Origin of the sequence: Sphaerisporangium sp. NPDC049003, assembly GCF_043197795.1 — a bacterium.
In the GTDB taxonomy this organism is placed as follows: Bacteria; Actinomycetota; Actinomycetes; order Streptosporangiales; family Streptosporangiaceae; genus Sphaerisporangium.
Map to the genome: position 1 here is coordinate 1 of NZ_JBICTU010000006.1, position 55715 is coordinate 55715.

Genomic DNA, 55715 nt, shown 5'->3' on the forward strand with positions numbered 1-55715 from the left:
TGACGACTGGCGACGCGTCACTCAACCTTCGGTGGCACGAAACTAGTGGTCATCAACCTTCGGTGACAATGCTCAGCCTTCGCTGTCACAGGACAGCCATGTCGTCCGGGAGCTTGTTGATGAGTCTGGGCTTGTCCTCCAGTTGGAACAGCACGGTGTGGTGGAGGCCGAGTCTGGCCCACCGCGGATCCCCGAGCACTGCGGCGGCCTCGGCACGGTTGTCGTACATCCAGCGGTAGAAGACTTCGATGGTCACCAGCGGGCCGCGGCGGCTGCTCTTTGAGAGTCTGCCGCCCTTGTTCGGCCCGGTCATCGCCGTGTGGCTGTTGAGGGAGTCCACCAAGCCTCGCAGCCAGGGCCTGAGCTGCTCGGGTGAGTCGACAAGCTGAGGGCCGGCACATCCCGCTTGATCGATGTACCACTGGAACCACTTCAGATGGTCCAGTCGGCTCTTCACCGAGGACCACACATACCTCTCCGTCAACAGCTGCACCGACAGCCACCACTTCGCCGCCTCCCGGAACCAATCAGTGGTGAGCTGGCTGAAATTGGCGACCGACCGGCCATGCGGTTCGTGTTCACGCTGCGGGATCCGCCGGTCCAGACTCGGATTCCACACGTTCAGGCGCCACCACTCGCCGTCGTGATACGCGTAGGCCAGACGGTCCTGCAGATGCTTGACGCTGTGCAAGACGAGCGTTGCAAGATCGGCATTGCCGGACGGGTTCGTACGCATCGTCGCGCCACGGACCTCACGTGCCCATTCCTCGTGGGAGAGTGCTGTAAGAGACCTGACATGACGTACCCGAGGGCCTCCGTGCTCAATGGCCAGGCTCAGCCCCCGCCGAAGTTGCTGGAAACGCGCCGGATCGACGCTGTATCCGTCGGCGACCTGCTGGTGGACGCACCACGCGAGTTCCCAGATCATCGTCTCGGGCAGGCCGCGGAAGCTGAGCGCCTGGCTGAACCAGCCGCGCTCACGGTCGATGGTTTGCACGGTGAACGCCTGACGGTAGTCCTCGGGCATGTTCGTCGAGTCGAAGTGGTCCAGCCGGTGCTCCTCAGGAAGGCTCTCCCACAGACCTCTGGCCCGCTCCTCGCTGAAGAGCTCGGCGATCGGCAGGCGCGGATCTCGCTTGTCAAGGCGCTTTCGCTCCGCCGTCCGCGGCGAGGCAAGCGCTCGCGCGCCGGTCTCCGAACGCGGCGCCGGTTCAATCTCCATTCGAGCTCCCCCAGGACTGCGTGATCTTCTGCCAGTCCGCGCACGCCCGAAGCTCGGCGTCCTCGGTGACGTGGGCGTAGGTGTTGATCGTGGTCTGGATGTCGGCGTGTCCGAGTCTCCGGCTGACCACGTGCATCGGCACGCCCGCCAGCAGCAGCGCCGTAGCGTGCGTGTGGCGATACCAGTGAGGCGTCATCTCCACCGGCAGGCAAGGCAGCTGGCGCTTCCTGGCCCCCAGGTGCTTGTAGACGCTCTCGGGACTCAGCGGGGCGAAACGACGCCCACGGCGGAGATTGCAGAAGATGTACGCGCTGTCCCAATCGTCCAGCTCCACGTCGGCGCCTGCCTCACACAGGGCCCACACCCAATCGCCGTAAAGACGGTCCAGTGCCGAACCGATGAAGATCCGCCGGTGGCCGCTCTTGGCCCGCAGGCCGTGCGGGTGGTCCTCGCGTCGCACGACCTCGACCTGCGCCGTCGTACCCGTACCGGTCTTCCAGTCACAATGGCGCAGCCCGAGAGCCTCACCGAGCCGCAGACCGGTCTCCTCCAACAGTGTCCACAACAGCCGGTAACGCAGCTCACCCGACCACGCCCCCTCAGCGGCGTCCCAGGACGCCTCCGCTGTTCGCAGTGACACCATCTGCTCCGGCAGCAGGACCGGGACCGGCTTCGTCCTGACCCTTACCTTCACCACGCTCGAACGCCGGCCATGCTTGCGCGCCACATGCTCCAGGAACGGCAGGTAGCTTCCCGGCCGCGAACGCACCGTCTCGTACAACCGGCCCGCGACCTCCACACCGCGCGCAGCGTGGTACCGATAGAAACCCATCACCGCCCGAACCCGGCTCGCCACGGTCGCGTCAGCCGCCTGCTCCTGACGAGGAAGAGGAACGACATCCGCCGCCACACTCCTACGGCGCAACTGCCCGACGAACGTGCCGAGGTCTGTCACACCAACCGTGTCCCACGCCTGCTCGCGCTGTTCCAGGAAGGACCACCACAGCGCAAGCCCCCGCGAGTAGCTCTTGATCGTGTTGGGTGAACAGTCCGTCGATCGCAGGTACTCCAAGTACTGCTCGACGGGCTCCGCGACTCGAAAGTCACCGGCGAGGACCGTCCACGTGGGTCCTTCCGCGCTCGCCACCCGTTGTGTGGTCGCCAATTCGCTCCCCATGTCGTCGCTGTCAGCGGAGCGTACTGCTACACCGGATAACGCAACGCTCACATAGAGAAACCGGCGGCCAAGACTCCTGTCACAGATGTCAACGGCATCAATGTCAGGGTTCGGATAACACATGGTGCCGCTCGCCGAGGCGTGGCGCTCCGGGGCGTACGCCTGGACGACCGCCAAGCGCCAGTCCTTCGCCAACGACCTCACGAACGCCCAGCTCTGGGCCGTGACCGACAACGTGAACCAGGCCAAGGGGGACTCCGACCCCGCGAGCTGGAAGCCGCCGCTCACCTCGTTCTGGTGCACCTACGCGAAGGCCTACATCGATGTGAAGTACGAGTGGGGCCTGACCGTCCAGAGCAGCGAGAAGTCGGCGCTTTCCACCATGCTCGGCTACTGCTGACCCGTCGGCGTGGCCCGTCACCGCGCCGGCGGGCCACGAGGGCCGCCGTCCCCTCGCCGGGCGGCGGCCCTTGTCGTGTTCCCGCGCCGGTCACCGGTGGTGGGAGACGAAGCCGACATGGACGCGGGGGGCGAGCGCCCGGTGGGGCGGTTCGTTCTGCGCGCGCCCGCACAGCGGGACCACGGGCGTGCCGGACGCGGTGCTCAGGTAGGCGTCCGCGACGTAGCCGCCGGTGCTGATCAGGTCCCAGTACCTGCTGGTGCCGTACGTGCCGGAGACCGGGTCGCCGACCTTGCGGCAGACGATGGTGACCCGCTGGCCGTCCCGCCGCGTGCCGACCACCTTGCTGTCGGCCGACGCGTCGGCCCGTACGTTGACGGGCTCGCCGGTCACGGTGTTCACGGTGACGGTCACGTCGCTCGCCCCGGCCGGGGCGGCGTGCTCAGTGCCCGTAAGACCGCCGGTCGCGGTGCCGGTCGCGGTGCCGGTCGCGGTGCGGGTCGCGGCCGCGTGGGCCGTGCCACCGGGTGCCGTCGTGAGGGCCGGCCCGGCCAAGGACGTGACGGCGAACGGTAGCCCGAGCATCGCGATGCGCCCCCGTGAAGCTCGCGAAGCGGGTGCGGCGGTATATGTACGCATGATGACACCTCTCCCTGGCATGTGCCGGCCCCCGACCGGCGTCCCCCGAAATGACTGCCTATTCGAGTAATGTCACTCCGCGCTGTCACCGGTCCAGCGTGGCGCGCGCGCATGGGGGAATCGGGAAAGTGCTGTACACCAGGCGTTCCGGGCCGCACACCGAACACCGGCGTGGCTTTCCCTTAGGCGGTGGAAAGGTGCCTCAGAGCGAGCGGCGGTGGTCACACCGCCGCGTGGGCGGCGGTGTCAGCGGCGGTCGCGGCCGGTGACCAGGTCGCGGAGCCGGTCGGCGGTGCCCACGAACGGGCTGGTCGCCTTGAGCAGGCCGGGGTTCGGCGGCGTGTGAGGGTGCGGGCGGGTCGGCGCCATCCGCTTGGCGCGCTCGACCTTCGCGCCGAGCTCCATGGCCCGCTCGGGGCTGATGACCAGGCGGAGCTCAGGCCAGACCTGCTCCTCCTCGTAGGCGAGGTGCTCGCGCGCCTCGTTGATGAACCCGACCAGCGTCTCCTCGTGCCGCAGGTCGCCCGGCTTGTAGTCGATCAGGTCGTCCAGCACGAACTTGGCGTGCCGCTCCTGCTTGATCGCGTGGTCGGCCAGCTCGTTCCCGTGGGGGACCAGCTCGCGGACGGCCGGCCAGAAGTGCTCCTCCTCCACGGCCTCGTGCTTGGACTCCTCGGTGATGAGCCTGTCCACCTGCCGCTTGCGCTCCAGCAGGCCCTGGTGCTCGCTGACGCCTATCACCGGGGGTCCTGCCTCCAGCGTGTCCAGCAGGCGCCTGACCTCTTCATGGTCCCGTTCGAGACCTTCGAATACGTTCGCCATGGCTTGCCTCCAATGCCGGTGGCGGTGTTCCCTCCTTTGGGCGTTGCCCGCGTCGCCGCAGGTAAACATGGGTTTCGGATCGGGAAATGACATGCCGGGCGGGTTCCCTTCCTTCGATCAAGGAAGGGAACCCGCCCGGCTCAGCCCTTCTCCGCGCCCTCGTTGGCACCTCTGATGAAGTACCGCTGGAAGATCACAAAGATGATCGCGACCGGGATGGTGGCGAGCACCGCGGCGCCGAGCTTCAGGGGGTACTGCGTGCCGACCCCGAGGGAGCCGCTGACCAGGTCGGCCAGCCCGCGCGGCAGCGTGAACAGGCTCGGGCTCTGCACCGCCACGAGGCTGTGCGGGAACTCGTTCCACGTGCCCTGGAAGGACATGATCGTCAGCGTGATCAGGGCGGGACGCCCCATGGGCAGCACCACCGACCAGAAGGTGCGGAACACCCCAGCGCCGTCGATGCGCGCCGCCTCCTCGACGCTCACCGGGATCGAGTCGAAGAACTGCTTCATGATGAAGACCCCGGCCGCGTCCACGATCACCGGGAGGATCAGCGCGGAGTAGCTGTCGTACAGGCCGAGCTGGTTGAGCACCAGGAACTTCGGGATGAACAGCACGACGCCGGGCACGGCGATGATCGCGACGACCGTGCCGAACATCGCCCGCCGGCCGCGGAAGCGGAGCCGCGCGAGCGCGTACCCCGCGAGCGAGTCGAAGAAGACGCGCCCGACGGTCACGATGATCGTGACCACGAGCGAGTTGCCGAGCCAGAGGGGCAGGTCGGTGCCGAAGAAGACCCGGTCGTAGCCGGCGAGCGTCGCCGGGTCGGGTATCGGCGACAGCGGGTGCGCCGTCGCGTCCGGCTCGGTCTTGAAGGAGTTCGCGATCTGGATGACGAACGGGTAGAGGAAGACCAGGGCCGAGAAGATGAGGACCGCGTAGCCGACGAAGGCGGAGACCAGGCTCCTGCCGTCCGCCGGTCGGCGGTTCGCGGCCCGGTCGGTGTTCACCGGCATGTCACGAGCTCCTTCGCGTGCGAGGGCCCGCGTCCGCCACGCGTTCGCGCATCACCCATCGCTGGACCAGCGTCAGCACCACGATGATGAGGAAGAGGATGAACGAGATCGCCGTTCCCGACCCGTAGTCGAAGTTGCGGAACGCCGTCCGGTAGGAGAGGTAGGCAGGCGTCAGGGTGGTCTTGGCCGGGTTGCCCTGGCTCATCACGTACACCTGGTCGAAGACCTGCCAGGTGCCGATCAGCCCCAGCGTCAGCACCAGGAAGAGGCTGGGCTTGAGCATCGGCAGCGTCACGTAGCGAAGGCGCTGCCAGCGGCCGGCCCCGTCCAGGAGGCTCGCCTCCTCCAGCGTGACCGGGATGTCCTGGAGCGCCGCCAGGAAGATCAGCATGAACGTGCCCGAGGTCGTCCAGACGACCAGGGCGATGATGGTGCACATGGCGACGCTCGGGCCGGACAGCCAGTCCCACCACGACAGCCCGAACGGCCCGCCGTCGGTCAGGGCGGCCGGGGGAGCGTCGATGTCGGCCACGCCGAGGCCGCTGAGCAACAGGTGCAGCAGGCCGCGCGAGTCGGAGAACCACTCGGGGCTTTTGATCCCGAACACGCCGAGCAGGCCGGCGGCCGCGCCGGAGTTGGAGAAGATGAACAGGAAGACGACGCTGATGGCCACCGAGCTGGTCACCGAAGGGAAGTAGAACGCGCTGCGGAAGAACGTCTTGCCCTTGAGCATGCGGCTGTTCACCACGAGCGCCAGCCCGAGCGCCAGCACGGTCTGCACCGGCACGACGATCGCCACGTAGTAGATGTTGTTGCGGATGCTCGTCATGAAGTCCTGACGTGCCAGGTCGTCACGGGTGAACAGCCGGGTGTAGTTGTCGAGGCCGACGAACGGCGTACGGCCGGTGAACGGGCTGCCCTGGCCGTTCCAGGAGGTCAGGCTCACCCACAGCGCCATCACGATGGGCAGCAGCATGAACAGGCCGAGGATGACCACGACGGGCGCCAGGAACAGCCAGCCCGCGAGGTTGTCCTTGGTGGCCGAGGTGCGGCCGACGCGGCGGTGGGCGCTCCCAGGCGTGATGTCCACCTTGTCTACCTCCTTCCGGTAGAGGTTTCCCGAAGGGCCCCGGCCGCCACCCCGCCCCGCGTGGAGTGGAACGCGAAACGGGAGGCGGCGGGCCGGGGCCGGATCCGGGAGTGGCTCAGCCGGTGAGGGCGCTTTCGGTGTTCTTCTGCATCCGCGCGAGGATCGTCTTCGGCGCGGTGGTGTCGAGCTGCTGGAGCCCGGCGTCGAAGTCCGCCAGCACGCTGTCCATCTTGGGTGCGTTGACCGGCCCCTGGGCGTACTCGGCGCCGTTCACGAACGCGGTGTCGTCCGGGAACTCCTTGGTGAACTGGTCCTTGGCCGACTGGCGGGAGGGCATCACGCCGAACGCGCGGGCGAACGCCATCTGCTGGTCCACCTTCGTCATCGCCTCGACGAAGCTGATCGCCTGCTCCTTGTGCTTGCTCTTGGCCGCGATGCCCCAGCAGTTGGTGAAGGACAGGGTGCCCTTGCCCTTGGGGCCGGCGGGCAGCTCGTAGGCGGTGTACTTCACATCGGGGTAGTCCGCCTTCATGGCGCCCTTGATCCAGTTGCCCTCGATGGTCATCGCGGCCTTGGCCTTGCCGAACGCCTCGCCGCCCCAGCCGGAGTCGAGCTTCTTCGGGTACTTGGCCAGCCCGCCCTTGAGCATCGACTGGACGTACTCCAGGGCCTTGAGGTTCTCGGGGCTGTCGGCGGTGGCCTGCTTGCCGTCGGGGCTGGTGAGCCAGCCGCCGGCCTCGACCATGAAGGCTCCGATGCGGTCACGCGTGTCGCCGAGGGCCAGCGGGACGACGCCCTTCGCCTTGAGCTTCTCGGCGACCGTGGTGAGCTGCTCCCACGTGGTCGGGACGTCGGAGTCGCCGAGCCCGGCCTTCTTCCACAGGTCGTTGTTGACGATCAGCGCCAGCGTGGAGAAGTCCTTGGGGGCGCAGTAGAACTTGCCGTCGCGGGTGAAGGTGGTGCGCAGGCTCTCGTAGAAGTCGTCCGGGTTGGAGATCTTGTCCCCGTACGGCTCCAGCGCGCCGACGCTCGCGTAGTCGGCGAAGCGGGCGGCGTCCACGTAGAACACGTCGGGCGGGTTGTCCCCGGCGAAGGCCTGGCCGAGCTGCTGCGTGAGGTCCTGGGCGGGCGTCACGGTCGCGTTGTTGCCGCTGGCCTTGGCCCACGCCGCCGCCGCGTCCTTCACGGCGGCCGTCTCGGCGTCGCCCGAGGAGCCGATGAGGATCTGCAGCGAGGCCGGCCCGCTGCTCTGGGTGGTGGTGCTCGGGCCGGCGTTGTCGTCGAAGCCGCTGCCACAGGCCGCCGAGGCAAGGAGCGTGCCGCAGGCGGCCGTTGCCAACGCCGCCGTCCGGAGGTGTCTGCGTATCATCGCACTGTCCTGATCTTCGTGATGGGTGGTGAGTTCCCGGAACGCTCAGGCCGACCGTCTGCGGACCAGCGATGGCTGGAGCAGCACGTGTGCCGGCTGGGCTTCCGGGGTGGCGGTGGCCGTGGATTCCCGTTCCACGTCACCTTCGTCTGTGCGTCCCCCGACGTCTTGGCTTTCCGCCTGCCGTGCCCGCGTGCCCGCGCCGTCCCCTTCGAGCGCCCGTAGGAGCAGGGACACGCATTGGGCCGCGACCTCCGGGAGCGGCTGGCTGACGCTGGTCAGCCCAACGGCCCTGGCGGACGGAGTGTCGTCGAAACCGATGACGGGGATGTCCCGCCCCGCCTGGAGCGCGCCGAGGGCGAGCGAGTCGCTCGCGCAGACCAGCGCGGTCACCGGGTGGTCGGTGTCGAGCAGGGCATGGGCCGCGGCCTCCCCGTAGGGGACGCCGTCCTGGGTGGCGCAGTCGAGCTCCGCGATCTCCGCCGGGCTCACGCCCCCGGCGGTGAGGGTGCGGGCCCAGCCGTCCCTGCGGTCGTCGCCGACGCCGGATCCGGACGGCCATCCGAGGAAGCCGACGCGCCGGTGGCCGAGGTCGAGCAGGTAGCGGGTCGCCATGGCGGTCCCCGCCGCGCCGTCCACGTCGACCCAGGGAAACCGCCGGTCGGGCGACAGGCCCCACGGCCGTCCGAACGTGACGAACGGGATCCGCTGTTCGAGCAGCCAGTCGGTGCGAGGGTCGCCGTAGTGGGTGCTGGTGAGCACGAAGGCGTCCGGCTCGTACGACCCGAGCAGGTCGTCGAAGGTGGCCAGCTCCGCCTCGTGGTCGTCCGCCGTGTACAGCAGGACGCGGTAGCCGGCCCGGGCCGCCGACTCGGTGAGCCCGTGCAGGAAACGGTCGAAGACGAAGCCGTTGATGCCGTCGTCCTGGGCCGGTTCGATGCGTGCGGCGATCAGCTGCGACCGGCCGGTGCGCATCTGCCGTGCGGCCTGGTTCGCCCGGTAGCCGAGTGCCTTCACGGCCTCCAGAACGCGGAGGCGTGTCTCCTCGCGGACCACTTCCGGGGAGTTCAGCACGTTCGACACCGTCTGCCGCGACACGCTCGCGTACCGCGCCACATCGGCGATCGTCACCTTGTCGGCCATGGGCACCTTTCGTGCATTTGATCGTTCAAGACGGACTATGGCACGATTGGATCGTTCAAGTAAAGCCAATGTTTCGTAAGCTGCAAGCGGAGGTCATGCCGCCTTGCGGTGCCGACACGACGTGACCCAGGGGGCCCATCGGTGTTCGACCACGGAGCAACACCCGAAGCCGAGGACGTCTCCACCAGCGTGGCAGACCTCGAAACGGCCTTCGGGGCGCCCCCCGACTCGACTCCCGACGTCTCACCGCGGCTTCAGCCGCTGCTGCACGACCTCGTCAGCGCGGTCCTCGCGCCCACGAGTGCCCTGAGTGGCGCCGACGGGCAGATACGCCCGGCCGGCGCGCAGGGCCTCTTCCACGCGGACTCGCGTGCCCTGTCCGAGGTCACGCTGCTGGTCGACGGCCGCGAGCCCGAGCACATCGGCCACGCCCTCACCGGTCCGGGCGGCGCGCGGTTCGTCTCCCTGACCCGGTGGCTCGGCGACCCCGGCCCCGACCCGACGGTGCGCGTCGACCGCGCCCGCCAGATCACGCCGGGCGCCATGGAGGAGGCCATCGACATCGTGTCCGCCTCCTCCGCGACCGTGACGGCCACGTTCACGCTCGACCTGGCGTGCGACTTCGCCCCGATCGAGGCGGTGAAGTCCGGCGATGACACCCGCCCCGTATCGGCGGCGACCGGCGCGGCGGGCACCCTCGCCTGGGAATCCGACGGCATCCGCGTCACCGTGACCGGAGAAGACGCCCACGCGGAGACCGGCACGGGCAGTGGCGCGCGGCTGCAGTGGGAGGTCACGCTGCCGCCCCGAGGGCGGGCCACGCTGCGCTGGAAGGCCGGCGTCGAGGACCCGAAGGCGGTCGTGAGGGCGCCCGCCCGTCCCGTCGAGTGGGGTCGGCCGCGCGTCACCGCCGCCGACCACCGCCTGGTCCGCCTGTTCGACCAGTCGCTCGACGACCTGCGCTCGCTGCGGCTGGCCGAGGTGGGCGCCCCCGGGGACACCTTTCTCGGCGCGGGCGTGCCCTGGTTCCTGACGCTGTTCGGGCGCGACAGCGTCTGGGCGGCCCGCATGCTCCTGCCGCTCGGCACCGACCTGGCCGCAGGCACGTTGCGCGTCCTCGCGCGCCGCCAGGGCACGAAGCTCGACCCCGGTTCCGGCGAGGCCCCCGGCAAGATCATGCACGAGCTGCGGCGGCACGAGTTCACCGTCACGGGGAACGGCCTGCGCCTTCCCTCCGCGTACTACGGCACGATCGACGCCACCCCGCTCTGGGTGAGCCTGCTCCACGACGCCTGGCGCTGGGGCATGCCCGAGCGGGAGGTGGCCGAGCTGCTTCCCGCACTGGAGGCCGCGCTCGAATGGCTCGCAGGAGACGCCGACCCCGACCGCGACGGCTTCCTCGAATACATCGACACCAGCGGGCGCGGCCTGGCCAACCAGGGATGGAAGGACTCCGGCGACTCCGTGCGGTTCCGCGACGGGCGCCAGGCCGTCGCGCCGATCGCCCTGGTGGAGGTGCAGGGGTACGCCTACGAGGCGGCCCGGCACGGCGCGGCGCTGCTGGCGGCCTTCGGGCGTCCCGGCGCCGACCGCTGGCACGCGTACGCGGACGCTCTGGCCGAGCGGTTCCGCGCGCACTTCTGGGTCGACGGCCCGCACGGCAGGCACCCGGCCCTCGCCCTCGACCGGGACAAGCGGCCGGTGGACGCGCTCACCAGCAACATCGGGCACCTGCTCGGCACCGGCCTGCTGTCGGCGGAGGAGTCGGCGGCCGTCGCGGGGCTGCTCGCCTCGCCCGCCATGGCCGGAGGCTTCGGCCTGCGCACGATGTCCGCGCAGGACGGCGGTTTCAGTCCTCTTTCGTACCACTGCGGGTCCATCTGGGCGCACGACACCGCGATCGTGGTGGCGGGCCTCGCCCGCGCCGGGTTCGGGGCCGAGGCGGCGCTGCTGGCCGAGGGCCTGCTCACGGCGGGGGAGACGTTCGGCTACCGGCTGCCGGAGCTGTACGCGGGCGACGCGCGCGAGGCCGTCCTGCGGCCCGTGCCCTACCCCGCCGCGTGCCGTCCGCAGGCCTGGTCGGCGGCGGCGGCCGTCACCGTCCTGCACGCGGCGCTCGGCGTCTATCCCGACGTCCCCGCAGGCCGCGTGTCGCTCCGCCCGATGGCGGGGGCGCCGCTCGGCGCGGTGGCCGTGGACGGGCTGCGGATCGCCGGGGCCGAGGTCGCGGCGGCCGTCGGCGAGGACGGCGCGGTCACCCTGTCCGGGCTCCCGGCCGGTCTGTCCACCGAGGTCGCCGGCGTCCACTGATGGTGACCTTCGGGGCCGGGTCCCCGGCCCCGGCCGTCTCGTCCACGCCGGATGCCTGCACCCGCTCCGAGTGGGCGAGGTGGCCGTGGGCCGTGGACAGGATCACGATGCCGAGCACGAGCGTCCCGGCGCCGATGTAGAAGGGGACGTGGATGTTGGTGTGCTCGACGAGCTTGCCCGCGGCGAAGGGGGCGAGGCCGCCGCCGATGAAGCGCACGAACCCGTAGGCCGCCGAGGCGATCGGGCGTTCGACGGGGGAGACGGTCATCACGGCCTGCGTGGTGACCGTGTTGTTCACGCCGATGAAGATCCCCGCCACGATGACGGCGGTGACCAGCACGGGCGGGTGAGTCGTCCAGATGGCGATGACCAGCACCGTCACGGCGAAGAGCGCGAGGTTGGCGTACAGCGTGCGGGCGATGCCGAAGCGACGCTGCAGCCAGGGGGCCCCGAAGACGGCGAAGACCGCGACCAGGAGGCCCCAGCCGGTGAAGACGAAGCCGAGCTGGATCGCGCCGAGGCCCATCGGGAAGGGCGCGTATCCGAGGACGGTGAAGAAGGCCCAGTTGTAACAGAGCGCGGTCAGCGACATCGTGAGCAGTCCGCGGTGGCGGAGGGCGCGCAGGGGCTCCAGGAGGCCGGTCGTACGTTCCGGGAGCGGCATCGGCCGCACCAGCACGGCCGTCGCGATCATGGCGATGGCCATCAGGGCCGCGACCCCGAAGAACGGACCCCGCCAGCTCACGTTGCCGAGCAGCCCGCCGAGCAGCGGGCCCACCGCGATGCCCAGCCCGAGCGCGGCCTCGTACAGGATGATCGCGCCGACGAAGCCGCCGCTGGCCGAGGCGATGATCACCGCGAGGGAGGTGGCGATGAAGAGCGCGTTGCCGACCCCCCAACCGGCGCGGAAGCCGACGATCTGCCCGATGCCGGGGGAGGCGCCGGCGAGCGCGCTGAAGACGACGATGAGCGCGAGCCCGGCCAGCAGGGTGTACTTGGCGCCGATGCGGCTGGAGACCCAGCCGGTGATCAGCATGGCGACCGCGGTCACGACAAGGTAGCTCGTGAACAGCAGCGTGACCTGGCTCGGCGTCGCGTTCAGCTCATGGGAGATCGCGGGCAGGATCGGGTCCACCAGCCCGATTCCCATGAACGAGACCACGCAGGCGAAGGCGACCGCGAACACGGCCTTGGGCTGCTTGAACGGGCTCACGCCCGCGCCGCCGGGATGACCACTCATCGACACGCTCCAACTCGGATCTCGGGAATCAGAAGGCCTGGCGGGCTTTCCGTGTTCAGAAGGCCCGGCGGGCGCCCGTACGGTCGTCGGGCACCAGGCGCGTCAGGCTGTGGACGGCAGGGAGAGCCGCGACGAGGGATGCCCGCTCGGCATCGCTGAGCTGGTCGAGCAGTTCGGCGAGCAGGGCTGCGCGTGCTTCCCGGCGCTCGGCCAGCGCGGCGCGCCCGGCGTCGGTGATGTGTACCTGTACGACACGACGGTCCTGCGGATCGTCGGCCCGTACGGCCAGCCCGGCCTGCTGGAGGCGGGAGACGAGCTGGGTCATCGCGGGCTGGGTCACGCCTTCGCGCGTGGCGAGGTCGGTCAGCCGGCAGGGCCCGGAGCGGTCGAGCGTGGACAGCGTCGCCACCGAGGTGAGGGAAAGGTCGCCGCGGGCGCTCAGCCGAAGGACGAGGCGCGTGAGCCCTTCGAGCGCGGTCGTGACGTCGGCGGCGGGGAAGCCAGGCCTGGTGACCACGACGGGCAGATCCATAAGCCACTTATATCAACGCATTATGTATATGTCCACGCAAGGGCCTGCCCGAATCGTGAGGCCTCGTAGCTCTCACGACTCTGTGCCCCCGGGCGCGGACGCGCGAGCGGGGGCACACCACGCTCGGCCCTCACTGGTGGGGGCAACCCCACTTCGCCCGTCCTTCAAGTCGGATACAAGCGGCATGGGCGAAGGTGGTGGTCGTCCTGGTACACGCCCCTTCCCCGAGAGGCAGGTCTCCGCATGGTCGACCGTCGCGATGCCGAGGCTGCCGGCGGCTGGCGGATGCCCGACGGCCGCGTATTGGTCCCCGGGCCGATCGGGCCGATGTACCCCGGTTCGCTCGGCCTGAGGAGCATCTTCGGCGTCCCGGACGAACCGGGCGAGCCCGATGACGTCGCGGAGGGGGTGCGCCCCTACTACGCGCTGGATGCCTTCGGAGCGGTGGACCGCGTGTACTCCAAAGGGGTGTACTCGGTGGAGGACGAGTTGTACGTGACGGTCTACCGGGTCGAAGACGACACCCTCTATGCCCACCATTCCTGGAGCAATCTCCGTTACGCCGAGAGCCGGCACGAACGCTCGGTGGAGTGCGCGGGGCTGATCCGCCTCCCCCCGGCGCGGGTGCCATCACCGGAGTCGGTCGCGGCCGCGCTGGCCGAGCTGGCCGAACGCGAGCAAGCCGAGGTGGCGGCCCGTAGGAGCAGGCTGGAGGCCGTGGGGGCCTCCTTCCTCTCGACGCTGCCCGATCACACAGGAGACGGCGTGCTCCATCTGGAGTTGACGCTGGAGGAGTGGCACCCGGTCATACGGCTGAGCGATGGGCGCGTGCTGTGGCGGGCCGCGGCGACCGACCTTACCCACAAGGAACTGCTGACCCTGCTACGGGCCGTCCTCGCCGCCAGGTACGGCGAGGGCCCGGTCCGGGTCACGCCGTCGCCGGAGATCGTCGCCAGCGAGTTCTGGGACCCCTGGAACTGACCCGCCTCGCCCGCGGCACGCGCCAGGAGCGAGATCGCGGCGTCAGCGGGCGCTGCGGGCCAAGGCCAAGGACGAGGCCAAGGCCAAGGCCAAGGACGAGGGCGAGGGCGAGGGCGAGGCGCGCGCCGCGGGTCGAGGCGCGGGTGCCGCCGGTGGCGCACGCGGAGTCTCGACGCGTTCGGCGCCTCAGCGGCGGGGGTGCTTGAACTTGATGGTGCCCATGCTGACCTGGCCGGCCACGCGGAGGACCGGCAGGCCGGGGACGGGGGTGTCGTTGGCCTTGTTGACGATGTTCCCCATGCCGCTGGTCACCTTCTCCAGCCGGACGGTCCAGCCCCGGGGCACGATGACGAGGATGTTGCCGGCGCCGCACTTGGCGTCGAGCATCACTTCCTGGTGGCGGCAGCCCGCCTGGGTGAAGTCGATCTTGATGTTGCCCCAGGCGCAGTCGGCGGTGATGAACCGCGGCACGATCCACGGGCCGACCTGCTGGACATGGCCGGAGCGCGTCTGCAGCACCAGCGGCTCCTCGCCGGCGGCCACGTGCGTCAGCGCGGGCAGGTCGGCGATGAGCTCGTCAAGCTCGGCGTAGGTCTTCGCCCTGTACGTCCGGTCGAGCCGCTCGTCCAGCTCTTCCAGGGAGATCCGGCCGTCGCCGGCGGCGATCCGCAGCCGTTCGGCGACCGCGTCTCGATCGGCATCCGAAGCGCGCAGATTACCGGTCGCATCCGTCATATCACCACGGTAGCGGAGGATGCTGATCTGTCCGAGTCTCCGTACGGTTGAGATCATGTCGGGGGCACGCGACAGGATGGGCGATTGTGCGGTACGACGGGAGACGTGGCGGATCCTCCCCCTGGCATCTCGGCAGACGGGGATCCTATTGGTGTGTTCGGCACCGGAACGGTTGAGATGGACCATAGTGAGCGACGGCAGCTGCCGCCGGCCGTACGCCGGTTGTTCGACGACGGCGGAAACGGGCGAACCCTCTCTGTGGAGCTCCCGGCGGGGGTGGTGGTGTGGCCCGACCCCACCTATGCGAGGTTCCCCTCGCACCGGCGTCCCGCGTTCTGGCTGAGTCAGGCGCCCGTGACGGGGTCCCTGTGGGCCAGGCTCCGGGCCGACCATCCACGCTCGGGCCTGTGGCCGGTCCTCATGGAGGAGTCCGTCCAGCCGTGGACCGTCGGGCAGATCGCCCCGGACGCGGCCGCCGAGATCGACAACTACAACGTGGACGCGTTCATGGCGGAGGTGTGGGCCGACTGGATCGAGCGGGCCGCCGAGGACCAGGTCGAGATCCTCGACCCGTTCGGCCCCTACTGCCCGGGGCCGGCGGAGCCGGGTGAGCCGCGGGCCGACCCCGACGCCCTGGCCGACCGGTACGCCGCCATGCTGGCCGAGCAGGGGACGCCGGTGGGCCTGGCCGCCGTCCAGCGCGGGGCCGACGCCCTGGCCGTCATGGGATGGCAGGGCGCGCTGCACCACAACGAATGGAACGTCCCCCTCGCGGCCGTGGTGCGGAGCTGGGAGGACCGGTTCGAGGCCCGCCTGGTCGGCCTGGGATTCAACACCCTCGACCTGAGCGTGGCCGCGCCCCCGGTCACCTCGCAGCACGCCCTGCACGTCGCCGCCGAGCACTGGGCGTTCTGTCCCGACGCCATCGTCCAGGGCGCCGGCACGCTGATCGACTACGCCGAGGAGATCCGGGGGAAGCACATCTGGTCCTTCTGGTGGGACTGACCCCGGGCGATTGAAGCACCAAGTCAGCACATGTCAGGACGCTCGTACGATGGGGCACGGCGACCCGTGAGATGATGTGCGAGTGCTTCGCCGGATCTGGGCGTGACGGAATCGGGGGCGGGGTGCAGGACACCGACGCCAGGCGGGCGGTCACGCACGCGCACGTGCGAGGCTGAGTGGTTGCCCCGTCCAAGAGCAGGAGGTCCGCATGACTGCCGACGCACCGGAGCCGGAAACCGAGACCCCGGACGACGAGTTGAAGCGCAAGTTCCGGGAGGCCCTGGAGCGCAAGCGCCAAAGCCAGGCGGAGACGAACGGCAACGGCCGGGGCAAGGACGCCTCCAAGATTCACGGCGCCCACGGCCCCGCCGGAGGCAAGCGATCCTTCCGCCGCAAGAGCGGCGGCTGAGCGGCACCGACGCCGTCCCGCCCGTATGAGCGCCGGCAGGGCGTGAGAGGCACCCGGCCACCGGAGACGGTGCCGGTGACGCCTTGGACGTCCTGCCGGTCCTCCCGGTCCTGCCGTCCTCCCGGTCCCGGCGGTTTTCGCTGGTTTCGTGGGCGGCCTCGGGCCACCCCGCACATCCGGGGCCGATCCCGGGGATCTCCGCCCGCCGCCCTCCCCTGAGCGAGGGAGGCTCACCCTGCGACGTTGGGAGCGCTCCCAGCGAGCTTTCAGGATCGCCGTGCCTGCTGAGGCCTGTGGGACTCGTGAGGCGTGAACACAGTGGGATGAGGCGCTTTGACGGCCGAACCGGAGAAACAATCATGTTTCGAGTGATTCACATCACCGAATTATTGCCGTAACCTGAGTGGGAGCGCTCCCACAAAGGAGAAGCAGGTGTCTGTCACCTTCCGCGCCAACCAGCCGTCCCCCTCGGACTTCCTCGGCTGTCTCCCGCTCCGCACGGCCGAGTGGATCCTGTCCGCCGACGTCCGGAGCGTCCACGCGGCACGCGCGCTCGTCTGCCAGGAACTGCGGAGCTGGGGCACCGGAGCGCTCGCCGACGACTGCTCCCTGATCGTGAGCGAGCTGGTGACGAACGCCATCCGGCACGGCGGCACCGCCTTCTCACTGCGGCTCGGCAGCGACGGGTCACGGGTCTACGGCGAGGTCTTCGACGCCGGGGACGGCCTGCCCCGCCAGGCCCCCGGAAACCTCGACGCCACCGACGGCAGGGGGCTCCTCATCGTCGGCACGCTCGCCGACGCCTGGGGGGTCGTCCAGGCGGACGGCGGAGGCAAGACGGTCTGGTTCGTCGCCGGCCTCGGCGCCGACCCCATGAGCTGACCTCGCGGTTCAGGGGCCTGCGAGGCGGGGAGACCCGAGCCGGGGGTCGCGGTCATCGTCGAGCCGCGCCGCCGTCCCCGGGAGGTGCCGTCGCGGCGAGTCGCGCGGCGCGGGCGGTGAGGTAGTCGCGCTCGGGGACGCTCGTCGTACGGCCGGCCGCCACACGAAAGTCCTCGACGGCCGCACGCACGTCGCCGGCCATCTCCAGCAGATGGGCGCGGGCGGTGTGGAAGCGGTGGTTCCCCGCGAGGCGTCCGTCGGCGTCGATCGCCTTGAGCATGTCGAGGCCGGTCGCGGCGCCGTGAACCATGGCGGCGGCGACGGCGCGGTTGAGCGTGACCATGGGGTTGTCGGACATGCGCTCAAGCAGCCCGTACAGCGCCAGGATCTGCGGCCAGTCGGTCTCCTCGGCACTCGGTGCCTCGTCGTGCAGCGCCGCGATCGCCGCCTGTAGCTGGTAGGGGCCGACCGCGCCCTTGGCCAGGGTGGCGGTGATGAGCGCGACCCCTTCCGCGACGGCCTCGCCGTCCCACCGGCTCCGGTCCTGGTCGGCCAGCGGGATCGGGGTGCCGCGCGGGCCGGTCCGCGCGGCCCGCCGGGCGTCGGTGAGCAGCATCAGAGCGAGCAGCCCGGCCACCTCGCGGTCTTCCGGGAGCAGGGCGTGCATCATCCTGGCCAGCCTGATCGCTTCGCGGGACAGCTCCACGCGTTGCAGTTCGGGGCCGGCGCTGCTGGCGTAGCCCTCGTTGAAGATGAGGTAGAGGACGTGCAGCACCGAGCCGACCCGCCGTGCCCGTTCCTCGGGTACGGGCATCCTGAACGGCACACCCGATGCCTTGATGCGCTGCTTCGCGCGGCTGATCCGCTGCGCCATGGTCGCCTCGGGCACCAGGAACGCCTTGGCGATCTCGGCCGTGGTCAGGCCGCCCACCGACCGCAGAGTGAGGGCGATAGCGGAGGCCGGCGTCAGCGCGGGGTGACAGCACAGGAACAGCGTGATCAGTGTGTCGTCCCGGTCGGCCTCGTACGCGTCGTCCGCCGGGGGCGCGGCCCAGCGCTCCGGGGGCGCCTGCGCGGCCACCAGTCGCTCCCGGCGCCGGCGGGCCTGCTCGTTGCGCACCTGCTCGGTCATCCTGCGGAACGCGACCTGGATGAGCCAGCCACGTGGATTGCCCGGAACGCCCTCCCGCGGCCACTGGTCCGCGGCGTCCAGCAGCGACTCCTGGACCGCGTCCTCGGCGGTGGCGAAGTCTCCGGTGCGCCGGGTGAGCACGCCGACGACCTGCGGCGCGAGTTCGCGCAGCAGGTCGTCGATGGCGGGATCAGCCAGCGCTCACAGCTCCTCGGGCGGGCCCGCCATCACCTGGCGCACCTCGATCGGCATGTTCAACGGCTTACCACCTGGCCCGGGCGCGGCCGAGACGAACGCGGCGATCTCGAAGGCCCGCTCCTGGGTCTCGCAGTCGACGATCCAGTAGCCGACCAGGAACTCCTTCGTCTCGGGGTAGGGGCCGTCCGTGACGACGGGGACACCGCTGTCACCGGCTCGCACGATCCTGGCCTGGTCGGGCATCGCCAGTCCCTGCGCCTCCACGAGCTCCCCCGTGGTGGTGAGCGTCTCGTTCGCGGAGTGCATGAACTCGATGTGGGCCATGACCTCCTCCGGGGCCCAGGTGTCGATCGACGGGAAACCGGCCTGCCGGCCGAACTGCATCAGCAGCATGTACTTCATGTTCTGGCTCCTTCGTTCCGGCGCCCCTCGGCGCTCACCTGTAGGTAGAAGCAGGCCGGCAGGATCTCTACATCCTCACGAACATTCAGGAGAGGAAATCTGACCGAGCGCGCTTTCGGGGGCCGCCTCGTGGAGGTGTGACGAATCAGCGGAAGGCGTCGAGGCCGGTGACGGCGCGGCCGAGGGTGAGGGCGTGGACCTCCTCGGTGCCCTCGTACGTGGCGACCGTCTCCAGATTCACCATGTGACGCATGACCGGGTATTCGAGGGTGATCCCGTTGGCGCCGTGGATGCTGCGCGCGGCGGCCGCGACGCGCTGTGCCGCGCGGACGTTGGCGAGCTTGCCGAAGCTGACGTGGGCATGGTGGGCGAGCCCGGCGTCCTTGAGCCGACCGATTCGCAGAGCGGTCATGGTGGCGTGGTTGACGTCGACGAGCATGTCGGCGAGCTTGCTCTGGGTGAGCTGGAAGGCGCCGATCGGCCGGTCGAACTGGATGCGGGTCTTCGCGTAGTCGATCGAGGCCAGCAGGCAGGCCCTGGCCGCCCCCGCCACTCCCCAGACGATGCCGAAGCGGGCCTCCGACAGGCAGGACAGCGGCGCCTTGAGTCCCTCGGCTCCCGGCAGGACCGCGTTGTTCGGCAGCCGTACGCCGTCGAGGACCAGCTCGGAGGTGATCGAGGCGCGCAGCGACAGCTTCTTGTGGATCACGTTGGCCGAGAAGCCCGGGGTCGAGGTGGGGACGAGGAACCCGCGGATGCCCTCGTCGGTCGCGGCCCAGACGATCGCGACGTCGGCCACGGAGCCGTTGGTGATCCACATCTTGGTGCCGTCGAGCACCCAGTCGTCGCCGTCGCGGCGGGCGCGCGTGCGCATCGAGCCGGGGTCGCTTCCCGAGTCGGGCTCGGTGAGACCGAAGCAGCCGAGCGCGTCGCCCGTCACCATGCGGGGCAGCCACTCCTCCTTCTGGTCCTCCGACCCGAACCTGTGGATCGCGGTCATCGCGAGCGAGCCCTGGACCGAGACGAAGCTGCGCAACCCGCTGTCCACGGCCTCAAGCTCACGGCAGGCCAGGCCGTAGCTCACCGCGTTGGTGTCCGCGCAGCCGTACCCGGACAGGTGCATGCCGAAGAGCCCCAGCTCGCCGAGGCCCTTGGCCAGCCCGCGCGGGTCGGGGATGGTGCCGGCGTCGAACCAGTCGGCCACATGGGGCAGGAGCTCGGCGGCCGAGTAATCGCGCACGGCGTCGCGGATCGCCCGCTCCTCGTCGGACAGATCGCGATCTACTTCGAGGAAGTCGTCAGGGTTCATGCGCAGTCACCTAAGTGGGTCGCGGAGGTGCTCGTTGATGCCGCTCCTGTTAACCAGCACCCAATCACAGGTGCTCGACCGGCCATCAACCTACCCACGGGTGGGCATTTCAGGCATGTTCGAGGCCCTGTCGCCGCTTCTCCCTCGGGGTGAGGCGCTTCAGGACCCGGTCGAGCGCGTTGCCGAAGGGATTGTCCTGCACGAGGTAGGTCCAGGTGGCGGTGGGCCGCTTGAGGCCGCTGTCGAGCGGGTCGAGCCCGTCGGCGGTGATCACGGCCGTCTCGAACGTCTCGACCGACCGGCTCTCGACCTCGTCGAGCAGTCGCCGGTACGCGGCGACGCCCTCGCGGTGGAACTCGTCGAGCGGCTTGAGCCGGTGCCCGAGGGCCCGCAGGTGGATGCCCTCGCGCACGTCGGACATGAAGCCCAGGTGCTCGGTCCAGCAGCGGTCGAGGTGGAACAGGACGATCTCGCGTGCCGCCTCGCGGAGCGTGGGCTCACCCACGCGCTCGCCGAGCTCGCTCCAGCGCTCGGGGGAGGCGGCGGCGAGGGCGTCGGCGGCGGCGTCGCCCCGGAGGACCTTTTCGCGCTGTTCCAGCACCAGGTCGCGCTGCCGCTCCAGCAGCCGGGTGTAGCGCCAGGTGTTGCGGTGGATCTCCAGGTGGGTGCCCTCGGCGACCCGCTGGGCGTGGCCGACGACGTACCCGGCGCGCTTGTGACGCACGACGCCGTCGTCGTCGGCGCGCGGAATCGCCTCGCCGGGGGCGTACTGCGTGATCAGGTCGTCTTCGAGGCTCACCAGGAACACCGAGCCGCCGGGGTCGCCCTGGCGTCCGGCGCGGCCCCTGAGCTGGTCGTCCAGGCGGCTGCTCGCGTGCTTGCCCGAGCCCATGACGTACAGGCCGCCCAGCTCGGCGACCCCCTCGCCGAGCCGGATGTCGGTGCCCCGCCCGGCCATCTGGGTGGACACGGTGATCGCCGACCGGGAGCCGGCCCTGGCGATGATCGCGGCCTCCTCGGCGTCGTTCTTGGCGTTGAGCACGACGCAGTCGAGGCCCTTGGCGCGCAGGTCGTCCGCCAGGCGCTCGGACTCGGACACGTCGAGCGTGCCGATCAGGATCGGGCGGCCCGTCGCGTGGACGCTCGCGATCTCCTCGACCAGCGCCCGCTCCTTGTCGACGGCCGCGCCGAACACGCGGTCGGGCTCGTCGACGCGGACGCACGGCGTGTTCGGGGGGACGACCGCGACCTTCAGGCCGTAGAACTCCCTGAGCTGCTCCTCGACCGCCACCGCGGTGCCGGTCATGCCACATATTTCGGGGTACCGGCGGATGAGGCCCTGGATGGTGATCGAGTCCAGGATCTCGCCGGTCTCGCTCGCCGGGAGCGCCTCCTTGGCCTCGACCGCCGCCTGGAGGCCGTCAGGCCAGCGCTGCAGGGTCGCCACCCGGCCACGCGACTGGCTGACCAGGTGGATGCGCCCGTCGCGGACGAGGTAGTCGACATCGCGGGTCAGCAGCGCGTGGGCGTGCAGGGCGAGGTTGATCCGCGTCAGCATGTCAGGGGTCTCGTACAGGTTGATGCCGCCCAGGGCCTTCTCGACCGCGTCTGTGCCCTTGGCGGTGAGGAAGACGTTGCGCCCCTGGTCGTCGAGCTCGTAGTGGTACCCGCGCGAGAGCCGCCGTACGAGCTCGGCCGTCTCCGGCGCGTCGGTTCCGGGGTCGGCGGCGCCGGCGAGCACGAGCGGGACGCGGGCCTCGTCCACCAGCACCGAGTCGGCCTCGTCGATCAGCGCGACGGAAGGCTCGGGCACGATGACGTCCTCGGGGGCCGTCGCGATGCGGTCGCGCAGCACGTCGAAGCCGATCTCGCTGACCGAGGCGTAGGTCACGTCCTTGGCGTACGCCTCCCGCCGCTCGCCGGGCGTGGAGGACTGGCCGATCCAACCGACGGACACGCCGAGGGCCTCGTAGAGCGGGCCCATCCACTCGGCGTCGCGCCGGGCGAGGTAGTCGTTGACCGAGATCACGTGCACGCGCTTGCCCCGCAGGGCGTGCCCGGCGGCGGCGATCGCCCCGGAGAGGGTCTTGCCCTCTCCGGTGGCCATCTCGGCCACGTGCCCGGACAGCAGGGCGAGAGCGCCGACGAGCTGCACGTCGAACGGGCGCATGTCGAGCGTGCGGCGCGCGGCCTCGCGCGCGATCGCGCAGAACTCGGCGAGATCGTCCATGCGGGGTCGCGGAAGCTCGGTCAGCGCCCGGATGCGGTCTTCACGGGCGCCCGCCTGCGTGGCCACACGTTGAAAAGGGCCAAGGTTGGCGCTTCCCGGACGATCCAGGAGATTTCTGATCAATTGCGATATTGAGGCCACGTCCCCTCCAACGCCTCCTACTGTAACGGCGTTCCCGAGCCTGATCGTCTCAGGCGCTGTGCGCGGGGACATCATGCCTGGCCGAGGCCGGACGGTTCGACAGCGGAATCTCCTTGACGAAGAACGCGAGGACGAACCCGATCACGACGATGGGCGCCACGTACAGGAAGATCGGCGGAAGGGCCTGCGCGTACGCCCGGGCGATCGTCTCGCGCACGGGAGCGGGCAACTGGTGGACCATCTGCGGGGTGATCGCGTTGACGTTCCGCACCGGCAGCCTGGCCCCGCCCGCGCTGAGTGCCTCCGACAGGCGGTGGCTGAAGATGGAGCCCACCAGCGAGGTGCCGAGGGAGGCGCCGGTCTGCCGGAAGTAGTTCACCGCCGAGGTGGCCGCGCCCACGTCGCGGTGGGCGACGGAGTTCTGCACGATGAGCACGAGCGTCTGCAGGACCATGCCGAGCCCGAACCCGGTCACGAACATATAGAAGCCGTTCAGCACCATCGAGGAGCCGGCGCTCATCCTGGACAGCAGCACGAGGCCGGCCGACAGCAGGCCCAGGCCGAGGATCGGGTAGATCCGGTAGCGCCCGGTCGCCGAGATGATCCTGCCCGAGCCGATCGAGGTGATCGTCATCCCGGCCACCATCGGCAGCATGAGCAGCCCCGACCCCGTGGCGCTCGCCCCGTTGACCATCTGCAGGAAGGTCGGCAGGTACGCGATCGCGGCGAACATGCCGATGCCGACGAACACCGAGATCGCCGTCGGGAAGAGGAACAGGTTGTCGCGGAACAGGTGCAGCGGGATGATCGGCTCCTCCGCCGCGCGCTCGGCCAGCACGAAGCCGACGGCGAGGACGACCGCCCCCGCCGCCAGCCCGATGATCACGGGGGATCCCCAGGCGTACTCCGTGCCGCCCCAGCTGGTGACCAGTACGACGCACGTGGACGTGCCGGCGAGCATCGCCGTGCCGAGAATGTCGAGCTTCGGCCTGATGGACGGCTTCGGCAGCTTCAGCGCGACGACGGTGATGCCCAGAGCGAGCAGGCCGAGGGGCAGGTTCACGTAGAAGCACCAGCGCCAGCTCGCGTGGTCGGTGAAGAAGCCGCCGATGAGCGGCCCGATGACCGACGAGAGCCCCCAGACGGCGCCGATGATGCCGGTGTACCTGCCCCGCTCGCGCGGGGAGACCAGGTCGGCCACGATCGCCTGCACGCCGATCATGAGCCCGCCGCCGCCGAGCCCCTGGAGGGCGCGGAACCCGATCAGCTCGGGCATGTTCCGCGCCGCCCCGCAGAGCACCGAGCCGATCAGGAAGATCACGATGGCGGCCTGGAAGACGATCTTCCTGCCGAACAGGTCACCCAGCTTGCCGTAGATCGGCAGGCCGATGGTGGAGGCGAGGATGTAGGCCGTGACGATCCAGCCGATGTGCTCCAGGCCCTTGAGGTCGCCGACGATCGTCGGCAGGGCGGTGGAGACGATGGTCTGGTCGAGGGCCGCGAGCAGGAGGGCCACCATCAGCCCGGCGAACACCAGGTTGACCTGACGGCCACTCGGCCGTGGTCCTTCGTCGTTCATCCACACCACCTCTCTTATGGGGCGGAATGGTCTTATCCAGTACTTCCACGGAAAAACCTTTGTGCCCTATTCGGCCACGGTCGCCCTGGCCGCCACCAAGGTCTAGCACGCCCTCCCGCCGGTGCCGCCGTCGGCTAGCCGGACTCGCCCGGCCGCGGGTCCCCGCGTGACTTGAACCGCGCGGGGGGACGGGGGCGGGCCGACGCGCGGGAGTGCAGCGTGACCCCGGCGTACGCGATCGCGGACAGCAGGGCGAGGCCGACGCCGGTCGCGGAGGCGGCCGACGGGCCGCCCAGGAGCAGGAGCAGCCCGGCGAGGGCCAGCGCCATGCTGAGGGCCCCGGAGCGGCCGAGCCTCTCGGCCAGCGCGAGCCGTGCCCCGAGGGAGACCAGCGCCGGGCTCGCGCCGAGCGTGATCACGGTCGCCATGGCGACCCTAGGTCTGGGGCGAACCTCTGCTTTATATGCTGACCTTGAAGTAATGCCATGAGGACTCTTGACAGGGTTTCGATCAGCGGTTCCAGTTGACCCATGGAGGGCATTCCGGAGGCTGGATTTCCGGCGCTCTATCGTGCTGCCGATCAGGGGCCATCATCGGGCAGCGGAGGTTGCTCACCGCTACCTGTGTACGGCTCTCCTCGTTGGTGATCGCCGCGGTCTTCGGCTCGTTCAGCCTGGACGCCGGGCGCGTGGACGCGGCGGCGATCGTCGCCGCGGGAGCGCTGGCCTCGGCGCTGGTCACCGAGGTGTACCTGCTCACCGTCCGTCCGGATCGCCAGTGGTACGAGGCCAGGGCGGCGGCCGAGTCGGCGAAGACCCTGGCGTGGCGTTACCTGGTCGGCGGCGAGCCGTTCGGCTGCGACGCGAGGGACGACCAGAGCGTGGACCTCCTGCTGCTGCGGAGGTTCTCCGAGATCACCGGGGGCATCCACTCCTTCGCCCCGATCCCCACGCTCGAAGAGGAGTGCCAGGTCACCGCCATGATGCGGAGCATCCGGGCGCTCTCGCTCGACGAGCGCAAGCAGCGCTACATGAACGGCCGGATCAACGAGCAGCGCGTCTGGTACATCGTCAAGGCTCGGTACCACGAGCGCCGGGCCGCCCAGTGGTCGGTCGCGTTCGCGGCGATGGAGGCCGTGGGCCTGATAGCGGCCGTGCTGAACGCCACACAGGTGGTCAACCTCGACCTCCCCGGCATCGTCGGCGCGCTCGGCGCGGCGGGCATCGCCTGGCTGCAGACGCGGCAGCACCAGCAACTCGCGACCTCGTACTCCATAGCGGCGCTGGAGCTGGGAGATATCGTGTCGCGTGCGGAATGGCCTCGCACGGAGCCCGAGTGGGCCCATTTCGTCGACGAGTCTGAGGAGGCCATCTCGCGTGAAACCATGTTGTGGCGAGGTTCACGCAGCTGACGAACCTCTTCCGGGTGGGCGTCCGGCTTCCCGTGAGGCGCCGCACCCGTCCGTGCGCGGGGAGGCCAGGCCACTCCGTCTCGCCATCTCCGGTCATCGCGGGTTGCCTTCGCGTACGGCCGCGCTGGTCGAGGCCGCCATCAGGCGGACGCTGGCCGCGCACGCCCCCGAGGTGAGGGGGGTCTCCTGCCTGGCGGACGGGGCCGACCAGATCTTCGCGCGAGCGGTGGTCGACCTGGGCGGCACGCTGGAGGCGGTGGTCTGCTCCGAGAGCTACCGCGAGGAGCTTCCCGCCGACACCCAGGCCGAGTACGACCTGCTCATGGGCCTCGCCGAGAAGGTCCACCGGCTCCGGTACGCCGAGTCGACCTGCGAGTCCCACATGCAGGGCAGCCTGCTCATGCTCGACCTGGCCGAGGAGCTGTACGCCGTCTGGGACGGAGAGCCCGCCCGCGGCTACGGAGGCACGGCCGACGTCGTGGCGGAGGCGCGCCGGCGCGGCATCAGGGTCCACGTCATCTGGCCCGAGGGCGCGCGCCGCGAGTAGGGGGTGCGGTCGGCGCCCGCGGAAAGCGCCGTGCCATACCTGACAGGGGGTGACAGGTACGGTGGCGAGGATGGGGGCATGACGACGAAGGCAAAGCTCATAGCGGTGACCATTGACTGTGCCGAGCCCAAGAAGCTCGCCGAGTTCTATTCGCGGATCACCGGGTTCGAGGTCCAGTACGCCGAGGAGGAGTACGCCGGCATCGGCGACGGGACGACCAGCATCTACTTCGGCCGGGTCCCCGAGCGCAAGCCGGCCGTGTGGCCGGGGCCCGACAAGCAGTTCCACCTCGACTTCCGGGTGCCGGACGTGGACGAGGCCGTGCGGGAGTACATCGAGCTCGGCGCCACCAAGCCCGACTTCCAGCCCGGGGACACCTGGACCGTCCTCGCCGACCCCGAGGGTCACCTCTTCTGCGTGTGCCCAGAAAAGTCCTGAGCTAGGACGGCCCGCCCTCGGCGCGCAGGTCGGCGCGGCGCAGGAGCTGGGCGTTGAGCGCCACCACGATCGTGGACAGGCTCATGAGGATCGCGCCCACCGCGGGGGAGAGCGTGATCCCCACCGGGGCGAGCACCCCGGCGGCCAGAGGGATCGCCACGAGGTTGTAGCCGGTGGCCCAGGCGAGGTTCTGCAGCATCTTGCGATACGTCGCCTGGGACAGCCGGATGACGCTCACCACCGAGCCCGGGTCGTCGCTGACCAGGACGACGCCCGCCGACTCGATGGCCACGTCCGTGCCGGCGCCGATCGCGATGCCGACGTCGGCCCTCGCCAGGGCGGGAGCGTCGTTCACCCCGTCGCCGACCATGGCGACGCTCAGGCCGCGCTCCTGGAGCTCGGCCACCTTTGCGTCCTTGTCCTCGGGCAGGACCTCGGCGAAGTACTCGTCCACGCCGAGCTCGTCCGCCACCGCCCGCGCGACCTGCTCCGCGTCACCAGTGATCATGACCACGCGCCGGCCGAGCCGGTGCAGCTCCCGTACGGCTTCGCGGGACTCGGGCCGGATGGCGTCCTCAAGTGCGATCGCGCCGGCCACGCGGCCGTCCGCGACCACGTGGAGCACGGAGGCGCCGCGCTTCTTCCACTCGTCGGTGTCCAGCTCGGACAGCCCCAGCTCGCGGAGCAGCGCGGGCCCGCCCACGGCCACGGTGTGCCCTTCCACGGTCGCCTGGACGCCGCGGCCCGTCATGGAACGGAAGCCGGCGGCCTTGGGAAGTCCTCCTCGCGTGCGTGCGGCGGCCACGACCGCGCGGGCGAGCGGGTGCTCGCTGTCGCCCTCGACCGCGCCGGCCGTCCGGAGGATCGCGTCCTCGTCGCCGTCGGCGGCGAGGACACCGGTGACCTCCGGCTCGCCCTTGGTGAGCGTGCCGGTCTTGTCGAACAGGACGGCCCGCACGGTCCGCATCCGTTCGAGGGCGACGCGGTCCTTGATCAGGATGCCGTTCCTCGCGCTGATCGCCGTGGAGATCGCGATCACGAGCGGGATGGCGAGGCCGAGGGCGTGGGGGCAGGCGATCACCAGCACCGTGACCGTGCGTTCCACCGCCTCGCGCGGGTCGCCGAGGGCGACCCAGACGGCGAAGGTGACCGCGCCCGCGGCCGTCGCGACGTAGAACAGCAGGGCCGCGGCACGGTCGGCCAGCGCCTGGGCCTTCGAGCGGGACGACTGCGCCTGCTCGACGAGGCGGCGGATGCCCGCGAGCGCGGTCTCCTCGCCCACGGCGTCGACCTTCACGCGCACCGCCGAGTCGAGCGCGACCGTACCCGCCACGACGCGGTCGCCGGCCTTCTTCGGAACCGGACGGGACTCGCCGGTCAGCATCGACTCGTCGAACTCCGCCTCGCCGTCGACGATCACGCCGTCGGCCGGCACGCGCGAGCCGGGACGGGCGAGCACGACGTCACCGGGCCGCAGCGCGCCGGTGGGCACCGTCTCCGTGCCGACGTCCGTCACCCGTTCCGCCTCGTCGGGGAGCAGGGCGGCGAGCGCGGAAAGGGCGCTGGACGCCTGGCCGAGCGCGCGCATCTCCAGCCAGTGGCCGAGCAGCATGATGTCGATCAGCAGGGCCAGCTCCCACCAGAAGTCGAGGTGGAAGAACCCCAGCGCGGTGGCGGCGCTCGCCCCGAAGGCGACGGTGATCGCGAGGGAGATCAGCAGCATCATCCCCGGCGCCCGGCTCCTGATCTCCTCGACCGCGCCCTTCAGGAAGGGCCGGCCGCCGTAGAAGAAGACGATCGTGCCGAGCACGGGCGCCACCCAGCCGGAACCGGGGAAGGCCGGCGGCGTGAACCCCAGCCACATCTGCACCATGTGGCTGTAGAGGATGACCGGCACGGAGACGACCACGCTGATCCACAGCCGGTCCCTGAACCGCGCGGCATGGTCACCGTGCCCGCCGTGCCCGCCGTGCCCGCCGTGCGGGTCGTGGTGGTCTCCGCGGTGTACGGCCGGGCCGGTGCGGTCGTGTTCCATGGCTGCTCCTTCGACGTATACCCCCTGGGGGTGTCTCTGGAAACGCCTCCGATTGTCTTGTCATTCCCTGGGAAGTGGAAGAAGTCATGCCCCCCGCCGCGAAGGGCTCTACCGTGGACGCCCTGGCCAGTACCCCGAAGCCGCTCCCAATGCGCTGTTTGTCCGCGTATGGTGCCATCAGAGCGTCAGCCCCAGGACTATACGAAATGGTGGGATTGACGAACTGGCCATTCAGGTTTGTCCCTAAGCTGACGGAGTGCTCCCACTGATGACCTCACCTCTGCTCTCCGCTGCCCTCCCGCGTACGCCGGGCGGCCGGCCATGATCTGGATGGGCGTGTCGATCGCCCTCGTCGGTGCGTTCGGGTACGCCGGTGGCGCGGCCCTCCAGCAGTACGAGGCGATCCGCGGGGGCGCGACGCTCAATCTGGTCAAACGGCCACGATGGTGGATCGGCGGCCTCATCGGGTTCATCGGAGCCTCGCTGCACGCGGTGGCGCTGAGCTTCGCGCCGCTGGTGCTGATCCAGCCGGTCAGCGTGGCCACGCTGGTCTTCGCCGTCCCGCTGGCGGCGCTCATGCACGGCAGGCGGCCCCACAAGGCCGAGGTGCTCGGCTCGATGGCGGTGGCGGCAGGGCTGCTGGGGCTGATGCTGCTGATACCGCAGAGCAACAAGCGGCCCGAGCTGTCGACCCCGGCGGCGCTGGGGTTCCTGGTCTGCGTGGGCGTGGTGGTCCTGGTCTGCCAGCTCGCCGCGCGGCGCGCCCGCGGCTCGGGGAAGGCGCTGCTGCTGTCCGTCGGCGCGGGGTCGGTGACCGCGTCGGTGTCGACGTTCGTACGGGTCGTCGGGGGAGGGCTCGGGGGTGACCTGTCGCGGCTGCTCCACTGGTTCACACTCGCCATCCCCGTGCTGCTGGTCTGTGCCATCGTGCTCCTGCAGAAGTCCTACGCTGTCGGCTACTTCGGGATCGCGTACGCGGGAGTCCAGGTGGTGGACCCCATCACCTCGGTGCTCGCGGGAACGATCCTGCTCGGCGAGCCGTTGCCGGCCGGAGCCGGCAACGTGATCCCGGCGATCGTCTCGGCCGCGGTTCTGATAGCGGGGACGATCACGCTGGGCCGCCTCGCCCCGGAGACCGCCCACCAGGTCTCGCCCCCGCACCCTGATCTCCCCGTGCCGGTCACGACCCGGGTGGCCGCCAGGTGACACGCCTTCGCGGCGCTCGGTGCCTATGACGTCCCTGTGGCCTAGGGCGACGTCCTCGCGGGCGAGGTCCCAATGACGACCGTCGCGTCCAGCTCGTCGGAACCGGCCACGCGCGGGACCAGGCCGCTCCGGGCGATGGCCTCGACGGTCTCGGGCGCCTGGCGTTCGCTCGTCTCGACCAGAAGGTGGCCGCCCGGCGCCAGCCAGAGGGGCGCGGCGGCGATCAGCCTCCGCACGACGTCGAGCCCGTCGGCGCCACCGTCCAGCGCCACCCGGGGCTCGTGGATGCGGGCCTCCGGCGGCAGCAGTCCTATCGCCTCCGTCGGCACGTACGGCGCGCTGGCGAGCAGCAGGTCGGCGCGGCCCCGCAGCGCGACGGGAAGCGGCTCGTAGAGGTCGCCCTCGTACACCCGGCCCCCGGCGGCGGCGAGGTTGCGGCGGGCGCACCGCACCGCGGCGGGGTCGATGTCGACGGCGTGCAGCTCCACCTCGTCCAGGGCCGTGACGAGCGCGGCGCCCATCGCGCCCGAGCCGCAGCACAGGTCGACGACGACGGCGCGCGGCGGGGCGAGGGCGGCGGCCTGACGGATGAGGAACTCGGTGCGGCGGCGGGGGACGAAGACACCGGGGTCCACCGCTATGCGCAGCCCGCAGAACTCCGCCCAGCCGAGGACGTGTTCGAGGGGGAGGCCGCTCGCCCGCCGCTCCACCATTTCGGCGAGGTCGGCCGGAGTGGGCGCCGCGGAGACGAGCAGCCGCGCCTCGTCCTCGGCGAAGACACAGCCGGCGGCGCGAAGCGTGGTGACGATGAAGGATTCGGACAGAAGCGGAACCGACATGGGAGCCTTTCGGGATGCCGATGGGCGCTCCCTCGGTTCACCTATGCCTGATGGACCGCGCGGTCGTGAGATGGGAGCACCCGACCTGGTACAGCGGTAATGGGGCTCACCTCCTCGGTAGGGACCGTAGACCGGTCATCACTAATCAACTCGGATGATATACCGAAATCGCCCCCAAGCGCCGGGCGCTTGGGGGCGGAGTACGGCGTCAGCGGTCGAGCATCCGCTCCAGCCGCCGCTTTCGCGGGGGCCACTCGTCGTCGAGGATCCCGAAGTACACGGTGTCGCGCCACGTGCCGTCCGGGCGCTGGCGGTGACGGCGCAACGTGCCCTCGTAGACGCCCCCGATGCGCCGGATCGCGTCCTGCGAGCGGGTGTTGAGCGAGTCCGTCTTGAGCAGCACGCGGTTGTAGCCCACCTTGTCGAAGGCGTGGCTCAGCAGGAGCAGCTTGGATTCGGTGTTCACGGCGGTCCTCCACACGGCCCTGCCATACCAGGTCCAGCCGATCTCGACGCTCTGGTCGAACCCGGCCACGTCGTGGAAGGTGGTCCACCCGACGGCCCGTCCCGTCTCGCGCAGGACGACGGCGAGCGGCACCAGGATCGGGTTGCCCATCATCGTGACGGCGACCTCCCGCATCCAGTCCTCGGTCCGCGGGGTGGGCACCGGCATCCAGCGCCACACCTCGTCGTCGTCCCCACCGGCCGCGAACAGGTCGGGGACGTGGTGGAGACCGAGCGGCTCCAGCCGTACGGTGCGGCCTTCGAGGATGACGGGTTCAGGCAACTTCGCGGTCATGACGGCCAGTCTCCCGGTCACGGTGGCATGGAAGATAGGGCCACTCGACGCCCGTTCACGGTGACCACTCGCCGAGACGGCGTCCCCTGGTCGACACGCATACCGTCCGGTCGGTACGCTCCAGGTACTGGGACGACTGGGGAGCGCGATGCCCGCACATACCGAGACCAGCCCGCCGGGTCTAGACCTCGGCCGGCTGAGAGACCGCCTCGCGAGGCACGACCTCGCCGAGGGCCCGCTGGCGGCCGAGGTGATCCACGGAGGCAAGTCGAACCTGACCTATCTCGTACGCGACGGCGCGCGCCGGTTCGTCGTACGCAGGCCGCCGCTCGGGCACGTGCTGGCCACGGCGCACGACATGGGCCGGGAGTACCGTGTCATGACGGCGCTGCGGGACACGGGCGTGCCCGTACCCCGCACGTACCACCTCTGCGAGGACCCGGACGTGGTCGGGGCGCCCTTCTACGTCATGGAGTACGTCGAGGGGGGTCAGCCCCCGGCGACGCCCGCCATCGAGGCGGACCTGATCGACGTCCTCGCCAGGCTCCACGACGTGGACCCGGTCGCCGTCGGGCTCGCCGGCTTCGGCCGGCCGGAGGGCTTCCTGGAGCGCCAGGTCAGGCGCTGGAAGCGGCAGCTCGACGCCTCGCGCAGCCGGGACCTGCCGGACATCGACCACCTTTTCACCCGTCTGGCGGGAGCAGTGCCGGTCACGCAGCGCCACGCGATCGTGCACGGAGACTTCAAGCTGGGGAACACGCTGATCGCCGGCGGCCAGGTGCGGGCCGTGCTCGACTGGGAGATGTCGACGCTCGGCGACCCCCTCACCGACCTCGCGCTCTTCCTGCTCTACGGCGACTTCGCCGCCCTGGACATCGCCGAACCCGAGGCGGCCGGCGAGCACATGCCGAGCGCCGAGCTGGCGCGGCGGTACGCGGCCGGGACCGGCCTCGACATCTCCCGCCTGGGCTGGTACGTCGCCCTGGCGTGCTTCAAGCTCGCGGTGATCTCCGAGGGCATCCACTTCCGCTACACCCAGGGCCTGACCGTAGGAGACGGATTCGACGAGATCGGCGAGCACGTCGCGCCGCTCGTGGCCCATGGCCTGAAAGCACTGGAGTCACTGGAGGACTGATGGACTTCGCGTTCGACACCACGACCGAGGAGCTGCGCGAGCGGCTGACCGAGTTCATGGACGAGTGTGTGTACCCCGCCGAGGAGGCCTTCGAGCAGCAGGCCGCCGAGAGCGGGTGGAGCTCCCCGCCGATGATGGAGGACCTCAAGGACGAGGCGCGCAGGCGCGGCCTGTGGAACCTCTTCCTGCCCGGTGAGCACGGCGCCGGCCTGACCAACGTGCGGTACGCCCCGCTGGCCGAGATCATGGGGCGCAGCCCGCGCATCGCGCCCACGGCCACGAACTGCGCCGCCCCCGACACCGGCAACATGGAGGTCCTCTCCATGTTCGGCGACGAGTGGCAGCGGAAGGCCTGGCTGGAACCGCTGCTGAACGGCGAGATCCGATCGGCGTTCGCCATGACCGAGCCGGACGCCGCCTCCTCCGACGCGACCAACATCGCCACGTCGATCGTGCGCGACGGCGCCGAGTACGTCATCAACGGGCGCAAGTGGTTCGCCTCCGGCGCGATGAACCCGCGCTGCGCGATCTTCATCGTGATGGGCAAGACCTCGCAGGAGGGCTCCTCCCACCGGCAGCAGAGCATGGTGCTCGTACCGCGTGACACCCCGGGGCTGACCGTCAAGCGCGGCATGCACGTCTTCGGCTACAGCGACGCCGACCACGGAGGCCACGCCGAGCTGCTCTTCGAGGACGTCCGCGTGCCGGTGGAGAACCTGATCGGCGAGGAGGGCGGCGGGTTCGGCATCGCCCAGGCCCGGCTCGGTCCCGGCCGCATCCACCACTGCATGCGGCTGATCGGCATGGCCGAGCGGGCGATCGAGCTGATGTGCGCGCGCGCCCTGTCTCGTACGACCTTCGGCAGGCCGGTGGCCGAGCAGGGCGTCGTGCAGGACTGGATCGCGGAGTCGCGGGTCAAGGTCGAGCAGCTCAGGTTGCTGGTGCTGAAGACCGCCTGGCTGATGGACACCGTCGGCAACCGAGGCGCGCACGCCGAGATCCAGGCCATCAAGATCGCCACGCCCCGGACCGTGGAGTGGATCCTCGACAAGGCCATCCAGGTCCACGGGGCCGGGGGCGTCAGCCAGGACTTCCCGCTGGCGGGCCTGTGGGCGGGAGCCCGTTCGCTGCGGCTCGCCGACGGGCCGGACGAGGTGCATAAGCGGTCTCTCGCGTACCGCGAGCTCAAGAAGCACATGCCCACCGGCTGACCGGCATCCCATCGACCACCTTGAAGGGGTATTTCGTGACAGTGGATGAGGCGGCGCTCAAGGAGCGGGCTCGCGCGTTCCTGGCGGACCACGACCCGGCGGCGATGGAGCCGCTGGACTTCCTGCGGGCGCGGTTCGACGCCGGGCTCGCCTGGGTGCACTTCCCTGAGGGCCTCGGCGGGCTGGGCGCGCCGCGCGGGCTGCAGAGCGTCGTCGAGCAGGAGCTCGCGGACACGCCCCAGACCGACATCGGCAAGCTGACCATCGGCCTCGGCATGGCGGCCCCCACGATCCTCATCTTCGGCACCGAGGAGCAGAAGGAGCGGTTCCTCCGGCCGCTGTGGACGGGCGAGGAGATCTGGTGTCAGCTCTTCAGCGAGCCGGGCGCGGGGTCTGATCTCGCCACCCTCGCCACCCGGGCCGTAAGGGACGGGGACGAATGGGTGGTGGACGGGCAGAAGGTGTGGACCTCCGGGGCCCACCACTCCCGCTGGGCCATCCTCGTCGCGCGTACCGATCCGGACGTGCCCAAGCACCGGGGCCTGACGTACTTCGTCTGCGACATGCGGGCGCCCGGCGTCGAGGTACGGCCGCTGCGCCAGATCACGGGCGAGGCCGAGTTCAACGAGGTGTTCCTCACCGGCGTGCGGCTGCCCGACTCGCTCCGGCTGGGTGAGGTGGGCGACGGCTGGCGGGTCGCCCAGACCACCCTCATGAACGAGCGGGTCGCCATCGGCGGCTCGCCGGTGCGGCGCGGCGGCGGCGTGATCGGCCTGGTCGCCGATACCTGGCGGCGGCGCCCCGAGATCCGCACCCACGCCCTGCACCAGCGCCTGCTCCAGCTCTGGGTCGAGACCGAGGTCACCCGCCTCGCCGGGGTACGGCTGCGCGAGCAGCTCGCCGCCGGCGCGCCGGGCCCCGAGGGGTCGGGCATGAAGCTGGCCTTCGCCCGCCTGAACCAGGCGCTGTCCGGGCTCGACGTGGAGATGCGGCGCGAGGAGGGGCTCGCGTACGACGACTGGAGCTTCCGCAGGTCGGACACCGTCGACTTCTTCGGCCGCGGGCCGGGCTACCGCTACCTGCGGGCCAAGGGCAACTCGATCGAGGGCGGGACCTCCGAGATCCTGCGCAACATCATCGCCGAGCGCGTGCTCGGCCTGCCCTCAGAACCCCGCGTCGACAAGAACGTCCCGTGGAAGGACCTCCCGCGATGACCTGCAGCGAACCCGACGCGGCGAACAAGGAGTGGTGAGCGACCGATGACGCTGCTGTACTCAGAGGTCGAGGAGGAGCTGCGCTCGGCGGTCCGCGACCTGCTGGCCGACAGGTGCCCTCCGGCCACGGTGCTCGCCAGGATCGAGAACCCCTCGTCGTACGACGCCGGCCTGTGGAAGGCGCTGGCCCGGGACATCGGGGTGGCGGGGCTGCTCATCCCCGAGGAGCTCGGCGGCGCGGGCGCGTCGGCGCGGGAGGCGGCGGTCGTGCTGGAGGAGCTCGGCCGCGCCGTCACGCCCATACCCTTCCTGACCAGTGCCGTTCTGGCGACCTGGGCGCTGCTGGAGGCGGGCACGGACGCCGCCCGCGACCTTCTCACGGCACTCGCCGGAGGTGAGACCACGGCGGCGCTCGCGGTGTCGTTCGCCTCCTCGCCGTACTCGTGGGAGGCCGGTACGGCCCCCGCGACGGTGACCGCCGAGGGCGGGACGCTGACCGGGCGCGTCACGGCCGTCGCGGGCGCGGACGTGTCGGACGTGCTGATCGTCCCGGCCTCCGGGGCGCTTCACGCCGTGGACGCCGCCCACGCGACCATCGAGCCGGTCGTGTCCCTGGACCTCACCCGGCCGATCTCGACGGTGACCCTCACCGGCGCACCTGCCCGGCCGGTCTCCGCCGACCTCGCGCCGCTGCGCGCGGCGCTGGAGCTCGGCGCAGGGCTCCTCGCGTCCGAGCAGCTCGGGGTGGCGGAGTGGTGCCTTGCCACGACGGTGTCCTACGTCAAGGAACGTCACCAGTTCGCCCGTCCCGTCGGCTCGTTCCAGGCGCTGAAGCACCGGCTCGCCGACCTGTGGATGGAGATCGTCCAGGCTCGGGCCGCCGCGCGGAACGCCGCCGACGCGCTCGCTTCGGGCACGGACGCCGCCACCGCCGTGGCGGTCGCGCAGGCGTGGTGCGGGGAGGTCGCCGTGCACGCGGCGGAGGAATGCCTGCAGTTGCACGGCGGCATCGGGATGACCTGGGAGCATCCCGTACACCTCTACCTCAAGCGCGCCAAGGCCGACGAGATCGCGCTCGGCACGCCGGGCGACCACCGCGACGCGCTCGCGGGCCTCGCCGACCTCCCCGGCCCGCTCTGACGGCGGGCGCTCCGGGTCGCGCGCGTCAGGGCGGGCGCTCCCGGGTCGCGCGCGTCAGGGCCTGAGCTCCGGGTCGTGCGCGTCAGGGCGGGGGCTCCCGGGTCGCGCGTATCAGGGCCTGAGCGAGGCGAGGAGCAGGTCGGCGAAGTGCCGTCCGACGGCCGTCCCCGAGAGGCGGCCGTCGGTGTGGTACCACGTGCCCAGGTGGTGGACGGAGCCGAAGAAGAAGTCGACCACGAGGTCGGCCGGCACGTCGTCGCGGAACACCTTGGAGCGCTGCCCCTCGACCAGCAGGTCACGGAACCGCTCGTGGTAGCGGCGGCGCTCCGCCCGTACGGCCTTCTGGGTCTCGGGGGCGAGCTGGTGCATCGACCGGAAGAAGATCTTGGAGTCGTCGAGGTTCTCCACGGTGGTGGCGATCACGTCGACGGCGGCGGCGTGTACGCGGTCGGCGACCGGCCCTGGGGCGTCGGCGAACCGGTCGAGCCGCTCGATCTGCATGCGCAGCACGCGGGCGTAGATCTCGCGGAGCAGGTCGTCCTTGGAGTCGAAGTAGTGGTACATCGCGCCCTTGGTGACCCCGGCCGCGGCGACGATCTCCTGCACCGACGTGCTCTCGAAGCCCTTGTCCGCGAACAGGCGGGTCGCCTCGGCCATCAGCCTCTGCCGCACCGGCTCGTCCTTGGCCGCGGAGGCCTTCGCGGGCTTGTCGTCGCTCGTGGTCGCCGGTTCCCGGACCCTGCTGCGCGCCATCACGCACGCCTCCCCTGAATGTCGATGCCGTCAGCATACCGACTGGTCGGTTAACCGGCTGTGACATTCGTATTCCGTCGTGCCGCGTCACGCCCTCCAACCCACGGTTCGCCACGCCCGCTCTGTGTCGCGGGTGGGTTAGTTCCGTAACCTTAGGAAAGCTGGAGCCCCTAGTTGGGTATTCCACAAGGTAATCGACCGAGCCTGAAATCGTGGGGGTTTCCGGTGCCCAATGGGTCCATCTACGTGCCGCAGGACGACAAGTTCAAGTGGGGCTCGCCCTCGGTGATGTACGAGCTCCGCTGGCGCGAGACGAGGTCAGAGCGTCGTCGCCGGCGCCACATCATGGCGGGGGCGGGCTTCGTCCTCATCACCGCACTGGCGTTCTACCGGTCGTTTCCCCTGCCGTTCCTGATAGGGCTCCTCGGAGGCGGCGCCGTCTGGGCCGTGGACGGGTTCATCTCCTGGCGCATGTTCGAGGCCACGGCCGTCTGGCGCGGCAAGCGGAGCGGCGCGACCCGGACCGGGCGGTTGCTACGCCGAGGGCTCGCCAAGCACGGCTACCGCGTCCTCGACGGACGGGCCGTACCCGGCAAGGCCTCCATCGACCACCTGGTCATCGGCCCCGGCGGGGTGTGGATCGTCGACAACGAGGCCTGGCCGCCTGACACCTACATCGCGGCGTACGGAGGCAAGCTGTTCTTCGGCGAGCGGTCCGGCACCGCGGTGGCGAAGGGGCTCGTGGACGCCGCCACGGCCATGAGCGAGCTGCTGTCGAGGGAGTCGGGGATTCCCGTGGAGATCGCGCCCCTGCTCGTCGTACACGGCGGGCATGTGAAGACCGCCGTGGTGAGCGCCGAGGGGCTGACGCTCTTCCTGCCCCGCAAGGCCGCGAAGTGGATCCTGGGCGACGCGCACGCCGAGCTGACCGAAGAGCAGGTGGAGGACCTCGCCCGTACGGCCGCGCGCATCCTGCGGCGGATGAACTGACTCCTCGCTAGGCCAGCTCCTCGATGAAGGCGGCGAGCTGGGCGACGTTGCGGCACTCGTGCATCGCGACCACGCCTCCGTACGTGGTCGCGACCGAGTCACCGGTGTCCCACTGCGCACGCGGTTCGGGGTTGAGCCAGTACGCGTGCCTGGCCTCGCCGGCGAGGCGCTTCAACGTCGCGAGTTCGGGCGGCTGGTAGTTCGAGCGGGCGTCCCCGAGGATCAGCAGTGAGGTCTTCGGGCCGATCGCCTCGCCGTAATTCTCGGCGAACCTCTGGAACGAGTGGCCGTAGTCGCTCCGGCCGAAGCGGGTGATGTCGGCCTCCTCGGTCATGCGGGTGATCGCGTCGACGACGTCGATCCCCGGCGCGAAGAACCGTGTGATCTCGTCCACCGTGTCCACGAAGGCGAACGCGCGCACCTTGGCGAACTGCTCGCGCAGCGCGTACGTCAGCAGCAGGGTGAAGTGGGAGAACGTGGCCACCGAGTCGCTGGCGTCGCACAGCACGATCAGCTCGGGCTTGTGGGGGCGGCGCGGCCTCATGTGGGTGACCAGCGGGACCCCGCCCGTGCTCAGCGAGGCCCTGACGGTGCGCCTGAAGTCCAGCCGGCCGCGGTGGCCCAGCCGCTGCCTGATCGTCAGCCGGGTGGCGAGGCGCCGTGCCAGCGGGTAGACCTCCCGCCGCAGCGTCGCCAGGTCGGCCTTGGTGATCCGCAGGAAGTCGACCTGGTCGACGGGCGGCTTCACGGCCGACCTCGCGATCTTCTCCACGCCCGATTCCTCGGCGGTCCTCCTGCGCACGTCCGAGGCGACGGCGGCCTCGAACCCGGCGATGCCGTCGGTCAGGCGGCGGCGGGCGACCTTCTCCGCCAGCCCTCCCCGCTCCTGGCCGACCAGCACCTCGTTGAGCATCCGGGCCATCAGCGTGCCGGGCGACAGGGTGCGCAGCACGGAGTAGGAGAACCAGTTCTGGCGCCCGGCGCCGGCGGGCATGCGGCCGAACCGCTCGACCATCGCCCGTACGTACGCGCCGAAGGCGGGATCGCCCGTGGCCCCCGCATCGTCGAGCAGCAGCTCAGCGAGCCGGTCGCGCAGTTCTGGGACCTCCGCGTGTTCGAGGTCCGGCTCGTCCGTACGGGGCCCGCGCAGGGCGCTGGTCACGGGCGGGAACCACAGGTCGAACAGCGTGTCGAATCCGGGCCGGTTCGCGGGGCGCTTGACGAGCGTGGCGGCGTACGCCGCACGGAGCGTCTCGCGTTCGGTCAGGTCGATCACTTCGAGCGCGCGGGCGGCGTCCAGCCCTTCGGCCAGCGACACCGGCAGCCCGGCCCGGCGCAGCGCGTCCACGAACCCCACGTGCCTGTCGAGCAGCGACATCGCCCACCTCCTCCGGCCGGTCGTCGTCAGCGGGCCGTCAGCCCGAGCTCCTTGATCGCCCGCGACTGGTCGGACGCGTGCTTCAGCACCACACCCAGCGTGCCGGCGGTCGTGGCCTCGTCCAGGTCGGTGCGCCCGAGCGCGAGGAGCGTGTGGGCCCAGTCGATGGTCTCGGCGATCGAGGGGGACTTCTTCAGCTCCAGGGCGCGCAGCGTGGCGACCGTACGGGCCAGCCGGTCGGCCAGTGAGGCCTCGATGCCCGGCACCTGCGCGAGCACGATGTCGCGCTCGCGCTCGGGCGAGGGGTAGTCGAGGTGGAGGTACAGGCAGCGCCGCTTCAGCGCCTCCGACAGCTCGCGGGTCGCGTTCGAGGTCAGCACGACGTACGGCTTGCGCGTCGCGGTGATCGTGCCCAGCTCGGGGACCGTCACCTGGTAGTCGGAGAGGATCTCCAGCAGCAGCCCCTCGACCTCGACGTCGGCCTTGTCGGTCTCGTCGATCAGCAGCACCGTGGGCGTCGTCCGCCTGATCGCCCTCAGCAGCGGGCGCTCAAGCAGGAACTCCTCGCTGAAGATGTCGTCGTGCGTCTCCTCCCACGCCTGCTCGCCTGCGGCCTGGATCCGCAGGAGCTGCTTCTTGTAGTTCCACTCGTAGAGCGCGCGAGCCTCGTCGAGCCCCTCGTAGCACTGGAGCCTGATCAGCTCGGCGCCGGTCGCCTCGGCGACGGCCTTGGCGAGCTGGGTCTTCCCCACCCCGGCCGGCCCCTCGGCCAGCAGCGGCTTGCCGAGCGCGGCGGCCAGGAAGACCGACGTGGCGATGCCGTCGTCGGCGAGATAGTCCACGGCGGCCAGCCGTTCCCCGGCGTCGGCGGGCGAGGTGAACCACGACGTCATCGGCGCTCCCGTGTATGACCCGAATGTTGTTCTAGCCTAGCCTGCCTGATCGGTGCGAAGTGGTCCACAGGGTGCGCTAATCTTGACCTGCTGCTGCGCCGCTAGCTCAGTTGGTTAGAGCAGCTGACTCTTAATCAGCGGGTCCGGGGTTCGAGTCCCTGGCGGCGCACCACGGCTCCGGCCGATGACCTGGGCATCCTCCACTTGACGGGGGGTGCCCACAGTCATTTCCGGCCCTGTGCGGGGTCGTTGTGGGCTCTTTGGTCGCGACCGGCCCTTTTCATGATCATCTATCCCCCTCGACGGTCACGCCATGGAAGCGATGGCCGTGTCGATGGGGGATCACCTGTGCGTGGTGCCGGCCGTCTCCATGGGCAATCGGGGCCATTAGGTCAATCGTCAGAGTGAACGGAAGGACGTACGAGCTGATCACGATTGGAAGTAGGGTGCGATCCATCTATCCAAAGGGATCCCTGTGACTAGGTTCTCGCTGAGAGTAGATACGGCCCATGTGAAGCTTCTTTCCGGCGACGACGCTCCACTGTGGGGGCCGATATGGATCGAAGTGGGCGACCAGGCGTTCCCTGAAGTCGGCTGGCGAGATTATATGGCCTCCATGTTCGGATCGTTGGTGTCAGCGATTGGCGACCTTTCCCGGGGCAAACCTAATGCCGAAAGCTACTTCTTCAATGGCTCCTTCACGGTGCGGATGGCGCGAAAGGGGTGGAGGTGGCGCGATAGGTTTTCTCGTCCACGGGCAGACATGCCGGTGTCGTTTCAGATGATTTACGATACCGGTGAATCGATGCGGCTGGAAATCTCATCAGAGGCAAGTCTGGGTGAAATCATTGAAGGTGTGTACCGGCCGGCACTGGCGGCTCTGGAAGTCATGAGAACCAATAAGGTGCTAACCGGCCCGGCTCTTCGGATATTTGCAAAGAGTGTCGAAACTCTGAGCACAGCTCGCATGCGCCTGCAAGGAGGAAATTCTGAAGCCGGTTAACCGAGACCGTGCGTCCCCTGGAGTCATCGTTATCAGAGGCGACTACAAAGACTCACCCGGTCAACCCGCTTGCTGGAGGGCATCCCACCATTGCGCGGTGGGCGCAATTGGGTCCGCCAAAGGGCCTGGCCTTGTCTTAACGACCACAGCCGAGAAAGTCGTGATCGGGGTAGGCGCCGCACGTGACGCGCTGCTCCAGGTACTGCATTCGCAGATCTTGAGGGAGGGGGTCGCCTCGCCGATGGCAGCGGCTGATCATTGCCCCGGCCGATGACCTGGGCATCCTCCACTTGACGGGGGGTGCCCACAGTCATTTCAGGCCGAGTCGTCGTGGGGCGTGTGGCGGCGGAGAAGCAGCATCGCCACGTCGTCCAGCAGGGGGCCGCCGACATGGTCGATCAGGTCCATGCGCAGCTCGTCGAGCGCGGCCTGCGGATCGGTGCCGGCGAGCAGCGCGGCCCGGTCGAACAGGGGATAGAAGGCTCTGGTGGCATCGCGGGCCTCGATCACCCCGTCGGTGTACAGCAGGATCTGGTCACCGTCGCCGAAGCTGATTCGGTGCGGCCGGGGCGCGATGCGGACGAGTGACGCGAGGCCGAGCGGAGGGGCTTCGGCTTCGGGGTCGGCGAAGAGGACGCGGCCGTCGCGGCGCATGATCAGGGGCGAAGGATGGCCGAAGTTCAGCAGGGAGATCTCGCCCTCGTGGACCTCGGCGAGGATGGCGGTGACGAACTTCTCCCCGCTCAGGTGCCGGGCGAGGCTCGTCTCCAGCCGCTCTCCCACGCGGGACAGGTCGGGCTCCTCGTAGGCGGCTTCCCGGAACGCGCCGAGTACCCAGGCCGCCGTCTCCACGGCTTCCAGCCCCTTGCCCTGCACGTCGCCGATGAGCAGCCGGACGCCGTCCGGCGTGGTGACCACCTCGTACAGGTCCCCGCCGATCTGGGCCTCCGCCGCCGCCGAGGTGTAGGACAGGGCGATCCGAAGGTCCCCCGCCCGGCGCGGGACCGGGCGCAGGAGCACCCGCTGGGCGGCTTCGGCGACCATCCGGACGTTGGCGAGCTCACGCTCACGCCGGATACGAAGGTGGCTGGCGAGCACGCTGGCCCCGGTGACGCCGATGATCGTGACGATGGTGAGGTTGTTCTGGGGGGTGAGCAGGAGCTTGCTGTAGTAGGCGAGGGGCACGCATATGCCGAGTGCCAGCGCGCCCACGGCCGCCGTCCGCCGGATGCTGCCGGAGACCGAGGCGAACGTGGGGCCCAGGGTCAGGAGCGGCAGGAAGCCCAGCCTGGGGCCCGCGAGAAGGTCGATCACGGCGACGGCCGCCAGGGCGACGAACGGCAGCGATCTCAGCACCGCCTGAGATTCAGGGTGATGGTTCGTCGCCGACGAGTGCAGGGCAGACCTCCAATGATCTCCGGAAGGCTATCGGCAGGACACACCGGTCAGTAGTAGTAGGGGAAGGACTCCCAGTCCGGCGGGCGCTTCTCCAGGAACGCGTCGCGGCCCTCGACGGCCTCGTCGGTCATGTACGCCAGGCGGGTGGCCTCGCCGGCGAACACCTGCTGGCCGGCCAGGCCATCGTCGACCAGGTTGAACGCGAACTTGAGCATCCGCTGCGCCTGGGGCGACTTGCCGATGATCTTCCAGCCCCATTCGAGGGCGGTCGCCTCCAGCTCCGCGTGCGGCACGACGCGGTTGACCGCGCCCATCGCGTGCATCTCGGCCGCCGTGTAGTCCTCGCCGAGGAAGAAGATCTCGCGGGCGAACTTCTGGCCGGTCATGCGGGCCAGGTACGCCGAGCCGTACCCGGCGTCGAACGAGCCCACGTCGGCGTCGGTCTGCTTGAAGCGGGCATGCTCGGCCGAGGCCAGCGTCAGGTCGCACACGACGTGGAGGGAGTGCCCGCCTCCCGCGGCCCAACCGGGCACGACGGCGATCACCACCTTGGGCATCGTGCGGATCAGTCGCTGCACTTCGAGGATGTGCAGCCGGCCGGCACGCGCCGGATCGATGGTGTCGGAGGTGTCACCGCTCGCGTACTGGTAGCCCGAGCGCCCGCGGATGCGCTGGTCGCCACCGGAGCAGAAGGCCCAGCCGCCGTCCTTCGGGGAGGGCCCGTTGCCGGTGAGCAGCACGCATCCCACATCGGAGCTCATCCGCGCGTGGTCGAGCGCCCGGTACAGCTCGTCGACCGTGTGCGGCCGGAAGGCGTTGCGGACCTCCGGCCGGTCGAACGCGATGCGTACGACGCGCTTGCCGGAGCGGGGCTCCGCCGAGCGGTGGTAGGTGATGTCGGTGAAGTCGAACCCCTCGACGATGCTCCACGCGAGCGGGTCGAACAGCTCGGAAACCTTGACGTCAGACACGGGAGAACAATAGCCATCTTCGATCAGGCCGGGTGAATCCCCTGGTCGCCGGCCGTCATGCGGGGTAGGCGTGGGTCTCGGTGGCCTTGACGGCGGCCCAGATCGGCTGGCCGGGGGTCAGGTCGAGCTCGGCCACGGCGGCGGGGGTGACGTCGGCGGAGGCGGTGACCGGCCCGTCCAGGTGGACGCGGACGTTGTCGCCGTGCCGTTCGATGCCCTGGATGCGCGCCTGCCACAGGTTGCGCGGGGATCCGTCCGGGCGGGTCCTGTACAGGGCCACCGCGGCGGGGGAGAACGCGACGAACGCCGGGCCGGACACCTGCTCGGCCACGCTGAACAGCACTTGGCCGACCTTGACCTGCCGGTCGGCGGCGACGCCGCGATGCAGGTTGAGGCCGACCAGGCGGGCGACGTAGTCGGTGCGCGGGCGGCGGGCGACCTCGGCGGGGGCGCCCGCCTGCACGATGGAGCCGTTCTCGATGACGATCAGCCGGTCGGCGAGCACCATGGCCTCCAGCGGGTCGTGGGTGACCAGCACCGTCGCGCCCTCGAAGTCGGCCAGGTGGCCGCGCAGCTGGGCGCGGATGTCGAGCCGGGTGCGGGCGTCCAGGGCGGCCAGGGGCTCGTCCAGGAGCAGCAGGCGGGGCTCGACGGCCAGGGCGCGGGCCAGCGCCACGCGCTGGGCCTGACCGCCGGACAGTTGCCGGGGCCTGGCGCGCGCGTGCTCGGCGAGGCCCACGCGCTCCAGCCAGGCTGCGGCCCTCCGGCGCGCGCCGGACTTGGACGCGCCGTGGCACCGCAGCCCGAAGGCCACGTTGTCCAGGGCCGACAGGTGCGGGAACAGCAGGTAGTCCTGGAACACCATGCCGATCGGGCGGCGCTCGGCCGCCAGAGTGTGCAGGGGGCCGTCCTCCAGGGTGATGTGCCCGTCCGACAGGCCGACGAGCCCGGCGAGGGCGCGCAGCGCGGTGGTCTTGCCGGCGCCGTTGGGTCCGAGCAGGGCCACGACCTGCCCGGCGTCCACGGTGAACTCGACATCCAGGCGGAAGCGGGGACGGTCGACCACCAGGTGGGCGTGCAGGGTCATGGGCCCGTCACCCACCTGTCGCGCAGGCCGGCCAGGATGATCACCGAAACGGCGAGCAGCAGGAGGCTGAGCACGATCGCGGCCTCCGGCTCGGTCTCCAGGGCCAGGTAGACCGCCAGCGGCATCGTCTGGGTGCGGCCGGGGAAGTTCCCGGCGAAGGTGATGGTGGCCCCGAACTCGCCCAGCGCCCGCGCCCAGCACAGCACCGCTCCGGCGACGATGCCCGGGGCGACCAGCGGAAGGGTGACGCGGCGGAAGATGACCCACCGCGACGCCCCCAGGGTGGCCGCGGCCTCCTCCAGCCGCAGGTCGGCGGCGCGCAGCGCCCCTTCGACGCTGATGACCAGGAACGGCATCGCGACGAACGCCTCGGCGATCACGACCCCGGCGGTGGTGAAGGGCAGGCTGATGCCGAAGGCGGCCTCAAGCCACTGGCCCACCAGACCGCGCCGCCCGAGCACCAGCAGCAGGGCGACGCCTCCGACCACCGGGGGCAGCACGAGGGGAACGGTGATCAACGCCCGTACGAGGCGCCGGGCGGGGAAGCCGACGCGCGCCAGCAGCCAGGCCAGCGGCACGCCGAGGAGCAGGCAGATCAGGGTGGCGATGGTCGCGGTGACCAGCGACAGGCGCAGCGCCTCCAGCACCTGCGGTTCGGCGAGCCGCTCGGCCAGCGTGGACCAGGGGGCCCGGACGAGCAGCCCGGCCAGGGGGAGCACCAGGAAGACCATGCCGAGCGCGGCGGGCACGACCAGGGCCCAGGGGACGCGACCCGCCACGACGCCCGCCGGGCCGGGGCCGCGCCGCGCGCCGCCCCGGCCCGTCGATGACGCGGACGGTGTCATGCCGGTCAGGGAGCCTCGAAGCCGGCCTTGGTCAGCACGTCCTTGCCCTGGGAGGACAGGACCAGGTCGACGAACTGCTTGGCCAGGTCCGGAGCGGGGGCCTTGGACAGGGCCGCGATCGGATAGTCGTTGATCGCCTTGTCGGCCTCGGGGAAGGCGATGCCGGTGACCTTGCCCGCGGCCGCCAGCACGTCGGTCTTGTAGACCAGCGCGGCGTCGACCTCGCCGAGCTCCACCTTGGTGAGCGTGGCCTTGACGTCCTGCTCGTAGGTGACCGGGGTGACCTTCAGCCCCGCCGCGTCCAGGGCCTTGACCGCCGCGGCGCCGCAGGGCACCTGCTCGGCGCACAGGGCGACCTTGACCTTGGAGTCGGACAGGTCCTTCAGCTCGTCGACCTTGGCCGGGTTGTCGGGCGGAACGGCGATCTGGAGCTTGTTGCGTACGAACGTCGTCGGAGCGGTGGCCAGGGACGCGTCGGTGACGGTCTTCATCGTGGCGGGGCTGGCGGCGGCGAACACGTCCGCCGGGGCGCCCTGGGTGATCTGCTGGGCGAGGGTGGCGCTGGATCCGAAGTTGAACTTCACCGACGTCCCCGGGTGGGCGGCCTCGAACGTCTTGCCCAGCTCGGTGAAGGTCTCGGTCAGCGAGGCGGCGGCGAACACCGTCAGCGCCGTCGCCCCGCTCGCGGAGGAAGCGGAGGAGGAAGCGGTCGCGGGGGTGGCCGGGTCGCTGGAACCGCAACCGGCGAGGCCGGCCGCCAGCGCGAGGGCAAGGGGGACCGCTGCGGCCCACCGGGAAACACGCCTGAACAACAAAGGCTCCTTACTGACTCGCTGTGCGAGCGTGGTCGGGGATCTCCACGACGACGTTGGTGGACTTGATCACGGCGACCGCCACCACCCCTACCTCCAGGGCCAGCTCATCCACGGCCTGGCGGCTCATCAGCGAGACCACGCGGTACGGCCCGGCGGCGATCTCGACCTGGGCCATGACCGCGTCTTTGATCACCTCGGTCACGATCCCGCGGAAACGGTTGCGCGCCGAGGACTGACCCGAGCCGTTCACGACCTCGATCTGGGACCGCGCGAACGCGGCCAGGTCGGTGCCGTCCACCATGCGGTGGCCGTGCTCGTCCCGCTGGGCTGTGAGCCGTCCGGCGTCGACCCACCGCCGGACGGTGTCGGGGCTGACCCCGAGCAGAGCGGCCGCCTCGCTGATCCGAAACGTCGTCACAAGCCATCACCATACCTTCGCATTTTCCGGCATCAACACCGGTCTGGCTTCGCAATCGCGCCGTGATCTACCGGGATCACTTCGCACCTGAGGGAGCGGGGCCCCCCGCGCACGTGGCACGTCCTGAAGCCATGGTGCCCGGCCACGATTGTGCCGGTCACCGGCACCGGTGCCGCCCAAAGGAGGCCGGGGTGACCGCTAATGGCGGGTGGCGATGGCGAGGAAGCGGTGGGAGGGGTCGTCGTAGGTGGTCAGCTTCCAGCCGGTCTGGTGCATCGACCGGCGCAGGCGCTCTTCGGCGAGGGGCTCGTCGGGGCTGAGCGTGCGGCCGTGGCGGGCGGCGAGGGCGGCGCGCCCGGAGGGATGGAAGAGGATGAGCAGCCCGCCGGGCCGGGTGGCGCGGGCCAGTTCGCGAAGGCCCGCGTCGGGGTCGGGCAGGTGCATGATGAGCCCGGCGGCGAACACCGCGCCGATGGACGCGTCGGCCACGGGCAGGCGGCGGGCGTCGCCGATGACGAGGCGGGCGTGCTCGGCCCGGCCCTGGGCGCGGGCCTGGCCGAGCATCTCAGGCGACAGGTCGAGCGCGATGACACCGCCGCCGGGCCCCACGGCCTCGCGCAGCGCGAGCAGGGCGCGGCCGGTGCCGCAGCCGACGTCCACCACGACGCCGTCCCTCGGCAGGCCCGCTTCCTTGATCGCCGCGGCGTACGCGGGCATGTCGTCGCCGAACTTGGTGTCCCAGGTGGCGGCGCGGGGGCCGAAGAAGGCCCGGCTCTCGGTGACGTACCAGCGGTTGTGGTCGGCGAGGGCGGCGGTCACGTGGCGGATCACCGGCCAGGCCGGATCGTGCACGTCGACGACGATGTCCGCGCCGGACTCGGCGTTCTCCTCCGAGCGGCCGCCGGTGGCCCGGGTGCGCAGCCAGATCGTCACGTCCCAGCGGTCCTGGGGCGGGTGGGTCCGCCAGCGCCGGCCGTCGGCGATCGCGACCGTCCCGAAGGTGCGGCCCGCGTACCAGGCGTCCTCGTCGGCGGGCGGGCTGGTGTCCGACAGGCGCACGGAGGGACGGCCGGCGGCGTGGAGGGTGGAGGCGAGGCGGTCGGCGAGGGCCGCGCTCCGGGGGCCGGCGCCGTCGACCACCACGCACACCGGTCCGGGCGGGAGCATCTCGGCGATGCCGCCCAGGACCGTCTCCCATCGGCGGACCTGGACCTCGGTCATCGCCTGCCACGCCGGTACGGGTGCCGCGTCATCAGCCATGTGCCAATCATGCGGATGCGGGCGACAGGTGGCTACAGGACCCGGAGAAACGAGCCCTGGAACCCCGCTTCCCCCGAGTCCGCGAGGGCGCCGCTTCCCCCGAGTTCGCGAGGGCGCCGCTTCCCCCGAGTTCGCGAGGGCGCCGCTTCCCCCGAGTTCGCGAGGGCGCCGCGGCGTCGCCGGGTTCCGCGGTCGCGATACGTGTGAGCCGCGAGAGGGGCGGGCGCGTGCGGGCAGATCGCGTTGCCGGCCGCGAGCGGGGTGGACACGAAGGCGGGCGGGCGTCCGACGAGGTGCGGCCCCGGCGGAGGAGTGCCCGTCAGAAGGCGAAGCCGCCAGGGCGCCCGTTGCGGTCGGCGAGCAGGCCGGCCAGGGTCGCGATCGCGATCTCGGGGGGTGTGCGGGAGCCGATGTTGAGTCCGATCGGCCGGTGTACCCGGGCGATGTCCTCGGCCGGTACGCCGAGCCCGGCCAGCGCCGCCACGTGCGGCGCCGGGTGGCGCGGGTTGCCCAGCACCCCGATCCATCGGCAATCGCGGGCGAGCAGGTCGCCCAGCACGGTGCCGAGCTCCGGGCGGTGGTGGTCGGTGACCACCACGTCCACGGTGCGGTCAAGGTCGCCGGGAGGGGTGGTGACGACCTCGAAGGCGGCCGTTCCCACGCTCGCGGCGCGGGCGGCGTCGGGCTCCAGCAGGATCCCGCGGTACCCGAGGTCGGCGGCGTAGCGCAACAGGTGGCCGGCGACCGGGGAGGCGAACACGGCGACGAGGGTGCGGTCGGTGGCCGGGGCCGCCGCTTCGCCGTGCGCGACGGCGCAGGCGGGGTCCGCTTCGTGCGAGTGGGTGTCCTGCGAGTGGGCCATGGGGACAGTCTTCCACCGGCACGCCCTGAGGGGTCGGGAGGCTTGGGGCGCCGGGGGCTTCGCTGGGGGGACGGGGCGTGGGTCAGGCGAGGATCGCCAGCATGGCCGGGGTGTCGATGTAGATCTCCATGCGGACGATCTTGCCCCCGCTCAGCTCCCACACGTGGGTCTCGGGGAGGTCGAAGGGGGCTCCGGCGGTGGTGTGCCCGATCGTCCGGCCGATCTCCACCACGTGGTCGCCCGCGTCGATGATCTGTTCGACCGTCAGCCGCGGGTCGATGTGGCCCAGCAGCCCGGTGAAGAAGGCGACCGCGCCCTCGTGGCCCTTGAAGTGCCCGCCCCACGGCAGCCGCTCCGACTGGTGGATCTCCACCTGGGGGTCGAACACCTCACCGATCACGCCGAAGTCGCGCGTCTGAAAGGCGTCATAGACGCGTTTGATAATGTCGACGTTGCTGTCGCTCACAGCTTTCCTCCGTCTGGCACGGTCTGAAGTGCACGGTTTGAAGTGATGATGTCGCGGTGGCCCGGAGGCCCCGGTACGAGCAGTCTCAAGACCCTGGCTCCGGCACACAAGAACCAGCGGCATTGCTGAGAGGAATCGGCCACCATGTTCGGAAAAATCGGGCGGCCGGCGGAGGACCGGGTCAGGCGGCAGCAGGAGATCTTTCTCGCGGTCGCGCCGCTCATCAGCGCCCACGGCGCGCGGGAGATCACCATGGCCCGCGCCGCCCGCGCCGCGAGCATGTCGGTCGGCGGCCTCTACCACTACTTCCCCAACAAGCGGGAGCTCCTGCTCTTCGGGCTCTCGCCGGCCAACCTCGAACGCCTGTGCGCGGACTTCCGGGCCGACCACGGGCACCTGGCCCCGGCCGACCCGAGGGCCTACCTCGCCGCGAGCCTGGACACCCTCACCTCCGCGGCGGGAGCCTTCGTCACCCCCTCGGTGATCGCCGCCGTCCACCTCGGCGTCGACACCTTCCGCGCCCGCCTCGACGAGGCCCTCGCCACCGAGATCGTCGGCCTGGTCGGCACCATAAGACTGGCCTACCCCGGGCTCGGCGACCGGTCGGCGGCCGTGCTCGACCGCGCGCTGCGCCGTCAGTGCGTCAGCGCGCTGCTCGACCCCGAGATCACCCCCGCCGAGCTGCGCGTCCAGCTCGAAGGCACCGTCGCCGCCTTCACCAGCATGACCCTGGCACCCCGATGACCGTCACCCGCGGAAGGGCTCCCGGTCGAGCGCACGCCATCGCCGACCCCTCGGCCGCCCCATGACAAGCTGGGCGTTCTTGGCGTTCTAGGGTGTGAACGGAGAGAAGCGCATGATCCACCTGCCGGGAATGGCGGTCACCGATCACCACTTCAGCGTTCCGCTGGACCACGGCGCCCCGGAGAGCGGTGAGGAGATCACGGTGTTCGCCCGCGAGGTCGTCGCCCCGGGCCCCGTCCGTGACGACCTTCCCTGGCTGCTCTACCTGCAGGGCGGTCCCGGCGGCAAGTCACCCCGTCCGGTACGGGCGGACGGCTGGCTGGGCCACGCGCTGCGCACGCATCGCGTCCTGCTGCTCGACCAGCGGGGAACCGGCCGAAGCACCCCCGTCACGGCCGCGACGGCCGCGCGTCTGGGCGAGGGGCTGGCTCCGTACCTGCGGCACTTCCGCGCCGACGCGATCGTGGCCGACGCCGAGCTGATCCGCCGGCGGCTGTCGGGGGACCGGCCGTGGGACACGCTCGGGCAGAGTTATGGCGGCTTCGTCACCCTGACGTACCTGTCGCGGGCGCCCGAAGGACTGCGCACCTGCTACGTCACGGGCGGCCTCCCCGGGCTCACCGCGACCGCCGACGAGGTGTACGCCCGCACGTACCCCCGGGTGAAGGACAAGGTCGAGCGCTACTACGCCCGCTTTCCCGGGGACGTCGCGACGGTACGCGCGGTCGCCGAGCACCTGGCGGCGAACGACGTGCGCCTGCCCGACGGCGACCGGCTGACCGTGCGGCGGCTGCGAACCCTCGGCATGGCGCTCGGCACGGGCGACGGGGCCGAACGGGTGCACTGGCTGTTCGAGGGGGCATGGGACGGCCCCGCGCTCGCCGACGCCTTCCTGCGCGAGGTGATGGCGCTGACCTCCTTCGTGGACAACCCGTTGTACGGCGTGTTCCAGGAGGCCATCTACGCCCAGGGCGACGGCGCGACGGCCTGGGCGGCCGAGCGCGTCATGCGGGACCTCCCCGAGTTCGCGCCCGCCGCCGAGCCGCTGCTGTTCACCGGGGAGATGTTCTACCCCTGGATGTTCCGCGAGATCGCCGGCCTGCGTCCCTTCCGCGAGGCCGCCGAGGCCCTGGCGAAGGCGGACGACTGGCCGCCGCTCTACGACCTCGCGCGCCTCGCGGCCAACGAGGTGCCGGTGGCCGCGATCATCTACCACGACGACATGTACGTCGACGCGGAACTGTCCCTGCGCACGGCCCGGTCGGTGGGCAACCTGCGTTACTGGGTCACCAACGAGTGGGAGCACGACGGCGTCCGCGCCTCGGGCGACCGCGTCCTGTCCCGCCTCATGGACCTCGCGGGAGGCCGGGTGTGAGCTGGGTCAGCCGTGGTCGACGCAGCACGGCGTGGGGTTGGGCACCTCGGCGGGCATGAGGCGGCCCCCCGAGGCCGGCATGGTGAGCAGGATGACGCGCCCGTCGCGCCACTGCGGCCGTACGTGGTCGTTGGTCACGACGAGCGTGTCCGGCGACGGATCCTCGGTCTGAGCCAGCACGACGACCTGCTCGATCGAGGAGCCGGCCAGAACCTCGGCGACGGTGAGCGTGCCGTTCAGCCCGTCGTGGCCGGGGAACAGGACCAGGCGGCCGCCGGCTCCGGCGGCGTGCTCGGCCGCCGCAAGCGCGGCGCCCTCCGCGAGGTCGTCCGGTCCGGTACGGCTGTCGCCCAGCGCGGCGCCCACGGGGATCCCCGAGTCCTGTCCGGTACGGCTGTCGCCCAGCGCGGCGCCCACGGTCTCGGGGATCCCCGAGACGGGCGCCAGAAGGGCCAGCGAGCAGGCGACGTGCGGCACACCCGTCGAGGTCCGTACGAAGTGCGTGCAGCCCACGGTGCCGGCCGGAAGGCCGAGCACCTTCACCATGTCATGGAGAAGGTGCTCGGCTTCGGTGACCGTCCGCGAGCCCGCGTCCAGTCCCAGGATCATCCGCGCGGCACGATCCAGATGGGGTTGCTGTAGAACCACAGGTCCTTCCAGGGGTCGGCGTCGCCGAAGACGTCGATCTGGGGACCGTTCGGGTCGACCGACGCGCCGAGCAGACCGGGGGCGCTGCGGTTGCCGTCGGTGCCGCGCAGGCGTACGTAGACCGGGCGGTCGACGGCGCCGACCTGGTAGGTCAGCTTGACCGTGCCGGTGTTCCCGCCGACCTCGAACGACTTGACGACCTTGGTGGCCGGGGTCGTGAAGACGTCCTTGTTGGCGGCCGGTCCTGTGACGTCGCCCTGGATGACGTCCACGCGGGCCAGCGTCGGGATGAACTGCGCCCAGTTCGGCACGTTCGCCAGGGTGATCTCGATGGAGACCTCGACCTTCGCACCCTTGCGGACGTGCAGGGTGTCACCGAGGGACACTCCGCGCTGTCCCACGCCGGCCTGCCGCGCACGCACGACCAGGGCGCTGATCAGGCCGCCGTGGTCCACCCAGACCCGGCCCTCGCGGATGCCGTCCATGACGTCCGTGTATGAGAAACCCTTGGCGCCGACGTGGGTCCGGCTGTAGTAGCCCGGCCAGAAGTCGCCGTTCGTCAGGTTGAACGCGCCCTTGTAGACGGGGTCGTTGTACTTGCCGTTGGCGTTGAAGTCGCTGCCGGGACCGCGGTCACTGGTGTCGCCGTAGACCGTGTGCGAGTCGGAGTTGGCGGTGATCCACCAGCTCTTGCCCTCGGCGAGCAGGCTGTCCCACAGGCCGCCGACGGTCGAGGTCATCCAGTCGAAGCCGCCGAAGGTCTTGTAGCTCTCGGGCGGGTACGAGGCCCAGGAGTCGGCGCCGGGGCTGTTGTCGTAGTAGCCGCGGCCGGAGCCCGGCCCGTTCGGTTTGGCGATGCCCGCGGCCTGGTGGCCCGGCGCGCCTTCCATGCCCACGGCGATCCCCGGCGCGGTGTCCCGCCAGGCCCGGATCTCGTGCGGGGTGTCGAGGCCCTTGCGGGCGGGGTGGTTGGCGAGGAACAGCGCGGCCTCGACCCGGCGCCTCTTCACGGCGTCGGCCAGGAAGTTGAGCCCCGCGATGGCGAGGGCCTCGTTCTGAGGGGAGCTGCCGGTCGCGTTCTTGACCGAGCCGTCGAAGGAGTTCTCGAACTCCTTGAGGGTGGCGAGCTCGTTGCGGCCGGGGGCCACGAAGACCGTGCCGTGCTCGGCGGCCGGGATGTTCCACTCCAGCCCCTGGAAGACCAGGGTGTCCTTGACGATCTTGCGAGCGGCGACGATGTCGGGGTTGACCTTGTCGACGCCGATCTTGGCGTGCGCGACGCTGCCGTGGTCGGTGATGACCATCCAGTCGAGGCCGTACGCGTTGGCGTGCTTGACGTGGTCGCTCACCTTGTACATGCCGTCGGAGCTGTACTGGGTGTGGATGTGGTGGTCACCGGCGAGCCACAGGTACCCGTCGCGCGGCTCGGTGTTGTGCCGCACGCGCTGCGGGGTCGCGGCGGCGGCCTCGCCCGCGGTGCCGAGGACTCCCGCGGCCGTCAGGCCGGCGCCCAGCAGGCCCGCCCGGCGGAACATCGTGCGGCGCGAGAGCTGCCCGGGGGAGAGCTCGGCGTCGGGAACCGACATGTCCACGACCGGCGACATCTCGCCCTGGTCCTGGGCGTTCTCGGTGCCGTGAGAGTGGTCGTGAGGGTGAGCATGAGAGTGATCGTGAGGATGATCGTGCCCGTGGCCCATGTCTTGCCTTTCCATCCCGCCGGAGAGATCTTGGCTCCGGCTACGTAGGCACACTGGCAAGAGCGGCTGAACCACATGTGAACAGGCCAAATCGACAGAGGGTCGAATGGCTTGCGATCGATCGGTGCAGGTGGGACGGGTGTGACTCACCGCGCGCCGCCGGAGCGGGCGCCATCACGTGAAGGCGGGGGACCTTACGTGGAGTCCGCCACCGCGTGGAAGAGCAGATCGGTGAGCCGCTCCTGGTACGCCGGATCGTCCACCGGCCCGCCGCTCGCCAGCCGCAGGAAGACGGAGCCGACGAGCAGCTCGAAGAACACCTCGGGGTCGGCCGAGGGCCTGGCCCCGCCCCGGGCGAGCGTCTCCGCGAGGTGCTCGCGCCCCGGCCACACCAGTTCGACGGAGAAGTCCTCCCTGTCCCGCAGGTCGGCCATCAGGCCGACGTACGCGGCGGCGACCTCGGGACGTCGCAGCCTGGCCAGCAGCCCCCGAACCCAGGCCCGCAGGTCCGCGCGGAGATCGCCGGTGGCAGGGGGGAAGCCGCCGGCCTCGGAGCGCGCGAACAGAACGTGCACCACGATGTCGGCCTTGGAGCGCCAGCGGCGGTAGATGGCGGGCCTGCTCACCCCGGCCCTGCGGGCGATCGCCTCGACGGTCATCCGCTGGTAGCCGACCTCGCGCAACAGTTCGGGCACCGCCCGCGATACCCGAATGTTCACCTGGGGGTCACGCGGTCTTCCCTTGATATTCCCGTCCATATACATTCCAAGCTGTCACGTAATGGATGTATCCAGGCAAAGGTGCGAGCCACCAATGAGACCCATCGTGTTCAAGCGTTTCCTCATCCCTCTTCTCTTACTCGCCTCCCTGGTGGGAGCCGTCGCTCCCGCGCAGGCGACGACCCAGCCCTCGCTGCGGATCCTGCTCACCAACGACGACGGCTACAGTTCCGCGTCCACCCTGAGCCTCCGTCAGGCCCTGATCGCGGCCGGCCACCAGGTGACGATCGTCGCCCCGCTCACCGACGCGAGCGCGGTCGGCACCGGGCTCAACATCAAGTTCGGCAGCACCCTTGAGGCGGTGGAGAGGTCCCCCGGGGTCTGGTCCATCGCGGGAAGCCCGGGTGACGCGGTCGCCTTCGGGGTGCGCATGCTGTTCGCGAGCAACCCGCCCGACCTGGTGATCTCCGGGCCCAACGCGGGTGAGAACGTCGCCGCGCTCGTCAACCACTCCGGCACGGTCGGCGCGGCCGTCACCGCCCTCGCGGGCGGCGTCCCCGCCATCGCCTTCAGCACCGCCAGGGGCCCCTCGAACTCGTTCCCGAGCACCCCGCAGTCCATCGACTTCGCCGTCAAGGTCGTGAACAGGCTCGCCTCGACGTCGTCGTACAACGGCAAGATCCTCCCCGACCACACCGCGCTGAACGTGAACTACCCGGTCACGCCGAACGGCCAGGTCAAGTTCGCCAAGCTCGGCACGTCGCTGCCGGTCTCGACCACCTACGCGCTCGCCACCGACGTCTGCGCCACGTGCTACCGGATCCTGCCCCTGCCGGCGACCGGCCCGGATCCCGTCACCGACGCCGACCGCACCCTGCTCGACGCGGGCAACGTCACCATCACCGCGCTCGACGGAAGCTGGGAGGCCGGCCCGACCGTCACCACCCTCGTCAAGGTGCGCCTGAACAACCTCACGCCGTAACGAGCCTGCCCGTCCGCGCCGCGAGGCACGGGCGGGCACGTCTCACGCACGCGCGCGCATCCCGAACAGGAACCGGGTCACCCGCGTGCGCCGCACCAGCAGGTCGTACGCGGCCAGCGTCAGGGTGAGCGTCGCCACCACGATCGCGGCGTACTTGACCGCGATCGGCGCGTGCCAGCCGACCACGCCGTACGCGACGGCGACGAGGATCGGCTGGTGCAGGATGTACAGCGGCAGCACGGCGGCGGACAGGTAGCCGTACACCTGTCGGCCGAGGCCGTCGGGCCGGTCCTGCACGGACGCCGGTGCGTCCTGCGGGACGGGCGCGGGTACCTGGGCGTCCCGCTGTACGGACGCGGGCGCCGGGCGGCGGCGGTCGAGGAGCCCGAGGATCGCCACCAGCCAGCACCACCCCGCCGCCCCGTACACCGCGCGGGCGCCGATGGCGAGCCCGTTCATGTCGGTGAGGGGAT

Annotated in this window: 55 protein-coding genes and 1 tRNA gene (1 of these 56 running past the window's edge); 20 read left to right on the top strand and 36 right to left on the bottom strand. The window is 70.6% G+C overall.

Annotated features, from left to right (window positions below; translation table 11 throughout):
• Nucleotides 1-85: 85 nt before the first annotated feature.
• Both ACGFIV_RS08055 and ACGFIV_RS08060 read right to left on the bottom strand, forming a co-directional pair.
• Complete coding sequence (locus tag ACGFIV_RS08055) at nt 86-1222, bottom strand: hypothetical protein (protein WP_358561877.1); 1137 nt, start codon at nt 1220-1222, stop codon at nt 86-88.
• Nucleotides 1212-2522 carry a tyrosine-type recombinase/integrase gene (locus ACGFIV_RS08060; protein WP_358561880.1) on the bottom strand — a complete coding sequence of 437 codons (1311 nt, stop codon included), beginning with the start codon at nt 2520-2522 and terminating at the stop codon, nt 1212-1214. Before ACGFIV_RS08060 ends, ACGFIV_RS08055 begins: the two co-directional genes overlap by 11 nt.
• Here ACGFIV_RS08060 and ACGFIV_RS08065 point away from each other — a divergent pair.
• Nucleotides 2521-2799: a DUF1524 domain-containing protein gene (locus ACGFIV_RS08065; protein WP_358561882.1), complete on the top strand. Its 279-nt coding sequence runs from the start codon at nt 2521-2523 to the stop codon at nt 2797-2799. The two genes, ACGFIV_RS08060 and ACGFIV_RS08065, sit on opposite strands and share 2 nt — an antisense overlap.
• Before the next feature lie 90 nt (nt 2800-2889).
• On the opposite strand, the gene ACGFIV_RS08070 is transcribed toward ACGFIV_RS08065, so the two are convergent.
• The 6 genes from ACGFIV_RS08070 to ACGFIV_RS08095 form a co-directional block, all read right to left on the bottom strand.
• Nucleotides 2890-3438, bottom strand: a complete 549-nt coding sequence (locus ACGFIV_RS08070; protein WP_392833069.1) for a hypothetical protein — start codon at nt 3436-3438, stop codon at nt 2890-2892.
• Nucleotides 3439-3684: 246 nt separating this feature from the next.
• The gene (locus ACGFIV_RS08075) at nt 3685-4260 is read right to left on the bottom strand and encodes a hemerythrin domain-containing protein (protein ID WP_392833072.1); all 576 of its coding nucleotides are present in this window, start codon (nt 4258-4260) and stop codon (nt 3685-3687) included.
• A 140-nt stretch (nt 4261-4400) separates the two neighbouring features.
• A complete protein-coding gene (locus tag ACGFIV_RS08080; protein WP_358559081.1) occupies nt 4401-5276 on the bottom strand; it encodes a carbohydrate ABC transporter permease in 876 nt (291 codons plus the stop codon).
• Between the two features lies 1 nt (nt 5277).
• Nucleotides 5278-6366 carry a sugar ABC transporter permease gene (locus ACGFIV_RS08085; protein ID WP_358559083.1) on the bottom strand — a complete coding sequence of 363 codons (1089 nt, stop codon included), beginning with the start codon at nt 6364-6366 and terminating at the stop codon, nt 5278-5280.
• 115 nt (nt 6367-6481) lie between these two features.
• Nucleotides 6482-7735 carry an extracellular solute-binding protein gene (locus ACGFIV_RS08090; protein WP_392833076.1) on the bottom strand — a complete coding sequence of 418 codons (1254 nt, stop codon included), beginning with the start codon at nt 7733-7735 and terminating at the stop codon, nt 6482-6484.
• Between the two features lie 45 nt (nt 7736-7780).
• Nucleotides 7781-8878 (bottom strand): LacI family DNA-binding transcriptional regulator, encoded by a 1098-nt coding sequence (locus ACGFIV_RS08095; protein WP_358559087.1) that lies wholly within the window; start codon nt 8876-8878, stop codon nt 7781-7783.
• Nucleotides 8879-9019: 141 nt separating this feature from the next.
• On the opposite strand from ACGFIV_RS08095, the gene ACGFIV_RS08100 reads away from it, so the two are divergent.
• On the top strand, nt 9020-11188 hold the full coding sequence (locus ACGFIV_RS08100) for a glycogen debranching N-terminal domain-containing protein (RefSeq protein ID WP_358559089.1): 2169 nt from the start codon (nt 9020-9022) through the stop codon (nt 11186-11188).
• On the opposite strand, the gene ACGFIV_RS08105 is transcribed toward ACGFIV_RS08100, so the two are convergent.
• Both ACGFIV_RS08105 and ACGFIV_RS08110 read right to left on the bottom strand, forming a co-directional pair.
• Nucleotides 11133-12428 (bottom strand): MFS transporter, encoded by a 1296-nt coding sequence (locus ACGFIV_RS08105; RefSeq protein WP_392833080.1) that lies wholly within the window; start codon nt 12426-12428, stop codon nt 11133-11135. The genes ACGFIV_RS08100 and ACGFIV_RS08105 overlap by 56 nt on opposite strands.
• 55 nt (nt 12429-12483) lie before the next feature.
• The gene (locus ACGFIV_RS08110; protein WP_358559093.1) at nt 12484-12960 is read right to left on the bottom strand and encodes a MarR family transcriptional regulator; all 477 of its coding nucleotides are present in this window, start codon (nt 12958-12960) and stop codon (nt 12484-12486) included.
• 243 nt (nt 12961-13203) lie between these two features.
• Between ACGFIV_RS08110 and ACGFIV_RS08115 the strand changes: the two genes are divergently transcribed.
• Nucleotides 13204-13941 carry a hypothetical protein gene (locus ACGFIV_RS08115; RefSeq protein WP_392833084.1) on the top strand — a complete coding sequence of 246 codons (738 nt, stop codon included), beginning with the start codon at nt 13204-13206 and terminating at the stop codon, nt 13939-13941.
• 186 nt (nt 13942-14127) lie between these two features.
• On the opposite strand, the gene ACGFIV_RS08120 is transcribed toward ACGFIV_RS08115, so the two are convergent.
• A complete protein-coding gene (locus ACGFIV_RS08120) occupies nt 14128-14676 on the bottom strand; it encodes a DUF1707 domain-containing protein (RefSeq protein WP_358559097.1) in 549 nt (182 codons plus the stop codon).
• Nucleotides 14677-14853: 177 nt separating this feature from the next.
• Here ACGFIV_RS08120 and ACGFIV_RS08125 point away from each other — a divergent pair, with 177 nt between their 5' ends.
• The 3 genes from ACGFIV_RS08125 to ACGFIV_RS08135 all read left to right on the top strand — a co-directional run bounded on the left by ACGFIV_RS08125 (nt 14854) and on the right by ACGFIV_RS08135 (nt 16972).
• Nucleotides 14854-15681 carry a DUF4253 domain-containing protein gene (locus tag ACGFIV_RS08125; protein WP_358559099.1) on the top strand — a complete coding sequence of 276 codons (828 nt, stop codon included), beginning with the start codon at nt 14854-14856 and terminating at the stop codon, nt 15679-15681.
• Between the two features lie 208 nt (nt 15682-15889).
• A complete protein-coding gene (locus ACGFIV_RS08130; RefSeq protein WP_358559101.1) occupies nt 15890-16090 on the top strand; it encodes a DUF5302 domain-containing protein in 201 nt (66 codons plus the stop codon).
• Nucleotides 16091-16522: 432 nt separating this feature from the next.
• A complete protein-coding gene (locus tag ACGFIV_RS08135) occupies nt 16523-16972 on the top strand; it encodes an ATP-binding protein (protein WP_358559103.1) in 450 nt (149 codons plus the stop codon).
• Nucleotides 16973-17024: 52 nt separating this feature from the next.
• On the opposite strand, the gene ACGFIV_RS08140 is transcribed toward ACGFIV_RS08135, so the two are convergent.
• The 6 genes from ACGFIV_RS08140 to ACGFIV_RS08165 all read right to left on the bottom strand — a co-directional run bounded on the left by ACGFIV_RS08140 (nt 17025) and on the right by ACGFIV_RS08165 (nt 24391).
• A complete protein-coding gene (locus ACGFIV_RS08140) occupies nt 17025-18302 on the bottom strand; it encodes an RNA polymerase sigma factor (protein ID WP_392833504.1) in 1278 nt (425 codons plus the stop codon).
• 3 nt (nt 18303-18305) lie between these two features.
• On the bottom strand, nt 18306-18704 hold the full coding sequence (locus ACGFIV_RS08145; protein ID WP_358558464.1) for a YciI family protein: 399 nt from the start codon (nt 18702-18704) through the stop codon (nt 18306-18308).
• 145 nt (nt 18705-18849) lie between these two features.
• Nucleotides 18850-20013 (bottom strand): acyl-CoA dehydrogenase family protein, encoded by a 1164-nt coding sequence (locus tag ACGFIV_RS08150; RefSeq protein WP_358558462.1) that lies wholly within the window; start codon nt 20011-20013, stop codon nt 18850-18852.
• A gap of 109 nt (nt 20014-20122) precedes the next feature.
• Nucleotides 20123-22375: an accessory Sec system translocase SecA2 gene (secA2, locus tag ACGFIV_RS08155; protein ID WP_358558466.1), complete on the bottom strand. Its 2253-nt coding sequence runs from the start codon at nt 22373-22375 to the stop codon at nt 20123-20125.
• A 58-nt stretch (nt 22376-22433) separates the two neighbouring features.
• The gene (locus ACGFIV_RS08160; protein WP_358558460.1) at nt 22434-23963 is read right to left on the bottom strand and encodes an MDR family MFS transporter; all 1530 of its coding nucleotides are present in this window, start codon (nt 23961-23963) and stop codon (nt 22434-22436) included.
• 134 nt (nt 23964-24097) lie between these two features.
• Nucleotides 24098-24391, bottom strand: coding sequence for a hypothetical protein (locus ACGFIV_RS08165; RefSeq protein WP_358558458.1), 294 nt, complete (start codon nt 24389-24391; stop codon nt 24098-24100).
• Nucleotides 24392-24486: 95 nt separating this feature from the next.
• On the opposite strand from ACGFIV_RS08165, the gene ACGFIV_RS08170 reads away from it, so the two are divergent.
• From ACGFIV_RS08170 to ACGFIV_RS08180, 3 genes are all read left to right on the top strand, one after another.
• The gene (locus ACGFIV_RS08170) at nt 24487-25374 is read left to right on the top strand and encodes a DUF4231 domain-containing protein (protein WP_358558456.1); all 888 of its coding nucleotides are present in this window, start codon (nt 24487-24489) and stop codon (nt 25372-25374) included.
• Nucleotides 25375-25477: 103 nt separating this feature from the next.
• Complete coding sequence (locus ACGFIV_RS08175; RefSeq protein WP_358558454.1) at nt 25478-25921, top strand: hypothetical protein; 444 nt, start codon at nt 25478-25480, stop codon at nt 25919-25921.
• Between the two features lie 78 nt (nt 25922-25999).
• Nucleotides 26000-26359 (top strand): VOC family protein, encoded by a 360-nt coding sequence (locus ACGFIV_RS08180; RefSeq protein ID WP_358558452.1) that lies wholly within the window; start codon nt 26000-26002, stop codon nt 26357-26359.
• Between the two features lies 1 nt (nt 26360).
• Here ACGFIV_RS08180 and ACGFIV_RS08185 read toward each other — a convergent pair whose 3' ends face one another.
• On the bottom strand, nt 26361-28394 hold the full coding sequence (locus ACGFIV_RS08185; protein ID WP_358558450.1) for a copper-translocating P-type ATPase: 2034 nt from the start codon (nt 28392-28394) through the stop codon (nt 26361-26363).
• 330 nt (nt 28395-28724) lie between these two features.
• On the opposite strand from ACGFIV_RS08185, the gene ACGFIV_RS08190 reads away from it, so the two are divergent.
• Nucleotides 28725-29600 (top strand): DMT family transporter, encoded by an 876-nt coding sequence (locus ACGFIV_RS08190; protein WP_358558448.1) that lies wholly within the window; start codon nt 28725-28727, stop codon nt 29598-29600.
• Nucleotides 29601-29641: 41 nt separating this feature from the next.
• On the opposite strand, the gene ACGFIV_RS08195 is transcribed toward ACGFIV_RS08190, so the two are convergent.
• Both ACGFIV_RS08195 and ACGFIV_RS08200 read right to left on the bottom strand, forming a co-directional pair.
• Nucleotides 29642-30439, bottom strand: a complete 798-nt coding sequence (locus ACGFIV_RS08195; protein ID WP_358558446.1) for a putative protein N(5)-glutamine methyltransferase — start codon at nt 30437-30439, stop codon at nt 29642-29644.
• A 208-nt stretch (nt 30440-30647) separates the two neighbouring features.
• Nucleotides 30648-31238, bottom strand: coding sequence for a GNAT family protein (locus ACGFIV_RS08200; protein ID WP_358558444.1), 591 nt, complete (start codon nt 31236-31238; stop codon nt 30648-30650).
• A 148-nt stretch (nt 31239-31386) separates the two neighbouring features.
• Between ACGFIV_RS08200 and ACGFIV_RS08205 the strand changes: the two genes are divergently transcribed.
• Genes ACGFIV_RS08205 through ACGFIV_RS08220 form a run of 4 tightly spaced genes read left to right on the top strand, consistent with a single transcriptional unit; the run spans nt 31387 to nt 35938 of the window.
• Nucleotides 31387-32373 (top strand): phosphotransferase family protein, encoded by a 987-nt coding sequence (locus ACGFIV_RS08205; protein WP_358558442.1) that lies wholly within the window; start codon nt 31387-31389, stop codon nt 32371-32373.
• Entirely contained in the window at nt 32373-33584 is a 1212-nt protein-coding gene (locus ACGFIV_RS08210; protein WP_358558440.1) for an acyl-CoA dehydrogenase family protein, read from the top strand. Before ACGFIV_RS08205 ends, ACGFIV_RS08210 begins: the two co-directional genes overlap by 1 nt.
• A gap of 41 nt (nt 33585-33625) precedes the next feature.
• The gene (locus ACGFIV_RS08215; RefSeq protein WP_392833508.1) at nt 33626-34798 is read left to right on the top strand and encodes an acyl-CoA dehydrogenase family protein; all 1173 of its coding nucleotides are present in this window, start codon (nt 33626-33628) and stop codon (nt 34796-34798) included.
• Between the two features lie 45 nt (nt 34799-34843).
• Entirely contained in the window at nt 34844-35938 is a 1095-nt protein-coding gene (locus ACGFIV_RS08220; RefSeq protein ID WP_392833100.1) for an acyl-CoA dehydrogenase family protein, read from the top strand.
• A 111-nt stretch (nt 35939-36049) separates the two neighbouring features.
• Here ACGFIV_RS08220 and ACGFIV_RS08225 read toward each other — a convergent pair whose 3' ends face one another.
• Nucleotides 36050-36595, bottom strand: a complete 546-nt coding sequence (locus ACGFIV_RS08225) for a TetR/AcrR family transcriptional regulator (protein WP_392833511.1) — start codon at nt 36593-36595, stop codon at nt 36050-36052.
• Between the two features lie 321 nt (nt 36596-36916).
• Between ACGFIV_RS08225 and ACGFIV_RS08230 the strand changes: the two genes are divergently transcribed.
• Nucleotides 36917-37681 (top strand): nuclease-related domain-containing protein, encoded by a 765-nt coding sequence (locus ACGFIV_RS08230; RefSeq protein ID WP_358560633.1) that lies wholly within the window; start codon nt 36917-36919, stop codon nt 37679-37681.
• Between the two features lie 7 nt (nt 37682-37688).
• Here the strand turns inward: ACGFIV_RS08230 and ACGFIV_RS08235 are convergent, their stop codons facing one another.
• Nucleotides 37689-39059, bottom strand: a complete 1371-nt coding sequence (locus ACGFIV_RS08235; protein ID WP_392833103.1) for a VWA domain-containing protein — start codon at nt 39057-39059, stop codon at nt 37689-37691.
• Nucleotides 39060-39085: 26 nt separating this feature from the next.
• A complete protein-coding gene (locus tag ACGFIV_RS08240) occupies nt 39086-39952 on the bottom strand; it encodes a MoxR family ATPase (RefSeq protein ID WP_358560630.1) in 867 nt (288 codons plus the stop codon).
• A gap of 95 nt (nt 39953-40047) precedes the next feature.
• Between ACGFIV_RS08240 and ACGFIV_RS08245 the strand changes: the two genes are divergently transcribed.
• Nucleotides 40048-40124, top strand: a tRNA-Lys gene (locus ACGFIV_RS08245).
• Nucleotides 40125-40463: 339 nt separating this feature from the next.
• Nucleotides 40464-40955 carry a hypothetical protein gene (locus tag ACGFIV_RS08250; RefSeq protein WP_358560628.1) on the top strand — a complete coding sequence of 164 codons (492 nt, stop codon included), beginning with the start codon at nt 40464-40466 and terminating at the stop codon, nt 40953-40955.
• A gap of 315 nt (nt 40956-41270) precedes the next feature.
• On the opposite strand, the gene ACGFIV_RS08255 is transcribed toward ACGFIV_RS08250, so the two are convergent.
• The 9 genes from ACGFIV_RS08255 to ACGFIV_RS08295 form a co-directional block, all read right to left on the bottom strand.
• Nucleotides 41271-42311 (bottom strand): PP2C family protein-serine/threonine phosphatase, encoded by a 1041-nt coding sequence (locus ACGFIV_RS08255; protein ID WP_358560626.1) that lies wholly within the window; start codon nt 42309-42311, stop codon nt 41271-41273.
• An 89-nt stretch (nt 42312-42400) separates the two neighbouring features.
• Nucleotides 42401-43324, bottom strand: a complete 924-nt coding sequence (locus ACGFIV_RS08260) for a 1,4-dihydroxy-2-naphthoyl-CoA synthase (protein ID WP_358560624.1) — start codon at nt 43322-43324, stop codon at nt 42401-42403.
• Between the two features lie 55 nt (nt 43325-43379).
• Nucleotides 43380-44411, bottom strand: a complete 1032-nt coding sequence (locus ACGFIV_RS08265) for an ABC transporter ATP-binding protein (RefSeq protein WP_392833109.1) — start codon at nt 44409-44411, stop codon at nt 43380-43382.
• On the bottom strand, nt 44408-45256 hold the full coding sequence (locus tag ACGFIV_RS08270) for an ABC transporter permease (protein WP_392833112.1): 849 nt from the start codon (nt 45254-45256) through the stop codon (nt 44408-44410). The genes ACGFIV_RS08265 and ACGFIV_RS08270 overlap by 4 nt, the downstream gene beginning before the upstream one ends.
• Before the next feature lie 5 nt (nt 45257-45261).
• Entirely contained in the window at nt 45262-46068 is an 807-nt protein-coding gene (gene modA / locus ACGFIV_RS08275; protein WP_358554994.1) for a molybdate ABC transporter substrate-binding protein, read from the bottom strand.
• Between the two features lie 10 nt (nt 46069-46078).
• Entirely contained in the window at nt 46079-46489 is a 411-nt protein-coding gene (locus ACGFIV_RS08280) for a helix-turn-helix transcriptional regulator (protein WP_358554992.1), read from the bottom strand.
• 198 nt (nt 46490-46687) lie between these two features.
• A complete protein-coding gene (locus tag ACGFIV_RS08285; RefSeq protein WP_392833117.1) occupies nt 46688-47749 on the bottom strand; it encodes a class I SAM-dependent methyltransferase in 1062 nt (353 codons plus the stop codon).
• A gap of 319 nt (nt 47750-48068) precedes the next feature.
• The gene (locus ACGFIV_RS08290) at nt 48069-48611 is read right to left on the bottom strand and encodes an XdhC family protein (protein ID WP_392833120.1); all 543 of its coding nucleotides are present in this window, start codon (nt 48609-48611) and stop codon (nt 48069-48071) included.
• Between the two features lie 82 nt (nt 48612-48693).
• On the bottom strand, nt 48694-49077 hold the full coding sequence (locus ACGFIV_RS08295; protein WP_392833123.1) for a nuclear transport factor 2 family protein: 384 nt from the start codon (nt 49075-49077) through the stop codon (nt 48694-48696).
• Nucleotides 49078-49221: 144 nt separating this feature from the next.
• Between ACGFIV_RS08295 and ACGFIV_RS08300 the strand changes: the two genes are divergently transcribed.
• Together ACGFIV_RS08300 and ACGFIV_RS08305 are read left to right on the top strand one after the other, a co-directional pair.
• Nucleotides 49222-49821: a TetR family transcriptional regulator gene (locus ACGFIV_RS08300; RefSeq protein WP_358554985.1), complete on the top strand. Its 600-nt coding sequence runs from the start codon at nt 49222-49224 to the stop codon at nt 49819-49821.
• A 112-nt stretch (nt 49822-49933) separates the two neighbouring features.
• Nucleotides 49934-51196 carry an alpha/beta fold hydrolase gene (locus ACGFIV_RS08305; protein WP_392833127.1) on the top strand — a complete coding sequence of 421 codons (1263 nt, stop codon included), beginning with the start codon at nt 49934-49936 and terminating at the stop codon, nt 51194-51196.
• 6 nt (nt 51197-51202) lie between these two features.
• Here ACGFIV_RS08305 and ACGFIV_RS08310 read toward each other — a convergent pair whose 3' ends face one another.
• From ACGFIV_RS08310 to ACGFIV_RS08320, 3 genes are all read right to left on the bottom strand, one after another.
• A complete protein-coding gene (locus ACGFIV_RS08310) occupies nt 51203-51805 on the bottom strand; it encodes a hypothetical protein (protein ID WP_358554979.1) in 603 nt (200 codons plus the stop codon).
• Complete coding sequence (locus ACGFIV_RS08315; protein ID WP_392833132.1) at nt 51802-53448, bottom strand: PHP domain-containing protein; 1647 nt, start codon at nt 53446-53448, stop codon at nt 51802-51804. The genes ACGFIV_RS08310 and ACGFIV_RS08315 overlap by 4 nt, the downstream gene beginning before the upstream one ends.
• Before the next feature lie 287 nt (nt 53449-53735).
• Nucleotides 53736-54260, bottom strand: a complete 525-nt coding sequence (locus tag ACGFIV_RS08320) for a TetR/AcrR family transcriptional regulator (protein WP_392833135.1) — start codon at nt 54258-54260, stop codon at nt 53736-53738.
• Between the two features lie 94 nt (nt 54261-54354).
• Between ACGFIV_RS08320 and surE the strand changes: the two genes are divergently transcribed.
• Nucleotides 54355-55242, top strand: coding sequence for a 5'/3'-nucleotidase SurE (gene surE, locus ACGFIV_RS08325; protein WP_358554970.1), 888 nt, complete (start codon nt 54355-54357; stop codon nt 55240-55242).
• Nucleotides 55243-55284: 42 nt separating this feature from the next.
• Here the strand turns inward: surE and ACGFIV_RS08330 are convergent, their stop codons facing one another.
• Nucleotides 55285-55715 carry the 3' end of an acyltransferase gene (locus ACGFIV_RS08330; RefSeq protein WP_392833140.1) on the bottom strand. It continues 835 nt past the right edge of the window, so the window shows 431 of its 1266 coding nt (coding positions 836-1266); its start codon lies beyond the right edge, outside the window; its stop codon occupies nt 55285-55287.

Coding starts and splice junctions, on each gene's coding strand:
- ACGFIV_RS08120 (WP_358559097.1), bottom strand. CDS start 14,676: ATGACGGATGCGACCGGTAATCTGCGCGCTTCGGATGCCGATCGAGAC.
- ACGFIV_RS08195 (WP_358558446.1), bottom strand. CDS start 30,439: ATGTCGGTTCCGCTTCTGTCCGAATCCTTCATCGTCACCACGCTTCGC.
- ACGFIV_RS08105 (WP_392833080.1), bottom strand. CDS start 12,428: ATGAGTGGTCATCCCGGCGGCGCGGGCGTGAGCCCGTTCAAGCAGCCC.
- ACGFIV_RS08070 (WP_392833069.1), bottom strand. CDS start 3,438: ATGCGTACATATACCGCCGCACCCGCTTCGCGAGCTTCACGGGGGCGC.
- ACGFIV_RS08145 (WP_358558464.1), bottom strand. CDS start 18,704: ATGAAGTACATGCTGCTGATGCAGTTCGGCCGGCAGGCCGGTTTCCCG.
- ACGFIV_RS08285 (WP_392833117.1), bottom strand. CDS start 47,749: ATGGCTGATGACGCGGCACCCGTACCGGCGTGGCAGGCGATGACCGAG.
- ACGFIV_RS08130 (WP_358559101.1), top strand. CDS start 15,890: ATGACTGCCGACGCACCGGAGCCGGAAACCGAGACCCCGGACGACGAG.
- ACGFIV_RS08165 (WP_358558458.1), bottom strand. CDS start 24,391: ATGGCGACCGTGATCACGCTCGGCGCGAGCCCGGCGCTGGTCTCCCTC.
- ACGFIV_RS08315 (WP_392833132.1), bottom strand. CDS start 53,448: ATGTCGCCGGTCGTGGACATGTCGGTTCCCGACGCCGAGCTCTCCCCC.
- ACGFIV_RS08185 (WP_358558450.1), bottom strand. CDS start 28,394: ATGGAACACGACCGCACCGGCCCGGCCGTACACCGCGGAGACCACCAC.
- surE (WP_358554970.1), top strand. CDS start 54,355: ATGAGACCCATCGTGTTCAAGCGTTTCCTCATCCCTCTTCTCTTACTC.
- ACGFIV_RS08290 (WP_392833120.1), bottom strand. CDS start 48,611: ATGGCCCACTCGCAGGACACCCACTCGCACGAAGCGGACCCCGCCTGC.
- ACGFIV_RS08220 (WP_392833100.1), top strand. CDS start 34,844: ATGACGCTGCTGTACTCAGAGGTCGAGGAGGAGCTGCGCTCGGCGGTC.
- ACGFIV_RS08095 (WP_358559087.1), bottom strand. CDS start 8,878: ATGGCCGACAAGGTGACGATCGCCGATGTGGCGCGGTACGCGAGCGTG.
- ACGFIV_RS08305 (WP_392833127.1), top strand. CDS start 49,934: ATGATCCACCTGCCGGGAATGGCGGTCACCGATCACCACTTCAGCGTT.
- ACGFIV_RS08265 (WP_392833109.1), bottom strand. CDS start 44,411: ATGACCCTGCACGCCCACCTGGTGGTCGACCGTCCCCGCTTCCGCCTG.
- ACGFIV_RS08240 (WP_358560630.1), bottom strand. CDS start 39,952: ATGACGTCGTGGTTCACCTCGCCCGCCGACGCCGGGGAACGGCTGGCC.
- ACGFIV_RS08075 (WP_392833072.1), bottom strand. CDS start 4,260: ATGGCGAACGTATTCGAAGGTCTCGAACGGGACCATGAAGAGGTCAGG.
- ACGFIV_RS08190 (WP_358558448.1), top strand. CDS start 28,725: ATGGGCGTGTCGATCGCCCTCGTCGGTGCGTTCGGGTACGCCGGTGGC.
- ACGFIV_RS08115 (WP_392833084.1), top strand. CDS start 13,204: ATGGTCGACCGTCGCGATGCCGAGGCTGCCGGCGGCTGGCGGATGCCC.
- ACGFIV_RS08310 (WP_358554979.1), bottom strand. CDS start 51,805: ATGATCCTGGGACTGGACGCGGGCTCGCGGACGGTCACCGAAGCCGAG.
- ACGFIV_RS08300 (WP_358554985.1), top strand. CDS start 49,222: ATGTTCGGAAAAATCGGGCGGCCGGCGGAGGACCGGGTCAGGCGGCAG.
- ACGFIV_RS08200 (WP_358558444.1), bottom strand. CDS start 31,238: ATGACCGCGAAGTTGCCTGAACCCGTCATCCTCGAAGGCCGCACCGTA.
- ACGFIV_RS08180 (WP_358558452.1), top strand. CDS start 26,000: ATGACGACGAAGGCAAAGCTCATAGCGGTGACCATTGACTGTGCCGAG.
- ACGFIV_RS08080 (WP_358559081.1), bottom strand. CDS start 5,276: ATGCCGGTGAACACCGACCGGGCCGCGAACCGCCGACCGGCGGACGGC.
- ACGFIV_RS08160 (WP_358558460.1), bottom strand. CDS start 23,963: ATGAACGACGAAGGACCACGGCCGAGTGGCCGTCAGGTCAACCTGGTG.
- ACGFIV_RS08225 (WP_392833511.1), bottom strand. CDS start 36,595: ATGGCCGAGGCGACCCGCCTGTTCGCGGACAAGGGCTTCGAGAGCACG.
- ACGFIV_RS08060 (WP_358561880.1), bottom strand. CDS start 2,522: ATGTGTTATCCGAACCCTGACATTGATGCCGTTGACATCTGTGACAGG.
- ACGFIV_RS08205 (WP_358558442.1), top strand. CDS start 31,387: ATGCCCGCACATACCGAGACCAGCCCGCCGGGTCTAGACCTCGGCCGG.
- ACGFIV_RS08065 (WP_358561882.1), top strand. CDS start 2,521: ATGGTGCCGCTCGCCGAGGCGTGGCGCTCCGGGGCGTACGCCTGGACG.
- ACGFIV_RS08110 (WP_358559093.1), bottom strand. CDS start 12,960: ATGGATCTGCCCGTCGTGGTCACCAGGCCTGGCTTCCCCGCCGCCGAC.
- ACGFIV_RS08055 (WP_358561877.1), bottom strand. CDS start 1,222: ATGGAGATTGAACCGGCGCCGCGTTCGGAGACCGGCGCGCGAGCGCTT.
- ACGFIV_RS08270 (WP_392833112.1), bottom strand. CDS start 45,256: ATGACACCGTCCGCGTCATCGACGGGCCGGGGCGGCGCGCGGCGCGGC.
- ACGFIV_RS08125 (WP_358559099.1), top strand. CDS start 14,854: ATGGACCATAGTGAGCGACGGCAGCTGCCGCCGGCCGTACGCCGGTTG.
- ACGFIV_RS08235 (WP_392833103.1), bottom strand. CDS start 39,059: ATGTCGCTGCTCGACAGGCACGTGGGGTTCGTGGACGCGCTGCGCCGG.
- ACGFIV_RS08090 (WP_392833076.1), bottom strand. CDS start 7,735: ATGATACGCAGACACCTCCGGACGGCGGCGTTGGCAACGGCCGCCTGC.
- ACGFIV_RS08150 (WP_358558462.1), bottom strand. CDS start 20,013: ATGAACCCTGACGACTTCCTCGAAGTAGATCGCGATCTGTCCGACGAG.
- ACGFIV_RS08210 (WP_358558440.1), top strand. CDS start 32,373: ATGGACTTCGCGTTCGACACCACGACCGAGGAGCTGCGCGAGCGGCTG.